This is a genomic window from Flavobacterium cellulosilyticum, from assembly GCF_004349355.1.
GTDB classification, from domain to species: Bacteria; Bacteroidota; Bacteroidia; order Flavobacteriales; family Flavobacteriaceae; genus Flavobacterium; species Flavobacterium cellulosilyticum.
The window spans coordinates 1-57,671 of the sequence record NZ_SMFK01000014.1 but is presented as its reverse complement, the minus strand read 5'-3'; the positions used below and the strand labels follow the sequence as shown (position 1 = coordinate 57,671).

Below are 57,671 nucleotides of genomic sequence, written 5' to 3'. Positions count from 1 at the left end.
CTTGATTGTAAATAAACCAAGCTGGTGATTGATAATAATGTTCGTCGACCATGGGCACACCCAGTTTTGAAGCGATATCCCAGCCTTCTTGGTAATCAGTTCCTTCGAAATTTGGACCGACAGTTCCTATAACTGTTATTTCAGGATGTTTTTCTTTCATCGCTTTGAAAATCATCGTGAAACGCTCTTCAAAAATATCGGTTATCAAATCTTCGTTTCCAATACCTACATATTTTAGGTTAAATGGTTTTGGATGTCCAGCTTCTGCTCGTTTTTTACCCCATTTTGTCGTTACAGCACCATTCGCATATTCGACCAAATCAAGTATGTCTTGTACATAGTTATCCATATCACACATCGGAATTCCACCTTGTTGTCCTGGACCACCTACTGAAGAATTCTGACAAGGAACTCCTGCTGCAATAACGGGCAGTGGTTCAGCACCCATATCCTCACTAAATTGAAAATATTCAAAATAGCCTAAACCAACGGTTTGATGATAGCCCCAAATATTGCGCATCGGAGTACGTGCTTCTAGTGGTCCAATGGTATTTTTCCAGTTATAAATATTCGCAATACCATCACCGTGAGCCACACAGCCACCAGGAAAACGCATGAATTTAGGTTGCAGGTCCGCAAGCGTTTGGGCTAAATCAGCACGCAATCCGTTTTTATGTTCTTTAAATGTTTTTTGAGGAAAAAGTGAAATCAAATCCAAATGAATTGTTGCTGTCGTTTGTGGGATAATTTCCAGATGAGCATCAACAACGGACTTTTTGGCAGTAATAACCGACTTGTAATTTCTCCAATTGGTAGTCATGTTTGGAGTGGTTGTTTCCCCATAGATTGTTCCATTCTTATCCACTAGCCGAACCAATAATTTGCCTGCTTTACCTTCTGGAATTCTAGCAAATAGGGAAAAATCGTACTTTTCACCAGCTTTCATTACAATGCCATCAAAACCTTCATTTACTAAAGCTGCTCCAACTTTGGCAATCGAAAGCTTTGCGTAATGAGGATTGTTTGGATGAATGGGAGCAATCGAATCAATGGTTAAAGTGGCATTTTCGCCCTTTAGAGTCCACGCTTTTGTGCTTGTCCAAGAAGCATCTCTACCTTTGGTATCACTTATTTTATATTCGAAATCACGGTTTTGAACGAGTTCAGCATACAAACCACCATCAGCAGCATAATTTAGATCTTCGAAAAAGATACCAACCAAAGTAGTGCTGATTTTTTTGCTTTTGCTCACATCTAAACTGAATTTTGCATTTACTGGTTTTAAGTTGGCAAAACGATCCTTTTCTGTTTCAGTAGTTTCGGACCATAATTGTTTTTTGTAGGTGGTTAATTGTTGTGTTTTAATCAAACCATCAATAACTTTCCAGCCTACTTTATTTATAGAACCTATTTGTGTTTTTCCATTAATGACAATGGTACTGCGCGTGTTTTTATATTCTGATAATGGAATATTTTTGGTTTCCGAATAACTTTTGAAATCTTTGGTTGTGGTGTAGCAAGCGATTGTTTCAGTTGAGTTTTTGCTTAACCATGATATAATGTATTCTTTTTTTTCTTTATTGAATGCTACTTTGGGAGACAGACAGTTTTTATTTGTCATTACAACAGGATAGGATTGGCGCCCCCAATAAATGAGGTCTTTGGAAGCTGCGTGAGCAAAAGTTCCATCAGTTTCATTTAGACTCCAAAGGCAATGCCATTGACCATCAGCACCAGGAAATAAAACAGGAGTAACCATTCTTTTTTCAGAACCCCATCTTCCGTAATCGGATTGTATATAGCTGAAATCTGGCCCAATAGGATGCCAATTGGTCTGATCGATACTCCACGCAAAATGAAGGCCATCAGAACTTTTTCCTGAGGTATATGAAAAAATAAAAGCGGAATCAGGGTGATTCCCGTAAGCGGTTATTGTGCAAAGACCACAAAGCATTACGCGAAGGAGTTGTTTTTTTAGTTTTTGAAAAAAGAATATTTCTCTCATTATTTATAATTTAACTGGCTTAATTCCTTTATGGGTTGGGATTGTTGGTTTGATACTTCCATCCGTATTAAATTCCATTTTATCGATACATACTTCTCTATTGTAACCTGCAGATTCTCCCATAGTATTTCCTTTAGGATAATTAAAACGGTGGTACACAATATACCATTCGTCCTTACCGGGAACTTGAATTACCGAATTATGTCCTGTCCCTAGTATTCCCGCCTCTTTATCTTTTGCAATTACAAGATTCTTTTCTGGAATTTCTATAGGTCCCAAAGGAGAATTAGAAAATCCATAACGGACTTTGTAATTTTCACTTCTTGTATCGTCTTCTGACCATAAGAAATAGTAGGTTCCATTTCTATAAAAAACAGTAACCCCTTCACGGAATGACTTATCTGGAGTCATGATTTTGATAGTTTCTTCTTTGATAGAAATCATATCATCATTGAGTTCAGCACAAGCCAAATACGAATTCCCCCAATACAAATAATTTTTTCCTGTTTGAGGATCAGTGAAGACATCGGGGTCGATTTCTTGTCCTCCTTTGGCTCCGGCAGGTCGTTTATCGATTAATGCTTTTCCAGAATCCACAAAAGGACCTGTTGGATTATCGGATACAGCTACACCAATTTTCTGTGCCGCACAGAAATAGTAGTAATATTTATAGCTGTTGCCTATTTTCTTTTCTGTAATGCAAGGTGCCCAAGCATTTCTATTGGCCCAACTCACATCTTTATTAAGGTCTAAAATAACACCTTCATCCTTCCAGCATACTAAATCTGAAGATGAAAATGCTTTGAAGTAAGTACCAGACCAACCGTCAAATCCGTCACTAGTAGGATAGATGTAGAATTTTTTCGTTTTTTCTGAATACATAATATCAGGATCTGCATATAGACCCCCTAAAATAGCATTGTGATTTTCGGCAGCATAAACTGTCCAAGTTTGTGAAGTTTGGCCTTTGATTGAAATAGTATATTGTACCGGTCCTGAACTAAAGTTTTGTGGAGTATTGGGTTGAACCTGAATACCTGGATAAGTAATAAACGATGGATTGAAAGCTTTTAGATTTGTATTTGGCTTAACCGAGAAATAGACCGATTTATTTTCTACGTCAATTTTAGTATTTATTTTTTTGATTTCTTTGGCATTGGCCGATCGAATTATATCTTCTGAATTACCCCATTTGATTTCTAATCTAGCGGCTTCTTCAGCTGTGATTGGCAAAACAGTTCCGTGTCTAGGATGAAAATTCATCGTTACTTCTTGGTCAATTATCGTGAAATGTTCCAAATCTTTTGTTTTGGTAAACTGATATTTCCCTTTCATATATACATCATACATTAGGATATACTCATCAGTGTTGTTGAGTTTAAAAACACTTGCTCCTTCAACAGCTTCTTTGGTTTGTTGCACATAAGTGTCACTCAAAACATAGCCTTCCGTAAGTTTATCTGAAGTGGCAATCTTGATTCCAGCTCCTTGTCCTTCTGTTTTAAAAAACAAATGGTATTCGCCGTCTTTAAAAATGATATCCCCATCAATACAAGCTCCGTTAGTAGGACTGAAAAATAATTGTTTTGGTGCAGATTCTAAATCAGTGAAAGTTGCATTGGCGTATGCATAATAAATAATATCTGGATTTTTTCCGTTTTGCATGGACCAATAAATCATGTATTTTTTAGCTTTTGCATCATAGATCGTTTGAGGTGCCCAAACGCGAAGTAAATCTTCGTTACCAGGAAATTTTTTTTGAATGTTAACGATACTCGAAGTCCAATTAACCAAGTCTTTCGATTTTAATAAGACCATCGCTCTATTAGAGTCCCAACCTTTGGCCGAAACCATATCGGTTACCACCATGTAAAAAGTTTTTCCATCTGCTCCACGAAGGATATGTGGATCTCTCACCCCTCCTGTTTCACTTATTTTTTCGGAGCTGATGACTGCGTTATTGTCATTCAATGCTCTAAAATTATAACCGTCATTACTGATGGCAAAACGAATTTGTTCTTCTTCTTTTTTATTACCTGTAAAATAGGTAAACAAATAAGCACTAGTATTATTATTAGAAACCTTGATTTCAGGTGGAGTCGCTTTCTTTTTTGGAAACTGTTGAGCCGAAATTGGACTAAGCGTATTTAGAGCCATGAATAAACCCAGCCATTTATAATTGTTTGTTTTGATCATCGGTATTTTGGAATATAACTTATGTTTCTTTAGCGACTATTTATTTAGAAATTTTAACGATTTTATACAAGCCTGCACCATGCTTGTTAATTTCAGGTGCAAACTCGCCAGAAAAAGTACCAACAAGTTTACCAGACCATAAATCAGTTACTGAATATTTACCTTTAAGTCCCATTTCCTTCAAATTGATTGCAATTTTCATGCTTGCTGGTGGAGGTGTTTCCGAAGGGTTTTTTGTAAATACAGAAAATTTAACGGTAGCTCCCGTATTTTGAGAAACGCAAGCGTTATCTAACCCTACAAGAGATTTAAATCGGGTGTAACCCTCAGGAATATCAAATTCGATAATGGAATTAGAATGGGTACCAATACCATCTTCATACTTTACTTTATTTACAATAAGTGCATTACCTGAGATACTTTGATTAACTCTTGGATGTTCCCATCCTGAGGTTGCTTTTATCCATTTTAAACTAGTAAGTTTCATAGACTCTTTTCCATTGTATAATGTTGGCTCAATCCAGTCCGCATGATCCCAGTCGGTTTTGTCACCACCATCATTAACCACTAAATATAGTTTTTTAGCACCTGAAATATCAAGGTCAACTGCAGTACTTTGGTTGGGTGTTGCTTTTGTAATCAACCCACTATTCCACGCTGCTTTATCTTCGTTAATCATTTTTTGGTCAGCAGTATTGAAAACTGCCAAGTATTTAGCTCCAGTTCCCGGTTCATCTGCAATCCAAGCCGCTTTGTCTGCATCAGTAAAAAGGGGTTTGTTATTAGTGCTTTCATTCAACACTTTTAGCACATTTTTATTAGTCAATAAAGAGAGTGTAAAAGGATCATTATCCGGAAGATTTCCACCAAACATTAATGGAGATTTAAAAATAGTCCATAAGGTCATTAAGGTATATTGTTCGTCTTTGGTAAAAGCAGTCATTCTTGGGTTTCCTCTTTCCGCACGTATACCAATATGACCCATTGGCAACATATCCCCATCAGGATAAGCACCATAGGCACGCCATTTATTCCAACGTTCAAACACATCAAAATGTTCTTTTAATTGTCCCCAACTATCCCAAAAATCTCCCACAGTACGCCACATATTGGCACTTTTTTGAACATGATCCGCATGTGCAATAGGGGTTTCTCCTGGAGAGGTACTCAATACAATTTTACGACCGGTACGATCGATAGCTTTGCGAATCATATTGATTTCTTCTTCAAAATAAATTGGTGAAGAAAGGTCGTCTATTTTTACAAAATCAAGTCCCCATGATGCATACAATTCAAAAAGGGAATTATAATATTCCTGAGCTCCTGGCTTACTTGGAACTACCGTGTACATATCATGCAACCAAAGACATTGGTCTTTTTCAGAATAAATATCTCTTGCCGTTAGATTAGTGCCTTTTATAGGCAAGTTTTGTTTTACGGCGATTACAGGAATTCCTCTCATGATGTGAATCCCGAATTTCAATCCTTTTTTATGAATATAATCAGCTAAAGGTTTAAAACCTTTTCCACCTTCTGCAGAAGGGAAACGATTTATGGCGGGCATAAACCTGCCGTATTGATCCAATACATAATCAGGATTTTCTTCATTATATCCATGTGCTTTATCGTTTCCAACATACCATCTGATATCCACTACAATATAATCCCAACCATAAGGTTTTAAATATTTCGACATATAGTCCGCATTGGATTTTACTTCAGCTTCGGTTACAGTTGGACCATAACAATCCCAACTGTTCCAACCCATAGGTGGTGTTGCGGCCCAATCATGAAAGTCTTTTTTTGTTTGTGCAGTTGTAGTGTTAACGGATAGCAAAAATAGTAATACTGAGATTGCAATTTTGTTAAATTTGGATTGGATCATTTAACTTTATTTTGAAAATGTTATTTAATTAAAGGTATAATTTTTGTTTATAAGTGTATTATATACATTTGTAAATATAATTAAAAAACACATATAAACAAATCAACTTGATAAAAAAAAGGGAAGTAAATTATGAGGAGTGTAATTTTATTTTGAAATTTGTGTTTAATTTATTTAAATAAAAACTAAGAATAGTTGGGTTTAAATAAAATTAAATATAAAAATATACAGGACTATGGATTAAAAGACCTGATTTAACTGTTTTTATTTTTTTTTTTAGGATGAGACATACATAAAAACCCCGCGAAAAGACTCCACAGGGTTAATTTAACTTTATTTTTTTTTTAATATAATTTAAACATTATGGGTGTTTAATTATTATACCCTTGATTTTGCTCTAAAACCGCATCCTTATTAAGATTTATTTCACTTTGAGGAATTGGTAAAAGTGTATGAAAACTTTGTAAACCATTTGTGGTTTCAATAGCACCTCCAGCAAGAGGAGCAGTTCCTGTTAAGTTAGTTGCTCTTTGAACCAATGTTCCTGTTCTTACTAGTGTCATTCTTCTGTTTTCCTCTCCAATTAATTCTCTTGCTCTTTCATCTAAAATAAAATTTAAAGTGATATCACTAGAACTTACATTGGTTGCATTTGCTCTATTACGTAATACATTAATATCAGCAGCAGCACCTAATAAATTCGTTTGTTTAAATCTTGCTTCAGCCCTTAGTAGATATGTTTCTCCCAATCGCATAATGATAAAATCTTTTCTCATACCATATCCAAAAATATCTCTACTATCTAATTGTCCCCATTTTAAAGTATAAGGAGCATATTTATAAATTGTATCACTAGCAAATATTTTTAATTGACTGTTATCCGCCAATTTAAAAGTGGCATCCTGTCCATAAGGAATGGGTTTTCCATATACAGTGCTGTATTTCGCATCAGTGTTATTAAAATAATGTTTGCGGTGAATATTAAATTTAGAATTACGCATATCATTACCTTTATAAAGATCATAAAGAACCCAATTGTTTAGTCTAATTCTTCCAATTCCTCTTCCTCCTATTGTATCAGCAACTGTCATGCCAGGGAGGTCATAATATGCTCCTACCCAAACTCTACGTTGTTGAGGGTTTCCTGTGCTCCCTCCTGGAACGTCAGTCGGATTTTCTTGTTCTAAAACCCAAATAACTTCTTTGTTACCTTGGCTTCTTCTCTGGTTACCCAGTATAAACATGTCGGAAAAAGCGTCTCCTGACTTATTTGCTCTTACTCCAAATCTACTCGTTACAAGTCTGAAATCTTCACTTTTAATAATAGCATCGCATTGATCTTCGGCTAAATCGGGTTTATTTAATCTTAAATATACCTCTGCCAAAAGCTGGTTTGCAACTGCCTTATGAATTCTCCCTTTATGGACCAATGAATTTATATTGGGTAATTTACTAATTGCAAATAGTAAATCTTGTTCAATAACAGTATTGACATCAACTAAAGTAGCTCTCACAAAATCAGTTTTAGCATCAGAAATTGGATCAGTTATTAATGGCACTCCTCCATAAAGTGTGGCTAACATATTATAAGAATAGGCTCTAAAAAAACGAGCTTCTCCATTAAAAGCATCTAGCTCTTCTTGAGTCATACCAACAGTATTTCCGCTTTCTGATGACTTTATGATTATGTTAGCATTGTTAATAAGTTTATAGAGGCTAGTCCAAACCTTGCTAGCTGCAGCATCTGTAGGTGTAAGTTGGGAATAGTCAAAATAAGGACGAGCCATTCCATTTGATCTTCCTGAAGGAGCCCAAACTTCATCAGTACCTAATACCCACATACCTAGAAAGGTTTGATCTCCATCAGTAGTGTACATAGTACTAAAAGTATTGTGAAGGCCTATTGCTGCAGCCTCAAAACCTAATTTGTCATTCAATGATTGTGGTGCAAATGCATCTAATACCTTTTCATCTAAAAAGGAATCACTACATGATGTAGTTAACAGGATCATGCTAACCATACTAATTAAAAATTTTATATATTTCTTCATTTTGATTCTTAGTTTAATTAATAATATTAAAGAGTTATATTAACCCCAAATGAAAAAGATCGCACAACAGGATAATTGTTTGTCCAATCTCCAGCTCCTCTTGATGAATATTCCATTTCTGGGTCCCAACCATACCATTTTGTAAAAGTGTATAAGTTTCTAACTGAAGTATATACTGTTACACCGTCAAGATGCTTGCCTAATATTTCTTTTGGGAATTGATAACTAAATCTCACATCTTTAATTCTAACATAGCTATAGTCTTCCCAGAAATTATAACCTTTATAATTTTTATAAGCGGAAAGCGATGGCCAGTAATTATCTTTGTTTTCAGCAGTCCAATACTTGAAATCTTCCGGTAAATTTCTTCTGCCAGCTTCATCAGCATAAGTTAAATCTCTATTACTTCTTAGGCCTCCTTGGGAGGTTTCAATAAATAGACTAAAATTGAAATTTTTATAACGAAATGTATTTATCATACCTCCAGTCCATTTTGGGTCTCTTTGTCCTAGTATCACTTTATCGTTTGAATCAATTTTCCCATCATTATTTTGGTCTTTGAATTTAATATCCCCAGGTTTAGCGACAGGGTCTTGTAAAGCAATTTGAGCTTCTTCTCCTACTTGCCAGATTCCTGCTTTTTCATAATCATAAGCTACTCTCAATGGTTTACCGATAAACCAATTGTTACCTAAATCGTCTTTACCATCCCCATACAAGTCTGTCAACTCATTTTTATATTTAGAGAAATTAAAGTCAGTTTTCCATGAAAAATCTTCATTACGAATGTTTACCGTATTTAAAGTAATTTCAAGCCCTTTGTTTTCCATTTTCCCTAAATTAGCCCAAACATTGCTATATCCGGTTACATTAGGAATACTTCTTCTAAGTAAAATATCATTTGTTTTAGATTTATATACTTCAATAGAACCTCCAATTCTATTCTCTAATAATGAAAAATCTAAACCAATATTACTTGATATAGTAGTTTCCCAATTAAGATTTGCATTACCTAAATTATTATATAAAATACCTGTAAAAGCCACACCATCAAAAGGTTCTTGTACAGTACTGGCTGTAGTTGCTGTTTGATTTACTCCAATAGCCTGATTTCCTGTTTTTCCATGTGATAGTCTAAGCTTTAAATTATTTACAAGATTTACATCTTTTAAAAAAGCCTCGTTTTTAATATTCCAACCAAGAGCTAGAGAAGGAAATATTCCATATTTATTAGTATTAACTCCAAACGCAGAATATCCATCCCTTCTGGCTGTAACAGTAAATAAATAACGACTATCATAGGAGTAATTCATTCTTCCCATCTGAGAAAGTAAAGAATACCCATTTGCATTTGAAAAATTTGATTTTGTTGTTCCTGCACTTAAATTATTATAGGATAATCCATCATTTATAAATCCTACAGCACGACTTTCGGATCTATAATAGTCTACTTTTTGAGCACTGTACAATCCTGTTAAATCTATATGATGTTTGTTAAAGTCTTTATTATAAGTTAAAATATTTTCGACAACCCAATTGGAGGTTTCAGCATTTGAAACAACTGCTGTACCACTATTATCATTAGCTGCTCTACCTGCATAACTAGCAAAACGATCTAGATTATAGGTATAAGCACCATTAAGTCTATAGGTTAATCCTTCTAATAGTTTTACCTCTGCATAAGCAGAACCTGATAGATTTTTACCTCTGTTCAAGCGATCAGTAACAAGTCCTAGAAGGGGGTTGGCAAATAATAATTCTGGAGCCATTGGGTAGATTAAATAACTTCCGTTTGTGTTTTTAGGCACTGAATAAGGACTCATAGCGGTAGCATATAAAAAATTTGCTCTTCCTCCATCATAATTGTTTTCAGTAAAAAATGCTGAAGTTCCTACTTTCAAATAATCAGTTATTTGGGAATCAATATTAACTCTAAAATTAGTTTTTTGAAATTGATAACCTTTTACAACACCTTCTTGTTTCAATTTTGATCCAGAAATAAAATATTGAAATTTGTCTGTACCACTAGAAATACTTAAGTTGTGTTCCTGAATTTGACCAGATTGAGTTGCTGCTTCTAGCCAATCAGTTGTGATACCAGCATTGTAATTGTCAACTTCTGCTGCATTTGGTAATACTGCTGTTTGTGGGAGACCATTTGCAGTTAAAAAATCCGCATATTTTTTAACATAAGCGATTGGTCCCATTGGTTTTAACGGATTAGAAATTTCTTCAGTACCTATATATCCACTATACTTAATAATTGGTTTTCCATTAGCAGCACTACCTCTTTTACTTGTAATCAAAATAACGCCATTACTACCTCTAGTTCCATAGATTGCAACAGCTGAAGCATCTTTAAGAACTTCTATTGATTTAATATCATTTGGATTGATGTCATTTGTAGTACCAAAAAAAGGAATTCCATCTAAGACAATCAAAGGGCTTGTACTCGCATTTATGGAATTAACTCCTCTAACTTGAATTGACGCTGAACTTCCTGGAACTGATGAACCCTGAGCTATTTTTAATCCCGCAGTTGTACCTTGTATCGCATGTAAAAGATTTGTAACAGGTAAGTTTTCTAAACGTTCTTTAGGGACAGAAGCAACAGATCCTGTAATATCGGAACGTTTTTGAGTACCATAACCAACTACAACTACCTCATCCAGTTTAGAGACATCTTCTTTCAAGGATATATTAATCGTTTTTTGACCTGAAACAAGAATCTCTTTGGAGGTGTATCCAATATAGGAGATTACTAGAATATCAGTTTCTGAAGCAATAATCATATAATTACCATCTAAATCTGTTGTTGCACTTTTGGTAGTGTTTTTAACAAGTATGGTGGCGCCTGGTAGAGACATTCCTTGTTCGTCGGTAATTTTACCTTTAATAGTTATGTCTGTATTGTTTTCTTCTAAATGTATTTTCTGTGTTTGATCTACGTTAGGACCTTCATTTAGAGTGTTTTCTCTTTGTAATACAATTCGATTGCTTATTTCGATATAGTTAATATTAAGCGGTGTTAATATTTTAGCAAGCAAATTCGATAGCGATTCATCGGTCGCAATTACACTTACCTTTTGTGACAATTGAGTCATTCTCGAATTATATGAAAATTTAACATTTACCTTATCTTCTATTTTAGACAAGGCACTACTTAAATTCATGTCAGAAATTGCAATAGTGATTTTTGTGTCTAATTTTCCTTGTCCGGCTATATTATTTGCCAAGGCAAAACTAGAAAACACATAAGCCAAGACAAATTGAAATAATGTTATCTTCATAATTCGAATAAGTAATCGTTGTTTAACAACAGGTTTTTTCATAATTTTGGTTTGATTTAATTAATACTGGTTAGTTGGTGTTTTTTGAATCTTGCAAATTACTTTTTACAGAGAGTAAATTTGATTTATTCAAGCGTCGAAATGTTACAGCATTTCGGCGCTTTTTTTTGTGTTTTTTTTTCACATAAGCAATTTTAGTTTAGTTACATCCGTTTGATAAAATTATAATTTGGTTTCCGTTCATTATATAATTTGAATTATTTCCAAGAGATTTACAAATAATTTTTAACTTTTCAGGCAGTGGCTGATCAATAAGTGATGTGGTAAGATGACAATCTTTCAGTTTCTCTCGTGGATAATCAATTTCTACGAGATAAGCCTGCTCAATAGTTTTGAATATCTGGTCAACAGGAACATCTGTGAATTCAAAATTTATTTTTTCGATAGTACTGCATAAGGTTTTTGCTAAAGCTCTATCTTGAGTAATATCTGTGATTTTATTAAACGTAAAATTTTTGCGTTCAAAACGTAATGCTTGATTTGGAAGTAATGACACTTCTTTTTCGTTAGCCGTTTTAATTTTTTGATTTGAATTCACTTTTACATTACCAGTAAGAACTAACACCTCTATATCGGGTTCATTTGCATATGCTTTTATTCTAAAACTGGTTCCTACAACTTTAGTAACAATTTCATTGGCATAAACATAAAATGGTCTTTTGGCGTTTTTACTTATTTCAAAAAATCCTTCACCAGACAAATATACTTTTCGTTCGTTTTTCGCAAAAACCTTAGGATAACTTAACTTACTGTTGGGATTCAATAAAACAGAGCTTCCGTCTGACAAGGTTGTTATTTGTGGTTTAGAAGTATTATTAATTTGTTCAACAAGCTCATTTTCTTTTATAAGATCATGGTAGTTAATAATTCCGCTTTCTGAAATAAAATAATTATTATAGACCCAAGTAAATGAAAGACCAAAAAGAAAAACAGCTGCAATACTCCTATACCAAGTGTTTTTCCAAATTTTTACCAATTTTACATTCTTATTTTGGGCTTTTTCTTTTTCTTCAATTTTTATCCAAGTAGATTCCAGAGCTGACTTTATTTCTTCTGTAGATAAGTTGTTTTCAGGTATTTTCATAGCCAGAAGAAACAATCGAGCTTCTTCGACTACTTTAGCCATTTTTGAATTTCCTAAAGTCCAGTCTTCCCAGTCTTGTTGATCCACTTTTGACCTTACCCATAATTGAAATGATGGGTCAGCTAAAAAATCTTCTATTTCTGTATATTGATTGCGATTTTCCATAAAAAAAGGTTTACTCTATTATAGAGGACAATTTTTTTATTACATACTCACTAAACTAGATATTTTTTTACATTACTAAAAAAAAATTAGTGAATATTTGAAGATAATAGCAAAATAAGCAAATATTCATGCTTCCATTCTTTACGAAGTTTCACTAAAGCACGATGTAATATGTTGTTTGCTGATTGGTAATTAACCTGAAAATTATCTGCAATTTGTTCGACAGTTAAACCCTGATAGTACCGTAGATAAAGCGCCTCTTTTTGCCTAGGAGGTAATTCATTTAATAAGGCATTTATGCGAACTACTTTTGAAGTCGTTTCCTCATCTGTAATTAGATGATATTCTATGGAAAAATCAAACAAAAAATTAATTGAATCGATAGAAGTAGTTTGACGAAAAATATGATCGCGTTCCTGTAGTCGAGAAATACGCTTACGAACAGATGATAAAAGATAGGCCTTTACTACAACAGATTCATCTAAATTCTGTCGATACACCCAAATGTCTGTAAAAACATCTTGTATACAATCTTGAACTTTTTCAGGAAAAGAAGAAATCGAATTTCCATAATGTACCAAATGATTATAATACTTTTCAAAAAGTTTTGAAAATGCCCTTTCATCTCCCATTTTAAGATACTTCCAAAGGATGGAATCATCAGTCAAATCGCAAGATATGGTAAGGTTTTTCAAAATTTATAGGGTTAGCTGTTAAAAAATGGTTGCCAAAAACTCAAGTGTTTAATTGTAAAAAAGAATTAACGGTACTTTTGCGCAATTTACAAGTGTGCGTTTTACATTTGTAAATGTACTTAAAAACAATATACAGAAACAAGTTTATTTAATATAAAAGGCAATTTAAAAAAATTAATACCATAAAATAATTTTAACATACATGTTGTTTATTTTATTAAAAAATAAAATACAATTCGACTATATAAATCTAGAGCAAACATAAAAACAGACAATTATAAAAATATTTTTTTTAAATATTACTAAAAATAAGCAATCATAAAAATAGAGTTTGTATAGACATATGAACAAGGTTAATCCTGAACTATTAGATAAATTTTGTGAAATTTTACCTAAAAAGTGATAATTCATAAAAACACACTAAATTATTATTTATAAACACTTTATCTACTTAAATTAGTAGATTTCTAAAGATCTTTTATTCTTAATAAAAACTCCTTAAAATTAACAATTTTACAAACCAACAGCCGTACTAAAAAAAATCAAAGTGAATTCCGGATAATTAAAGAACACTTATTTTCTATTTGTTTTTTCTTACCATTTAAAATCATTTCTGCCATAATTTTTCCCATAGCTTTAAAATCAGTAGAGATAGTTGTAATCCCATTTTCTACTACTTTTTTTAATGGAGTTTCATTATAAGAAATAACACCTAAATCTTTGCCCAGTTTCAAATTTTGTAGTTTTGCTCTTTCAATAACACTTACTAAATCTCTATCATTTGGTATAATGTAGACATCGCCAATTTTAATTTCTCTATTAGTAAATTCAGTAATTATTTCATTTTCGAATGCAAAATCATTGCAAAATTTCTCAAAACCTTCTTTCATACCAAGTGGTTCTCGATATCCAGGAAATATTAAAATCATTTTTTTATAGTTTAATAATTTATGTTTCCCTTTCAATAAAGCGTCGTTAATGTCGTTCTTGTGATTTTGATATACTGCAGGATAAAGTTTTAGATCTGAATTTGTTTGATCTAAAATATAAACTTCATTAGCTGGTAGAGATTTTATATACAAATCAGCCCCTTGTAAATTAGTAGGCATTATTACATATTTGGTATAGTCTCCATTATTATCATTTATTAGTTTTTGAAAAACTTGCAGGTTAAAATGATGAAAGAAAATATCCACCTGAACATTTTTACCTATATTTTCTAAAAAGGAATTATAAAGATCTTCTTTAAAAATATTCAGCTCTTCAAAAAGCAAAAAAATACGTTGTTTTATCTTTATTTCCGTACTTTTTACATAATATCCTTTGCCTGGAATGGCATAAATTACACCTCTTTTTTTTAAGTCTTCATAGGCTTGCAGAACTGTATCTCGCGACAAAGAGAATTCTGCACAAACTTTATTTATAGAAGGAAGTCTCCCTCCTTTTACTAATTTTTCTTCATCAATTGCTTTTTCGATTGAAGAAATAATCTGTTTGTATTTTGGTATACCAAAATTGTTTTTTATAGAAATTAATTTCATATTCTTGAAATTTTTTTTGCAATATACAATAAAAACTAGTAGGTACTGGTGTGTATTTATCAAAAATACTTTAGCTTTAAAATACCATTATTGATTACAAATCATGATTAAAAAAATGTATTATAATTTAAAACATTGTTGTCCGGTAAAATCTTTTTACAATAGATAAACGGAATAGGTACAGTCCCCACGGGACGTTAGGATTAGATTGACTTGATTTATTTCTACCAATATTTTGCTCCTAACGGAGCTTATCTCGTAGGGGTTAAATATTGGTAGTAAAATAGTTGTAATAGGTGATTTGTACCTTAGGGACTGTACTTTTATAAAGAATTAATTTTATCGAACAGTAATAATACCGAAATTTTCCTTGAAACTAATTGTTAACTACTAAAGGCTCAACATTTGCCGTATGCGGAATCGAAATATTTTCCCAATTGGTACTATTTTTATCTTCCTTTGTAAATTGCCAATCAGATCCAAAATTAACTTTTATTCTGGTTTGTGCATTTATAGTACCAATAGAAAAAGTAATATTTTATTAGATAAAAGTTTCATAAATAATTTAAATTAATTTTTAAAAGCATCTAAGGCCAAAGAAGGTTTTCCGTCAGATTGCCATGCATTCAGTTGGTATCTACTCCAACTTTTCTCGCCTTCAGGCTCCCAATAAATCACACCTAAACCTTTGTTATTGGGCACATTTTTCACAGCTGCAATTACTGCAACTAGCATGTCGTATGTATTTTGAACTAAGGTATAATCGCCTCCAACTTCCACAACCATTACTTCTTTACCATATCTCGAAGCCATATCTTTAAGGTTGTTTTCTAAATCAATAATTGTGCTTGTGTAATCGCTTTTTATCCAAAAAGGATAATACGAAAGCCCGATAACATCATATTTTACATTATTTGCTTTAGCAATATCAAAAAACCATCTGAACTTGGCACTATTATTTCCCTCATCAACATGCACGATTACTTTTATTGATGCATTAATTGCTTTTGTAGCTTCATATCCTTTATTAAGTAACTGTGCTAATTGACTCCAATTTGACGTACTCCCTTCTGGCCACAACATCCCTCCAGGAATTTCATTGCCTACTTGTACCCATTCCGGTGTTACTCCAGCTGATTTTAGTGCTAACAAAACATCATAAGTATGATCATAAACATCTTTTAACAGCTCTTCAAAAGAATGATTTTCCCAAGCTGCTGGTTTTTTTTGTTTACCAGGATCAGCCCAAGAATCACTATAATGAAAATCAATCATGATGCGCATTCCCATTTTCTGAGCTCTCAAAGCCATAGTCACCGTTTCTGCTTTACTGCAATGTCCACTAATTTTATCGTCATTTGGATTCACCCAAACACGAAGTCGTATGGTATTGATTCCTCTGTCTTTTAGCAATTGCAAACAATCTTTTTGCGAACCATCCTGATCAAAAAATGTGTATCCTGTAGCCTCCATTTGGGGCAACCATCCAACATCAGCTCCCTTTGAAAAAACAAAAGGTTTTGAAGCCGTTTTATGATTTTGAGCAATACTAGCACACGAAAAAACAAATAGTCCTATAGATACTATAAGAGCTAATTGTATTTGAACAGATCTTTTTTTCATCACTTATTTTTTTATTTTTTACTAAATTTCAACTGCTGCGTTTTACCACCTGAATTAACAGATAGTATATACATCCCTGAACTTAAATTAGAAACATCAATAGCGCTCTTGTCGGTTGCATCCGTATCAGAATAAACCGTTTTACCTAAAATGTTTGTGATTTTTACTGATTGTATTGCTGTCTCACTAGTGTTTTTAAAATTTAAAATATCCGTTACAGGATTTGGATACATTAGTAATTCGTTTTCAAAATTGTTATCGTCAATACCTAATGATCCTGATGCCGCAATGGTCAATTTAGAAGACAAACTAGACCCCAATTTACCACCCCAATTTGCTGTCCAAAGTTCCACATATAGGTCATAATATTCTCCATTAGTTAAATTTGCGGTTGGAATAGTAGCTAAAGGTATACCAAGGGCGATTTGACTTGTAACATCTGTTCCAGTTGATGCCACTAAAAATTGATTTGCTGTACTCTCTGCTATGGTTTTTAACCAACCACCACTTGAATTTCTTTTAAACAATCCTACATAAAAATAATCGCTGGCATTGTTTGAAGTGTAAGTTAGATTAGCAACAACATTTTTACCCTGTTCAACTGGATTAGCGGCAAATCCGTTAATTTTCACCTGTTCATTAGCTACAATTACAGGAGGCCCTAAGGTATCACTAAAAGCATTTAGAGCTTCCGAAGGTTTTCCATTAGATTGCCAAGCACTCAACTGATACCCACTCCAGCTTTTTTCGCCTTCCGGCTCCCAATAATTCACGCCAATTCCTTTTCCGTTTGGCACATTTTTTACAGCTGCAATTACTGCAACTAGCATATCATAGGTGTTTTGAACTAAGGTATAATCGCCACCTACTTCTACAATCATTACTTCCTTTCCGTATCGAGAAGCCATATCGTTTAGATTGGTTTGCAAAGCTCCAATTGTCGCTGTGTAATCGCTATTTAACCAATACGGATAATACGAAAGTCCAATAACATCATATTTCACATTGTTTGTTGTCGCATTATCATAGAACTTTCTAGATCTTCCATTGTCATTTCCTTTGTCAATGTGAACGATTACTTTGATAGATGGATCAACAGCTTTTGTAGCATCATAGCCTTTGTTTAATAATTGTGCTAATTGTGACCAATTCGAAGTACTTCCTTCAGGGAATAACATTCCATTTGGGATTTCATTACCGATTTGCACCCATTCTGGTGTTACCCCAACATTTTTTAGTGCATTCAAAACATCAAAAGTATGATTGTAAACATCATTTAATAATCCTGCAAAAGTATGGCTTGCCCATGCAGCTGGCTTAGCTTGTTTTCCCGGATCAGCCCAAGAATCGCTGTAATGAAAATCAATCATGATACGCATTCCTAAATTTTTTGCCCTAACGGCCATTACAACTGTTTCTGCCGGACTGCAATGGCCACTGGCTCTGTCATTGGAAGGATTTACCCATACACGTAAACGAATGGTATTCAAACCCTTATCTTTGAGAAGTTGCAAACAATCCTTTTCAGAGCCGTCTAAATCATAAAACTTATATCCAGTAGCTTCCATTTGTGGCAACCAACTTACATCACCACCTTTTGAAAATAAAGGATTTTGGGCATTACTATAATAACAAGTCATTAACATCAATAAAGACATTAAAATTATTCGAAATTGTGCGTGTATTTTTTTCATTAAGACCTGTATAAAAGGTTTTGCATTTCTATTTAACACTATAAAGATTGAATCTCATAATTAGATCACTTTGTGTAATAAGTGTCATTTCATTTGTACGACACTATCTTGTTTATTTTTTGTAAAATTTTGACTATTGTATTCCATCCCCCGAATTTACAGATAATAGGTATATTCCTGAACTTAATTTAGAAATATCTATAACGTTATGGCTCAAATTATTAACTTCATAACAAACAGTTTTACCTAAAATGTTTGTGATTCTATAGGATATAAACAGTATAAATTAATTTAATGTAATTGTTCTATCGATTGCATTAATTGTCACAGTATCATTAATTGCCTTATGTACCAACGAATTTAAAATTGGCATCAGGACTTCCTTCATTTTCCAATTTTGAGTCGATTTTATATTCTGCATTCTTATCGTGTCCATCGCCAGAATACACTTCAGCATTTAAATAAAGTCTTGCCAAAAGCGACCAAAGTGCAGCTTGATCTGCACGACCGTATTCGTTGGATTTTGGAGCACTCATTGTTCCGTCAATAGCTTTCAATTCCGATTCGATATAACGAAATAAATCTACTTGTTTTATTTGTTTAGGTATTTCACCATTTGCCAATGTTTGATCCGTTGCACATGAGGGGCTGCAAAATATGTCTCTTAAAAAAATTTAATTCGATAAATCAGTTAAAACAAGAAATCAAATAGTATTATTTGTATTATAATAATGAAAGAATTAAATCAAATATAAACAAAATGAGCCCGGTACAATACCGAGCTCATTATTATCAAAATTAATTATCAATTTGTCTAACTTTTTGGGTCCAGACTATTACTACTGTTTAAAAATGCCAATTTTCTTTTAGAATAGTACTGAATCACTTTTCAGAACTATACATTGAAAAGTCATTCTCATTTCAATATTGATTCTATTAAATTTAATTCAGCAGTAGAAAATTCCAGATTTTGTAATGAATCGATATTATTATTTAACTGCTTCGTAGAACTGGCACCAATTAAAACAGAAGTAATTCTATTGTCTTTTAATACCCAAGCTAACGCCATTTGTGCTAAAGATTGGTTTCTTTCTAGGGCAATTTGGTTTAAAGCTTTAATTTTATGAATTCTTTCTTCTGAAACATCCTCTGATTTTAAAAAACTATTTGGCTTTGCAGCTCTAGAATCTTTAGGAATCCCTCGTAAGTATTTATCGGTCAAAAGTCCTTGAGCCAAAGGTGAAAAGGCAATGCAACCAATTTCTTTTTCTCCTAAAACGTCTAATAAACCTTCTTCGGGAGTACGCACAAACATTGAATATTTCACTTGATGAATCAAGCACGGAGTTCCTAATTGTTTTAGAATAGCAGCCGCTTCTTTTGTTTTTTCAGGATTATAATTGGAAATACCTGCATACAAAGCTTTTCCACTTCGAACTGCATAATCTAACGCCATCATGGTTTCTTCTAAAGGTGTTTCTGGATCAAAACGATGCGAATAGAAAATATCTACATAATCCAAATCCATACGTTTTAAACTTTGGTCTAAACTGGATAATAAATATTTTCGAGAACCCCAATCACCATAAGGACCTTCCCACATGGTATAACCCGCTTTGGTCGAAATCACTATTTCATCCCTTAAATTTCCTTGAAAATTATTTTTGAGTATTTTACCAAAATTTGTTTCAGCAGAACCAGGGACTGGTCCATAATTATTGGCTAAATCAAAATGAGTAATTCCTTTGTCAAAAGCCTCTTTAGCGATGCTTTGTGCATTTTCAAAATCATCAACCGAACCAAAATTATGCCATAATCCCAAAGATATTTGTGGCAATAATAGTCCGCTTTTTCCACATCTGTTGTATTTCATTTGTTTCTGTTTAATATTAAAATTAAATCACTTTAATTACTGTTTACTCCAATTACAAAGCTCTCCTATTTATAAAATAAGAGAGCTCTAGTTTTACTTTTTATAATCTTACCAGAACACAGAATATAATGCTACTAAGATGCCCACAATTATTAAACTACCAGCTAAAAATGCATTGTTCACTTTAAACATAGTAGAGTCTATTTCTAATCCTTTTGTTTTAAGACCACGTTTTTGATCATACAAACTGATGAAAATCATAATAATTACTGATGCAGCAAATACAAATCCCATACGGTCTAAGAATGGAATTTCGTATAAACTTATTCCATCTTCTTGCTCCACCAATGTTGAAAATCCTGTTCCGCTTAAAAACTCTAAATTCATAAATTGAGGTAAGAATTTTAAGATTACAGAAAACACAAACCCACCAATAGTAGCAAACATAGCTGCATTTGAGCTGGTTTTTTTCCAAAAGAATCCCATTATAAACATGGCAAAGATTCCTGGACTTACAAATCCGCTATATTCTTGAATAAAATCAAATCCCCCTTTTTTATCAATTCCTAAATGTGGTGCAATGAATACGGCGATGAGCATGGCAGCAACAACTGTTATTTTACCAACGGTAACCATTTTATTCTCACTTGCATTTACATCTATTTTTTTCTTGAAAATATCTAAGGTAAAAATAGTTGCAATACTATTTACTTTACCAGCTAATGAAGCCACAACTGCTGCAGTAAGAGCTGCAAAAGACAATCCTTTAAGACCAACCGGCAATAAATTTAATAATACAGGATAAGAACGGTCTGGGTTTATGATTCCGTCAGGTCCTAATAATTCTGTTTGCAAACCTCCTTTGGTATAAATCACATACGCTGCAATTCCAGGTAATACCACAATTACTGGCATTAATAATTTTAAGAAGGCAGCAAATAAAATACCGCTTCTAGCAGTTTTTAGGTCAGCACCCAAAGCACGTTGAGTAATATATTGGTTACAACCCCAGTAATTTAAATTTACAATCCACATCCCTCCAAATAAAACTGTAAGACCTGGTAAACTTGGGAAATTGGCATTATCCTTTTTTAAGATCATGTGAAAGTGATCTCCAGATTGATCGATCATATAATTAAACCCTTGGATCATACCGTGTTGACCGTTTAATTCGGCTACTTTATCTAAAGCTAAATAAGTAGTTACCAATCCACCGAAAATCAAGAAAACTACTTGAATAACATCGGTATAACCAATAACTTTCATTCCTCCTAATGCAATAATAATAGCAAAGAAAGCCAAACCATACATACATAAGTCTAAGTTAATACCTGAAATTCCGTTTACTGCCAAAGCTCCTAAATAAAGAATAGACGTTAGATTAACAACAATGTAAAGCAATAACCAAAACACTGCCATAATCATTGCTACGTCACCATTATATCGTTGACTTAAGAACTGAGGCATAGTAAAAATCTTATTTTTCAAGTAAACTGGAATAAAGAATACCGCAACAACAATAAGAGTGATGGCAGCCATCCATTCGTAAGTTGCAATTGCTAATCCCATTTTGAATCCATTTCCAGACATGGCAATAAATTGCTCAGATGAAATATTTGATGCAATTAAGGAGGTTCCAATTGCCCACCAAGTTAAAGAACCTTCTGCTAAAAAGTAATCGTGTGAAGCGGAGTGTGAAGCGGTTTGTTTTCTTTTATATATCCACAAGCCGTAGCCCGAGACGATACAAAAGTAAACCAGAAAGACTAAATAGTCGGTAAGCTGTAAGGTGTTCATAAATAATTGATTAGGTATTTGATAAAATTATAGTTTGTGATTTATTTAAATTTTAAAAGTTATTTAGACCTAACTTTTTGTTCCCATTTCCAAGCACTTTCAATAGATTCGTCTAATGAAGATTCTGTTTTCCAACCTAGTACATTATTCGCTTTGTCAGTGTTTGCATAAGCCTTGGTCACATCACCTTCTCTTTTAGCTACAATTTTGTATGGAAAAGGTTTTCCACTTACTTTTTCAAAACTTGAAATCACTTCTAAAACTGAACTACCAACTCCAGTACCTAGATTAAAAACTTCAACCTTATCGGTGTTTTTCTTTTCAATAAGGCGTTGTAAAGCCACAACATGCGCTTTAGCCAAATCAACCACGTGAATATAATCGCGAATACAAGTACCATCAGGAGTTGGGTAATCATTACCATACACCATCAATTCCTTACGCAATCCCATTCCAGTTTGTGTTATAAATGGAACTAAATTTTGAGGAACTCCTATTGGCAATTCACCAATTTCGCCAGAAGGATGAGCTCCAATTGGATTAAAATAACGCAATAAAATAGCATTAATATTACTCACTTTTGTTACATCTGTAATGATTTCTTCACCAATTTGTTTGGTGTTTCCATAAGGAGAAATCGCTGGTTTAATTGATGCGTTTTCGTCAATAGGCATAACATCAGCTTGACCGTAAACCGTACAAGAGGAACTGAATATAAAATGAGCTTCCGGTTTTTGTTGCAATTCTTGTAACAAGTACACTAAGGAAGCAATGTTGTTTTCATAATATAATAAAGGATTGGCAACACTTTCACCTACCGCTTTTGAGGCTGCAAAGTGAATGACACCACTCACATCTGTATGTTTTTTGAAAAAATCTTTTACAGCATGTTTTTCTCTTAAATCTAATTTTTCAAAGATGGGTTGTTTTCCGGTAATGGCAACAATTCCTTTCAAAACATCTTCAGACGAATTGGAAAGATTGTCAATTATCACTACTTCAAAACCTTTGTTTTGCAATTCGACTACTGTATGCGAACCAATAAATCCTAAACCTCCAGTTACTAATATTTTCATTTCTTATTTTGTTTTATAATGTACATCAGATAAATCTCTTAACATTTGAGCACTCTTCTCAGCTGTAATATCGCGTTGTGATTCTCCCATCATTTCGTAACCAACCATAAATTTTTTCACAGATGCAGAACGCAACAAGGGTGGATAAAAGTGCATGTGAAACAACCATTCTGGATGCGCTTGACCATCTGTTGGTGCTTGATGAATTCCAGAAGAATATGGAAAAGAAGTTTCGAAAAGATTGTCATATTTAGCCGTTAATTGTTTTAAAATCAAAGCATATTCAGCAACTTCTTCTGCGTTAAAATCAGCGATGTTAGTCACATGACGTTTGCAAACAATCATCGTCTCGAAAGGCCAAATCGCCCAAAAAGGGACCAAAGCAACAAAGTGATCATTCTCAATAATAATACGTTCTTTGGCTTCTAATTCTTTTTTTAAATAGTCCAAAAGCAAATTACTTCCGTTTTTGTCATAATAGGCTTTTAGACTATTATGTGTTTTTTCTATTTGAGTTGGTAATGAAGATTGCGCCCAAATTTGTCCGTGTGGATGTGGATTACTACAACCCATGACGCTTCCCTTATTCTCAAAAATTTGAACATAGTTAATGTAATCTACCTTGCCTAATTCTGTGTATTCTTTTTGCCAAGTACGAATAATATCTTCGATAGTTGCCAAATCCATTTCTGGTAAAGTGATGTTGTGTTTTGGAGAAAAGCAAACCACTCTAGAGATTCCTCTTTCTGGTTTTGCTTTAAAAAAAGTGGTTTCACTACTTTCTTCAAAATCAATTTCCTCTTGTTTTAATGCTGCAAAATCATTTTCAAAAACAAATGAACTCGTGTATTGTGGATTCACTTCCCCGTTAGCACGAACATTTCCAGGACATAAATAACATGTTGGATCGTATTCTGGTCTACTATCATCTGCAATGGTCTCTTTTTGACCTTGCCAAGGTCGCTTGGCTCTGTGTGGTGAAACTAAAACCCATTCGTTGATAAGTGGATTAAATCGTCTGTGCGGATCTTCGTATATATCAAATTTTTTCATTCTTTATTTAGTTTTTATATAATGATGTTCCGTTAGAAATTTTAACATCGTAAATTTTTAATTCTATTCCAAATTGGTCAGCATACAATTTAGTAAACTTCTCTTTGATAACATCTTCACTACCTTTTTTTACTAAAGTGATGGTGCAACCTCCAAAACCACCGCCCATTAATCGAGAACCTATTACATCTTCTTCGGCAATAGCCAAATCGACTAAATAATCTAATTCATCACAGCTAACTTCATAATCCTTCGATAATCCTTCGTGAGTTTCAAACATTAATTTCCCTAATGTTAGAATATCACCTTTGTCAAGCGCATCACAAGCTTGAATTACTCGTTTGATTTCTTTTACTGCATACAAACTTCTTCTATATACATTGTCCGTCATTTTAGATTTCAAGTTGGTTAAATGGCTCACATCACAATCTCTAAAGCTTTTAATTTCCGGATAATTTTCTTTGATAATAGCAAGTCCTTCGTTACATTCCTTACGACGGTTATTGTATTCTGAAGTAAATAAAGAATGTTTAACATTACTATCAAACAAAACTAATGAATAATCAACAAAATTAGCCTCGTGGTAAGTATATTCTAAAGTACGACAATCAATTTTTATCACTTTATTTTCCATTCCCATTACACTTGAAAACTGGTCCATTATACCACAATTAATACCTACCCAGTGTTCCGCACTCTGGCCCATTAAAGCGATGTCAATAGATTTTATTCCTAAATTAAACATTTCGTTTATTCCGAATAAAAACCCACATTCCAAGGCTGCCGAAGAAGACAAACCTGAACCAGAAGGTATATTACTACTAAAAGCACAATTAAATCCGCCGACTTCATGTCCATTTAATTTCAGTTGGTGCAATACTCCACGCAAATAATTAGTCCAAACAACTTCACTTAAATTGGCATCTTTTGTCACATCTATAGCTATGGATTCATTTAAATCAATCGCTTGGATGTTAGCCATATTCGTGTCATTTTTTTCGAATGTAAAACAAATTATTTTATCGATTGCAGCTGGCAATACATAACCATCATTGTAATCGATATGCTCACCAATGATGTTAATTCTTCCTGGTGAAAGTACTGTTTTAGATGGGCTGTTTCCAAATTTTTCTTCAAAAAAAGCAGTAGTTGTTTTTATTAATTTAGTATTCATAAAGTTATATTTTATTGTTTTTTTTTCTAATATTATTTGATATGCCTTAAACAAATTGAAATTTATAAATTGTTTTATGATAATATTGATCCCCTTTTTTTAATACAGCACTTGGAAAATGCAGGTGGTTTGGTGCATCTGGATAGTTTTGTGTTTCAAAACATCTCCCACGCAATGGATGGTAATCTACTTCTTCTTTTCCTTTTAAAATTCCAAAACAATTTCCGCCAACATAAATGTGTACTCCGTGTTGGTTCGTAATTACATCCATTTTCAAATTATTTTTCGAACTATACAAACTCGCAGCCACTAGATTATTATTTTCAATTACATATGTATTATCAATAGAAGTTGGGCATTTTTTGGGTGTATTAAAATCTAAATAGTAGTTTTTTGTATCGATGAAGGACCCAGTTGGAATACTATCTACATCCGTTTCAAGTAGTTTATCCGAGAAAACCGTTAATTCTTGATATTCTACCGAGCCTTGAAGTCCATCGAGATTAAAATAACTATGATACGTCAAGTTTATAATAGTGTCTTCGGTGGATTTAGCCCAATATTCAATAATCTATTCATTTTCTTCTGATAGTGTATAGCTCACTTTTACAACTAATTCTCCGGGGAAATTTTCTTCATTAGCAATACTACAATATCCCAAAACAACTGAAGGATTTATAGCTAATTTTTTTTGATAATCGTCCATTTCTTTTGACTAAAACCTTCTTTTCCCCCTGTAAAGAATTTTTATTATTGTTTTGGTACAATTGGTTTTGTTTGTCATTCAAAGTAAAAGCTCCTTTTCTTATTCGGCCTATATACCTCCCTACAATATCCCCAAAATAAGGAGCAGACGGCAAATAAAAAGATTTTTTGTTTGCTTCATCAGAATCAAAACCTAAAACTATATCTATTTTTTTTACCATTTTCACTGGGACTTTCAATGAAGTTAGACTTGCTCCATAATTTGTGACTTTTATTTCAAATCCATTTTCATTCGTTAATACCGTGCTATCCAATTCCATATTAATTTTAGGTAAAATGCAAATTATTGACATTAAAAAGGAAACATAAAATTATGGATTCATTTTTTTAAGGTTTCTTTTTTGACATATATAAAAAACAAATGTAAAATAAAAAACAACATAACCATACTAGTACCTACTAGTTTATAATAATTTTAAACATTGTTGTCCGATTAAATCTTTTCTCAATAGATAAAACAGAATAGGTACAGTCCCTACGGGACATTAGGAGTGGATTTACTTGATTTATTTCTACCAATATTTTGCTCCTAACGTAGCATACCTCGTAGAGGTTAAATATTGGTAGTGAGAAAGTTGTAATATGTGATTTGTCCCGTAGGGACTGTACTTTTATAAAGAATTAATTTTATTGGACAATAATGAATTTAAAAAAATTATAAGCTTAATCAAAAAATAGAAACCACTTTTTCTTATCTAAAGTAAAAAACAGCAAACTACTTGACGTACTTTTATGTGGTTTTTACTATTACAAATAAGTAGAAAAAAAAAGAATACCTCATACTACTTTTTAAGAAACGAAATGAGTGTCTTACTAATAACTTACTTTCAAAATTACATCCACTAAAAAACTGCTTTTTTTTGACATTTAAACAATTAAAACAGCAATTTTACTACTAAAAACAAGCGAAATATCAGCAATGATAAAATAACTTTCTATGTTAAAAATAGCGAAGTAATTTTTAAAACGACGATAAAAACCTATAACAAAATACCTTATAAGCTCCAAAACGAATTAACGAGTAGTGACTTGTTTTGCAAAATACAATTCTGAAATAGAAACTTATAGAACCTTTACTATTTTGATCCATTAATCACTTAACTTATTCAAATATTATTTAATAAATAACGCTAAAAAAATCTATAAATCTTTTACTTTTAATATCTTAGCCTTGAAAACATTACGCCTTAATTATGCTGAAACTACCAGAATGTCAACTTATTTTGAATAAACTTAGAAATGAATTGTCGGCAAAGCTGTTTTATCACTCCATTTATCACACTCTTGATGTATACCATAGTGCTGAAAGTATCGCGATTGAAGAAGGAGTTTCTGATTCAGATATGAAACTGCTTCTTGTTGGTGCCATTTATCATGATGCTGGATACCTTAAACAAAATAATAATCATGAAGAAATATCCTGTATTATAGCTAGAGAATATTTACCTCTTTATCATTATTCAAAAAAAGACATCGATATTATTTGTGGAATTATAATGGCTACAAAAATACCGCAAACTCCAAAAACCCATTTGGAAGAGATTATTTCCGATGCCGATTTGAATTATTTAGGTCGTACTGATTTTTTTGAAATCGGTGAGTACCTTTATAATGAAATGCTTGCATTTGGCTATATAAACAATAGGGATGAGTGGAATAAAATCCAATTGAACTTTATGTTACAGCATCATTATTTTACAGCTACAGCTATTAAAAAGAATCAATCATTAAAAGAAAAGAATTTAAAAGAAGTCCAATTACGAATTAAATGACATCAAGGATGGGAACAACTACTTTGAAAAATATAATTGATGCTATTAGTACTATTGCCGGCATATTGTTTTGTGGTTTTGCTCTGAAAGGTTTTTTAGTTCCCAATCAGTTTTTTGATGGAGGAGTTACTGGAATCTCATTGTTACTCCATGAATTATACCATTGGAATATTGGATATGTTATTGTAATTGTCAATATTCCTTTTATTATAATGGGAGCATTTCAGGTAAATAAAACGTTTGCTATACGAACTTTTTTAGCCGTAATAGGTTTGGCGCTTTGCCTTCATTTTATCCCATATCCACAAATTACCTCAGATAAATTATTGGTTTCCATTTTTGGTGGTGTATTTATGGGATTGGGCGTGGGTCTGGCCATACGAGGCGGTTGTGCGCTTGATGGAATTGAAGTTTTGGCATTGTATACTGGAAAACGCATCAGTTTTACAATTAGTGAAATTATATTGGGAATCAACATAATCATCTTTTTAATAGCAGCTATTAAATTAGGACTTCCAGTTGCTTTATATTCCATTTTGACTTATTACACCGCTTCGCGGACGATAAATTTTGTAATTGAAGGTATCGAAGAATATACGGGAGTCACTATTATTTCAGGTCAAAGTGAGAAAATAAAAGAACAACTAGTAATGAGTTTAGGGCGTGGAATTACTGTATACAAAGGAGAGAGAGGCTTTATGAAAGAAAATTTTGAAATGAGTCATCCTGTAGACATTGTATTTACCGTTGTTACCCGTATGGAATTACGTCGCCTTAAAAACTTGGTCGAAGTTATTGATCCGAAAGCATTTATTTTTACCAGTTTAATTAAAGAAGCCGCTGGAGGAATACTAAAACGTAGAGCCAGACATTAATACATTTAACTATTCGATAACTTCATAAGTAATTACAGGTTTAGCTTTATTTTTCAAGGTAAATTCACCATTGAGTTGCATTAATTAATTGAATCTAGTTTTTCATTAGCATCACTATTTCTATATTGATAAGAATAATAGAAAAATAATAGCTATCGGCAATATGTAAAAATCAAAAACTAGATCTTGTATTTTTATCCTTAGAACATGCAATAGTCACAATAACCCATAAAAAAAACCAAAACAGTAAGGTTTCGGATTATTGGAATTAATCCATATCTTATAAATGTACTTTTTGAAGGTTGTTAACAGATTCTAAATTTATTGCACTGATTTTTTTGAAGTGTTAAAAATTATTCAACTTTCTAGGACCTTTTGAACTTCCACGTTACTAGGAAATTCTCTTTTTAGGGATTTGACATCAATAACCAAGTTACTCAAAGTATTGTGTTATGATTTTCGCACGTTCTTTATCACATATTTAGAAGTTTTCTAAAATAAAAAAAAGTTTATTGAAATTCATTTCAATAAACTTTTGGAAAAACCCTATTGTATACTAATTTGCAACTTTTTGACCAACTTCTTTGATCACATTACTTACTAAATTTCAAATGCTCAATACATTGATTTTACTGGTGTTTTACTTACTTCGTAAGTTTTAAAAATTTTATCATTTGATAAATAAAATAAGATAATTCAGATTTAATCTAAGATAAAAACTTAAGGTTAATTTACTAAATCTACATTATTTACAATTACAGTATTATCTTTTTTCAAATTTTTTGATTTTTTAATTTTATCATTCAATTTCAAAATGCGTTCCAATTGTTTTCGTTGGACCATATACCTCATATAATATTTATACAATTCTTTGCCAACGAAAAAAGTAGCGACGGAAACTCCTGTGAGTAATCCAACTAAATAGTAAGTAATGTTCATAATTTCTATTTTTTAAGTTTAAAAAGCGTTTTCATCCCCTTTCAAGGTAACAATAACTGTTAAAAAGCAAATTTTAATATCTTTAATTAAGCTCCAATGTTGTACATAATCTATATCTGTACGAACACGTCTCTTCATATCCTTTACTGTTTTAGTTTCTCCTCTAAGACCAGAAACCTGAGCTAGTCCTGTAATACCTGGTTTAACAAAATGACGAACCATAAAATCATTTATATGATCATTGTAGTCGGAAGTATGCTTGATCATATGTGGGCGTGGTCCAACAACACTCATGCTTCCTGATAAAACATTAAAAAATTGTGGCATTTCATCTAAACTCGTACGACGGATGAATTTACCTATTGGAGTGGTTCGAGCATCTTCTTTTTTAGCTTGTTGACTTTCATCACCAGAATTTATATACATGCTACGAAATTTATAACACCAAAAGGGTTCATTTTTTTTACCAGTTCGTAATTGCTTGAACAAAACGGGTCCCTTACTTTGTTTTTTAATAATAAAAGCTAAAATAGGATATAACCATGACATGATAAACACTATGATAAAAACACTAAATAAAATATCAAAAATCCTTTTAGCTAAGCGATTATAGGCATTTTGCAATGGCTCATTACGGGGCTTTATGACATGAAAATTATTAAAATTACTTGTACTAAAATGATTTTTTGATATCGTCGATAAATCAGGTACAAATTTTAATCGCATACAATGCTTATCCCCTAGCTCAAAATAGTAATTTAAATCAGAAATGAAATCTGGTTTTGCCACAATATACATTTCATTTATATTTTCTTCAGAAGCTTCATGGATTGCAGTTGTAAGCGCTGTACTAAATTCATCTTTTGTATTGTAATTAATATCTGAATCCTCATTGAGAATACCCATAAAATGAATAAAAAAAGAATTAGATTCTAATTGTGAAGCCAATTCAATACTCGTTTTATTAAATCCCCAGATTGCAATTGTATACCGTTTATCAATCCAACCTTTAATTTTTACAATTACTAAGGTAAACATTATTCTAGATATCATAAAATAAGACAGCAAAAAACTCAATTGAAATAAATTTGCTTTACTAAAGAAGGAGTATAAAGGATTATCCGGAAAAATAAAAACATAACTATACCATAGTACTCTTTGTGTTAAAAAAGCACGCCAACTATTCCGATAAAAATCATCTAAACTAAAGAGAACATCTATTCTATACAATCTAAAATACGAAACTGAAAATAACCAGCTCAATATCGTAATAGGAATCAATTTATTAAATAACAATGCGTCCCAACTAATCCCTTCTGGATTGGTAAACTTTAAAAAAATTAAAGTGCCTATAATCATTGCGGTCATATCTTCTATGACTGAACTAATCATAAATGAAAATTTATGTCTATTTCGCATTTCTTATTTTTTTAAAATAAATTAATACATTTATTAAATGGTACCCCAGGCCACCTACTATACTTCCTAGAATTCCAAAAAAAACATCCATCAAATCTGGATTTCTATTTTTAATTAAAAACTGTCCACCCTCTGCAATACAAACTATAGTTGCTGAAATAGCCAAGTTCCTCAGGTAAATTATAATTGTATTTTTTATACTTCTGTTTCTAGTGTTAAAATCCGAATATTCTTCTAATAAGAATCCAAATGCAACAAAAGGAATGGCAGTACGTAAATTGTAATAATAATTACTCCAGTTTAACAGCCATTTGGGTATATAAGATTCAGAACTTAAACTAGGGTCAGGCAACCAGGAATAATAAAAAACTGCTCCAACAACACAAAACAACAATATTTGGATCGTTTTCTTTATTACCATTTGAAGATTTATTTTTGAATTAAATAGTACAATTAACTCATTAGGTGTTATTAGTATTAATGAATAAACCTAATGAGCTTTTATTATCCAAGATTATAAAAGCATTTAACTAAATACTTTTTTATACCAAGGTTTCTTTAATTTACTATCTTGATATTGATATCCATAGCTATACCCATAATTATATCCATAAGTACTTCTAGTACTGACTTCATTAATAATAATACCAACATTTTTCAATTGCTCTTTTTTAATGAAATTATTTACTTGATTTAATGTACTCTTATCCGTAAAATTGTATTTCGTAACAAATACAGTCACATCAGCAAGTTGACTAAAATTGAATGTGTCCGACACCATTTGCACTGGAGCACTATCTAATATTATAAAATCATAAATACCTTTTGCTTCTTCAATTAATGTTTCAAAATTCGAATTTGTTAACAACTGAGTTGGATTAGGAGGAATTTCTCCTGCGAATAAGGTGTCCATATTTTCAGAAAAATTACTGTCTTTTATCAAGAATTTTTTCCAATCTTCACTTTTATTAGACAAGTAATTCGTGAGACCTAATACATCTTTATCTATATTAAAATATTCATGCAATTGAGGATTTCTTAGATCGACACCTATAAGCAATACTTTTTTATTAAGGTTACTAATTGTTATGGCGTTATGAAAGGCAGAAAAAGATTTTCCTTCTCCTTGAAAAGAGGAGGTAAAAAGGATTACATTACCTTTCTTTTCTTTTACTGTAGGTAGTAAATAAGATATATTAGAATATAAGGTTCTTGTTGCTTCTGCTATGATAGAACGAGAGTTCGCTGAATTATCTAATATTTCTTTTGTGTCAATTACAGGAATGGTTCCCAAAAAAGGGATATTCGGATATTTATTTTGAATGTCATCCTCATTATGTATTTTGGTATCCAACTGTAATTTAAGATACACAATTCCAAATGGAATAAGTAGACCGAACAAAAAAGCACCTAACATAAACGGTTTAGGCTGCGGAAATACGGGGGAGTAATTCGTTGCAGGTGAATTTAAAGTCGTTAAATTAGATTCTAAAATAGCTCCATTTAAAATAGCTTCTTCTCGTTTTTGTAACAATAGCACGTATGTTTCTTCCTTCATCCCTAATTTACTATTGATATTCCCTAAAATTCTATCTTTGGTAGGAATACTTTTAGCAGCAGAATTGGCGATACTTTGTTCTGATCTATTAACTTTATTGTTTTGTTTTAGTAGGCTTAAATACCCTTCTAAAGAATTCAATATAGCCTGCTTTTGTACTCGTAATTGTGAAACCAAACTGATGTAAGCAGGATTGTTTTTCTGAGCCCTTTGTAAGATTAATTCACTTTCCAAAAGTCTTGAATTATAATTCATAAGCATTTGATTAACTGAAGGGGATTCTAAATTGTAATCGGTACCCAAAGCTGATGTTATACTGGAGGATTTTATATCATTAATGGCATTATAAGTGAGCGCAATTTGTCTTTCATTGAGCATGGAACTCTCGTTTTTATCATACTTATCTTTCGTTTTATCAACAATATAACTGTCCATCACCAAGATGTCATTGTTTTTTAAAAAGTTTTCTTTGGCACTTTCAATAGAATCTTTTTCCTTAGAAAAACTCTTTATCCTTTGATTTAAATAGGCAACCGTATTTTTAAATGATTTTTGTTTATTGATTACAATATATTTATCAAACAAGCTGATAATCTCATTTAGTATTTGTCTGGAACGTATCGGACTAGTACCTTTATGAAACAATTCTAAAGTTCCTTTTGAATTTTCATCGGGTAAAACAACCAGAGATTCTTTCAAATTATTCAAAACAACAGCTGTAGGTTCAAGACGCACTACATATTCATTATCAAAATAAGCCGAAGAATCTTGCTTCGCTTTGCCAGATAATTGGATGCTAAAGGGTAAACCAGCAATCACTTGTTTTCCATCATAACCATTAGAATTAAAAGTCTGTTTGGTCGCTGGATCAACAATAATAAATCCTTGTTGATCTAATTTAATATCATACGCTATTTGTGGTAATGAATCATTAGAAACCGTAGGGTATAAAACAAAAGGAACTGCATTTAAATAACTATTTTGGATATTATATACCTTTTGAAAATAACTAATATTAAAATTCAAATTCTTTACTACTTTAAGCAAAAAATCATTGGATGTAATCAATCTAATTTCATCCTCTAAATTATCATCTTTACTTTTCTGATCGGAACTAATGGTAATTATTTGAGTTTTTTCTTCTTTCTTCTTATCCAGAAAAATGACAGCAGTAGTTTCATAGGTAGGGGAAACTGATTTTATGAATAAAAATGCAGCACCTAAGCTAATTATTAAACTAAGTAAAAACCAAGGCCAATATTGGAAATACTTGAAAAATTCTTTTTTGAAATCCATTTTTATCGAGTTCTAATTAAATAATAAAGTGTCAGTAGTGTAGCCAATACTCCAAGTGTTTGAATTGGATCTTTGAGTATACCTGTGTTTTTAACTTTTTGATTGTTTGGGGTTACCATGATAACATCATTTTGTCTGATGCGATAAGTGGGATTAGACATCCAATTGGCCGTGGTTAAGTCAACATGATAAACCAACCTTTTTCCGTCTTCCTCACGGATAAGTTTAACATCTGTTCTAACACCTTCATACGTAAGATCTCCTGCCTTGGCTAGCGCATCAATTAAGCTAATTGACTCTTCAGTAAAAGGGATTACTCCCGGAGTTTTAACCTCTCCTATTACAGTGAATTTATTGTTGATGACTCTTGCCTGTACTGTTGGATTTACCAGATAGCCTTCTTTTATTAAAATATTTTTAATTTTTTTCTCTACATCAGAAGGCGTTAATCCACCAATATTTACTTCATTTAAGACTGGCATCATTATATTTCCCTGAGGATTAACCAAATAACCTGATAATTTCATCATCTCAACGGAATTTTGAACACTTGACCCCGTATTGATATTAAATGGTGCTGCCACTATTGGATTGATATCACTTATATCTATTTTTAAGATGTCGTTGGGTTGTATTTTCGTCGTTGCATAGATGATAGTTGAATTAGAATATTCATCTAAATCTTGTAGGTACAAGATGTTTTTGTTGGATGTACATGACTGCAGAATCAATAAAAACAATAAAATTATCGGAAGTGTTATTTTATTCATGTAGATTGGGGTTTAAATTTATTTTTAAAATTTATTTTATATTTATGTTTTTGCTATTGAACTAAGTATTGCTTCAAAGCAATTGTTTTTTTTAGAAACACCACTCGCATTGCTGCCAAGCCATGGTATTTGTAAATTGTATAATCTTCAAATAAAACTTCGAAAGCTCTTTTTGCATTGGTACTCATTCCTCCCATTCTCATTTTAACGATATATTCATTAATATAACTCATTTTAATTTTATACTTATACAAATAACGTAATAAAAATTCTGTATCGGAAGCAATATTAAAATCTAGATTATAAAAACCATATTTATCCAGTATCGATTTCTTCACATATACAGTCGGATGCAAAGGCAGCCAACCTGATTTTAGTTTCTTTTGACTAAAATTACCTCCAATACGGTTCCGAATCAATCGCTCTTGATCATCGTTCGAAACATAAATCCCATCACCATAAATTCCTTCAATAGTGGAGTCTAAATTAAAACGAGCAACTATTTTACTTACCGCATTTTTATCATAAAATTCATCATCCGAATGCATCAAACCAACAACATCCCCTGTTGCTAATTTAAGGCCTTTATTAATAGCATCATACATCCCTTTATCTGATTCTGAAATATATTGGCTTAATTTATCTCGATACGATTCTATAATTTCTTTAGTTCCATCAGTAGAATTGCCATCAATTACTATGTATTCGATGTTCGAATATTTCTGATCCAAAACACTTTTCATGGCCTTTTCAATGGTTGCCTTTCGATTGTAACATACCGTTATAATAGTGATTCGCATAAAAATTTAGTTGTTAGGGTAAAGATGTTTTTCCTGTTTGAAGACAAAACTAAAATAAAGGAGTACTACTTAAAAATGTTTCCGATGAAGCACCTCAATACTCGTTAAAAAAAACAATACTACTATCTTGAGCCAATTGAGCGTAAAAGGAGGCCATTACTTTTAATAATTTAAAAATACATTAAAAATTAATCCGCTGGGTAAAATTCAAAATTTATATTATTAATAATTCTAACTAACGATTAAAAATTTATCTTTCTATTTTGCAAAAAAACAAAACTTTTATTGTTTTAACAATAACTGATCAAAATAACTGATTGTTGTAATCAAACCTTCTCTTAATTGTATTTTTGGCTCCCATCCTTCTAATTTTTCTTTAGCAAGAGAAATATCTGGTTGTCTTTGTTTGGGATCGTCTTGTGGCAGAGCCAAATGAATAATTTTGGATTTAGAACCCGTCAATTCAATAACAGCCTGCGCTAATTCGAGCATTGTAAACTCATTAGGATTCCCTAAATTTACGGGGCCTAAAAAACTTGCTTCAGAACCCATCATCCGAATCATTCCTTCAACTAAATCATCAACATATTGAAAAGAACGGGTTTGCAATCCATCTCCAAAAATGGTGATATCTTTTCCTTGCAAGGCCTGCACGATAAAATTAGAGACTACTCTCCCATCGACAGGATTCATATTGGGTCCATAAGTATTAAATATACGAATGATTTTTATGGCTACATTATTTTGATTGTGATAATCCATGAACAAAGTTTCTGCACAACGCTTCCCTTCATCATAGCAAGAACGGATTCCTATTGGGTTCACATGTCCCCAATAACTTTCCGGTTGAGGATGCACCAAAGGATCACCATATACTTCACTAGTACTGGCTTGCAATACCTTCGCTTTTACCCTTTTAGCCAAGCCTAAAACATTAATAGCACCTAAAACAGAGGTTTTAATTGTTTTAATCGGATTGTACTGATAATGCACTGGTGATGCAGGGCAAGCCAAGTTGTATATTTCATCCACCTCAGCATAATACGATTCTGTAATGTCATGGCGTACCATTTCAAAATAAGGATGATCTAATAATTCAACAATATTTTTTTTGGCTCCAGTAAAGTAATTGTCCAAGCAAATTACTTCGTTACCTTCATTTAATAATCGTTTGCATAAATGGGAACCTACAAATCCCGCTCCACCAGTTATTAATATTTTTTTCATATTGTTTTATTTGTTTTTTAATGATTCTATCTTTGTTTGTATTTGAAAAAAGTAATGTGATTTAAAACGCGCTAAATAAAAACCTTCTTTTCCGTCTAAAAAACCTAATTTAAAAAAATAAGCTCCTATAAAATAAACTAGGGGAAGTAAACCTGTAGTAAGGAAACCGTATTTTATTTTTTGATTTAAGGATAAGTGGCTATCCGAAGACTCTTTTAGCTGCAAATACCGTTGCGCTTCCCAAGTAGAATAGGCATTATGTTTAGCAATATAATGATCAAGATTTTTAAAATCTTTATGAATCACCTTGGCCTTTATCACACCAACCTTACCCTCAATAATAGGATGTTCGTGTACTTCCATATCGAGATGACTCCACAAATCTTCCTCTATTTTTTCATAAGCACCTTTAGATTTTTTGAAAAGTGCCGATTTCTTGAAACCATAGCCATAACGCAATTTTTTGCCCATAAAGTAATTTTGAAACTGTATGGTAAAGCCGTTATAATTCGCATCTTGTGTTTTAATAGCTATTTCGTTTACAAAATCCTCTGAAACAAACTCATCTGCATCTAAAAACAGTATCCACTCATGCAGCAGATTGGCATTTTGAAGTGTCCAATTGCGCTTTTTAGGAAATTTACCATTCCAATGAAACTGCAATACCTCAGCACCCATAGTAGTTGCTATATTCATCGTATTATCAGTACTTCCCGAATCAACAACAATGATTTGAGCAAAACGACTTAGTTTCTCCAAACAAGTAGGTAAATTCAGTTCTTCGTTTTTCACGGATACAATGACTGTAATTGGTATATTATTCAATAGTTCTAAATTTAATATGTATTGCTAAATCTTTTTTTAGATTATCATTTAAAGATTGAAACATTATTCTGAATATGTTTTTTATTAAACATAGAGCATAAAATAACACTTTTAGGAAAATCTAGATGCAATTTTAATAACTTTTCCTCAGCAGTCAATTTATAGTCCCCCCCATTAATCGGAGAAAAGAAAATATTTGAGGCTCCACCTCTATTTTTAACAAGATCATTATAGCCAGTAATACCAGGTGAATTATTATATTGTAAAATATCAAATTCATCTAAATATTCCCTGTGTATTTCATTTTCACTTTGCATAAATGCAATCCCAAAAGCTCTAATTTTACCAACTTTTTTAAGATTCATTCCTGTTTCCAAAAGCTCATCAATATTTAATATCTTTTCAAGAGGTTCATGAATAAAAAAATAGTCCAAATAATCAGTTTTTAAACTTTTTAATGACTCTTCCAAACTTAAAATCATCTCTTTAGGATTTAACTCAATACGGTTATGGAATGTATTAGAAATTATATTTTTTTTACTTACTTTTTCTTCATTTGCTTTAACTAAATATTTTTTCTTAATATCAATTACATTTCTTGCAATAGGCTTTAATGGTCTAAATAATTTAGCTTTGAAATTTGCTTTGATTCCAAATTTACTTGATATTACTATATTTTTTCTATTTGATATTAAAAGCTTACCTACAAAGTTTTCAGCTTCACCATAGCCGTATGATCGTGCCAGATCAAAATGATTAACCCCCATCTCCATGGCAAAATTGATAGCCTCTTTGGCTTTTTGGGCATCTACTGCACCCAATATTGGAGCGCAACCAAATCCAATTACAGATGATTCAATATCTTTATATAATTTTACTTTTTTCATTTTATGCTTATAAAATTGGCTAGGCGAATGGCTAAAACACCTAAAAAGAAGGTGGTGTTTGCTTGACTAGATGTTGGAAATACAGATCCACTACAAACAAACAAATTGGTGGTACCAAAAACCATTAGATTTTCATCTACAACCCCATTTGTTTTGTCCTTTGCAATCCTAGTAGTTCCAGATTGATGGAGGCCATCTTTTGACATTAACTTAATCTTTTCAAATAATTCCTCTTTAGGATACCAATATTCTAATTTACCGCAATTAATTTTTCTCAAATAGGTATCTAATTCATCATGCAATAGAATAACTGAATTAATATCACTGTCGTTTAGATTATAATCAATTATCAAATTATTCTGGTCATCTGATAATCTCATCGTGTTCTTGCTATCAGGTGTTTGTTCCGCATGAAAATGAAGTGCGTATTTATTCGTTTTATTATATAAAAATACGCCTGGCAATTTTCTTTTCAATAAATATCTTCTAACAAAAATATCAAATGTTGTAGTAATTGAAAAAGGAAAATCTTTCAAAATATTCCAAAGGTGTTTATCAATATCTTTGCGTTCCCCTTTTGTAATAGACTCAGCAATAGCAGGAGGAGCTAATTTAGACCCTAAAAAAGGGATTAACATAATTAGATACATTAAAGACATAGAGCCACTTTTATGATTAGGATCACTATACAATGGATTATCTAACCAAATTGCGGTATTTAACAGATTTTTTTGTTTTAGAAATGCTGAAGTAAACTGAAAGCGCCTTCTTAAATAAATACCTTCTTTATCTCTTAGAAAACCATATTCAGTTTTTTTAGGATCCCCACTAAAGATAACTGAAGCTATTTTACCACTTAGATGACATTGATAATATTTCCCTAAGGCATCAGGAACTTTATTTAATTTTTTAAAAACTGTTTTATTTTTTAATAACAATCTCGTAGTTTCCTGTGTACCACAAGCAATTACAAATTTTATGGAACTAATTGTTGATTGTTTTAAATCTCTATTTACAAGATGCACTTCATTAATTAAGCCATCATCTGTAGGCTCTGAAAAAGATACTGCTTGATATCCCTCTAAAATTGTAATATTCGATAAATCTTCTAAATCTTTACGGTATCTTTTCCCAAAACGTGTTGGCATACTCCAGCGTTCCAATTTAGTATCTGTTATATGGGCATTAACAAAATTTTCGGCTATTCTTTTATCTTTAAAATCTTTTGAATATTGCAAATCAAATAGAGGTTCTCCACATTCAAAATAGGTACTAGTAAGTGGAATATATTTTTGAGAATCCTTAAAAATTAGTTCATCCCAAGTACATCCATCTAATAAAATAGATCTTTCTTGAAAATCTACTGCATCATACATTACACATCGACCACCATAAGTTTGAGTAGAACCGCCTAGCCCTTTGTTAGTACACTCATATGGATCATGATGATTTATTTTATTTTTAATTATTATTGTATCATCCAATGTATTATGAACCTCTTTGGTATTACCATATTCGATTAAAACAACTTGTTTATCAGTATTAAGTTTTGCGTATTCAATAGCAGTAATAATACCTGCTGGTCCACCTCCAATAACACATAAGTCATAAATACTATTTACCATTATGCTATTTTTTTTCTTTCTTTAATAATTTTAGAAGGATTTCCACTATATATGGTCCACTCTTCTAAATCTTTAGTTGCAATTGAACCAGCCCCTAGAACACTTCCTTCTCCACAAGTTACTCCTGCTAGAATAATAGCTTTAGCACATATCCATGAATACCGTTTAACTATTATTTTTTTTGATATATAGTCATAATCAATTGAATCATAATTATGAGTAGCTCCACATAAATAAGAATCTTGAGATAAGATTGAATGATCTCCTAAAAAAACACCTCCTGGATTATATATCTCAACTCCTGGACCAATGGTTACCACATCCTCTGTTTCTAATAACCAAGGTGCCCATATTTTTATATTCGGATAAATATAATTTTTATTTCCTATTTTCGCACCAAAAAGCCTTAAAATAGTTGTTCTCCAACTATGAAAAATTATTGGACTGTAACGGCACAAAATTAACCATACCAACTGCCAGATTGCCCTTTTAATTTTGTTTTTAATTCCAAAAACAGGCCTCTGGTAAGCATCTGAATTACTTATATTATGTTGTAGCATTTACTTTTATATTAAATTTTGATACAATTCATTTAAATTTTTAGCTACTATTTTGATGTCATATTTATCTTTTATCAAACGACGTCCATTATCTCCCATAGTTTTTATTTGATCATCTGTTGAATCAATAATTTCCTCTAATTTTAGTTTTAAATTCAATACCGATAAATCAATCCACCAGCCACAATTGTATGTCTCTAAATCCTGCCAAGGCGTTCCTTTCGTAGTGATTACTGGAATACCTACTACTAGTGCCTCAGCTACTACAATACCAAAATTTTCACTATAAGTTGGTAGAACCATTACATCAGCAGAACGCAAAAAATCCCATTTGGCTTCACCATATTGGGCTCCTACAAAACTAACATTTTTTATATCTTGAGCGCTTTCAATTAATTTTAATATATAATTTTCATCCCCATTACCTGCAATTTCGAGTGTCCAATCTTTGGTATCAGTATTTCCCCAAGCTTCAAGAAGTAGCTCAATACCTTTTTTTGGATGAATACGTGATAAAAATATCATTTTTTTACTTCCAAATCTCTCTTTCTTCTTTTTAATTTCACTCAGATCAATTCCATTTGGTATAATAGTGATAGCATTCGTATATCCTAAGTTTCTAATGCTATTTTTTTCCATCTGTGCAGTAGCATGCAAATGTTGAGCATTACAAATAGCCTTGTTTTGGTATATAAAAAGGCCTATTTTTTTTTTCCAAGGATTTTGAGCCAAAATCCAGGTCTCAAGCATCCCATGGGGAGACAATACTACTTTAACACCTAAATCTTGTGCTATTTTTTGAAATCCCCAGTTTTCTGGACTCCAAATACCATTTATATGAACAATATCTGGAGATTCTGCTTTTAAAAAAACTCGAAACTCATTTAAAAGACTAAACCAACGCAAAACTTTAGTATCAAAAAATTGAATCCTAACTCCATCAATTGTAATAGGAGAATCTGATAGGCCTGTAGCTACAATTAATTCTATGCTTGATTTCAAAGCATTACCTAATAAACGTATGTATTCCGTTGTTCCACCTCCAGTTTTGTCAATACTCCCTATAAAATGAATTACTTTCATTTGTTTTGTATAATTTGTTGATACACCATCTCTATAGAATTGATAAAACCTTGGGATGAGAATTCTTTTGAACGTAATATCGATTTTTGTATTGCCTCATCATGTAGAATTGGGTTAAGTTGCATTACCTTATCTAATTCCTGAGCTGCAGTTTTTTTCCATTGCACCATCTCTTCTAAATTGAATGTTTTTTTTGGAATATAAAACCCAGCATCTCCAGCTACTTCCCGCATCGGATCTTCATTTGTTGTAATTACCAAGCTTCCCGAAGCCATAGCCTCTATTATTGGCCAACCAAAACCTTCATATAGAGATGGAAAAACCATAACAGAAGCCCCTTGGTAAAACTGTTGCAATTGCAAATCATCAATATTAGTTATAAAATAGATCGATTTTGATGCGATAGATTTTTCTTTAAATACAATCATTTCTTCAGTTGGCAATTCTCCAACTAAAATCAAAGGAACATTGACTTCAAAATCTTTGGTCCATTGGTCGTAAATTTCAAGAACTCCTAATTTATTTTTATAAAAAGCATTACCTCCAACATGCAAAATATAACCCTTAGATAAATCGATACTATATCTATTAGATAGTTTTTCTCTTAATTTGAATTTATTTGTTACTGGCTCAATTTTTTGATTCAAACCATTATAAACCACCTGAGATATTTTTGGTGCTTTGGTTAACAATAAATGCAAATCAGATTGCGTTTTTTTTGATATACAGATAAAATTGTCTGCTTTTCGATATCCCCAACGAATGAATTTTTGATAATACTTTCCTGTTAATCCAGTCTTATTTTCAGGCAATAAACCAAATGCTGATTGTTGTGCCAAAAAATCATGGCAATGCACTACGTGCTTTCTTTTATTTACTAAAGGTATCCAAGGTCCTAAAGCATTATCAGCAAAAACAAACAAAGTATCTTTGCTACAATTGAACAATCTATATTGTACTAGTATCGGAAAAACAACATATTGATCCAGATAGCCCAACCACTTTTCTAGAATTGGTTTATTAAATGCTAGTTTAAAAAACAAAGCAGTTGGACTCCAAACTATCACCTCATGTCCCTTTTGTTGCATCCCTTCCTTAACCATTTTGGCAAAACGAGGCATACTTTGATGGTCTAAAAAAGAAGGATGTGTAAAAAGTACTATTTGCATTTATTCTGTTTTAAATGTGCTATTTATACTTGCTTCTAACAAACCTGTAGCAATCACCGCACAGCCTAAGATACTGGGTTGCGCCCATTGTCCTTGTGTAATCAAAAATAAAGCCGTACCACAAAAGGTTAAAGGCAACAATTTGTATGGATTGGGTAATCGTATCGATTTAAAAAACAAGGCTATTGCTAAAAATAATCGTACTGCGATAAGACCACCTCCCAAAATAAGCCCTTGTTCACCTCCCAAACGGCCTAATTCCCCTTCAGATATTAAAAATTTTGTTTTTCCTGTTAACATTTGTGCGCCTGCATTTGTACCCATCCCTAAATTACCTTTAAATAAAGACTCATTCATAAGATTAACTATTGGTTCCGTAAATCCTTCTAGAGTTCTCAAAAAAATTGATCCCCCTTTCTGACTACCAGCTGTATCAACACGATTCATAAAAACCTCAGTACCCAGACTAAAAATTGCAGTCGTTTTTTGTAAAACAGTAAATAAACTAAAAATAATTATAACAGTAAAAAATACCTTTATAATTGATTTAAAACTGGTGGATGAACCCATAAATGTAAATAGTCCTACTAATAAAACACCCAAAACGGCTGTTCTACTCACGGTAAGTGGCAGAGCAATTAGCAATGCAATGGTACTAGCAATAAGCAATAATTTTGAACAAGAATCTTTAGACAACCAAAAATAAAATACAAATACTGAAGCCAAAATGTAAAATGCAGATAATCCTGTTATAAAAGAATAGGTACCTGAAGGACGAAAATACCCCATAGCACCATCAAAACCTGCACTTCCTTCTCCTCCTAAACCAATATTAATATAAGCAGATTGCGGGCTTGTGAATTGAAAATAAATTATAATTGTCATCAAAATAGTGATCCACAGCATCACACGTCCCATAATGAGTACATCTTCTTTTGTAAAAACAGCTCCGATAATAAAAATCATAGGAAAATGAAACAACATAATTCGTGCCCCATATAGCCCAACAAATAGATTTTCATGTCCAAAAGTAAGAGTTATGGCTAAGCCTAATAGGGTAAATATTAAACTTAGAACTACATAAGGATTCATAAATTTAACATTTAAATATAATGCTCTTAGAACTATATATATAGCAATAGGATCACGCACTACTAATAAGGGAGTAGCCAAACTAGGTAAAATCCATTTACGCAAAGCCCCTTCAAAAATCCATAACAAAAAATACAACCAAACGGCTATTTTTATAGAATTATAATTTGGAATTACTTTTTGTTCTGTAATTGTATGCATTTATCCGTTTGTTTAGCAAATATTTATGGAAGAGAGTGCATCAGCCATTTCTTGACCATAAACGGACCAAGGTCTAGATTTCGCTTTATTTTGAGCAGCTAATCCCAATTGTTCCAATATTTCTGGGTTATCAAAAATTTTATGGAAAACTTCTTTTATTGCGCTGGATGAGCCCGCTGGAACAATCCATCCATCCACTTCATCTTGAATTAAATCGGGTCCTGCGGTTCGATCTGTTGTAATGACTGGTACTCCTTGTGACATGGCCTCTGTAATAACCAAACCAAAACCTTCAAAAAGCGAAGGAAAAACAAATACATCATTTTCACGCATGCAAGTCAAAACTTCATCATGAGACAAAGAAGGAATCCATTTGTGCTGCTCTAAAGCATTATTCAATGCCTTGCAATTGGAAACTGCTTTATGCCCAACTATAGTCAACTCTACCGTGTCTTCTAATCCATACACGGCTTCAAATAAATAGGAAAGCCCTTTTCTCTGCGATAGACCACCGATGAATAAAACTTTAAGTTTTCGATTACTAAGTGATGAGTATTCTTTTTTTTGATTTACTTGTGGAAAACCATAAGGAATGACCTTTATTTCTGGTAAAATACCGGAATAGTCTTCTAATGTCTTTTTGGTAAAACTACTGGCTACAAAAATAACATCCGCTAAGGCTAACTCCTGGTCTTTTTTATCCAATTTGGCTTGAGAATCATTAAAGCCAGTAAGTGTACTGGACCAATCAGGATTAATCTCAAATTCCTTTTGCATTAACAAACGAGCACTTTTCCAATAGCCAATTGGCAAATCATAAATACAATTTATTCCTAAATGTTTTGCTTTTGTAAAAGTAGCTAATGCCCCATCTTCATAGGCATAAACTCCTGCTATTCCTTCCTTTTTTGCTTTATTTAAATTATTAGCAACCCATTGATCGTGCATTTTATACACCCGATCAACACAAAAAAAACCTTTTTCATGTGTTAGTAAAAATACTACATTAAATTTTAAAGCTAACACGCGTCCAAATTCAAAAAAAGATTTTGAAACTGTAAAGGTTTGCCATGATTGATCTAGTCTTCTTCGTTTTAAATCTTTTAATCTACCGTTATCTCCTAATTTAAATAAAAATTGACCAGGAAAAACAGCAATACAAGTATATAATTTATATAAAAGTTCATGTTTATATAAACCATTGATTAATGCCTTAGCATTGGCATTTAAAGTAGGGTGCGAAAACAATATCATTTTAACCATGCGTTATTTGTAGCTAGAAATTCACAAGGATTATAATTCAATATATCACTTCTCTTTTTTGTTATTTCTTTAGCAGGATTGCCAATGACAATGGCATAATCATTTACATTTTTACTTACTACGGCACCTGCTCCCACAACTGCTCCTTTACCAATAGTTACTCCAGGTAATATAATGGCATTAGTTGCGATCCAGGCAAAATCACCAATAAAAATGGGCGCTTTTTTATGACGCCATAATGGATCCAAAACATCATGAGAAGCACTCAAAATAACTACTCCATCATTTATACATACATAGCTACCAATGGTCACTTTGTCATGTAAGGCAATTTCAGCCCTGCCTATAGTACTAAAATCCCCAACTGATAGATTATTTTTTCTACCATTAATAATAGCTATTCCAATCTCAGCTGTTTCAGCTATAATAGCACCATCATTAATTAGTTTTTTTCTTCTTTTATTATATTTAATCAATTCAAAAAAAGTCAACAGTCGCTTAGCCCAACATTTAAAAAATGATTTACTAAACCACTTAAATTTAGTTCTGTTATTCCACAAATATTGAAGAGAAGCCATATTAAATACCTTATTTCAAAACGTTTAAAAAATTATTTGCTACGAATTCTAAATTATTATTATTTGAAATTATAAATTTTCTATTCAAAAAATCTTGTATTGAATCTAAATTTTCATAATTAATTAAATTTAAAAATGGTTCTTGATAATAACCCTTAACTTTCCAATTTCTTGCAACACTCAAAACTGGTATTTGGTGATTAAACATAGCAGCCACACTCCCACTTTTTTGACATAAAATGTAGGGTGTTGTTGAAATACCATATTGGCAACTGGTCAATAAAATACTTATTTCTTCATCACTAACAAATCCCGTAATTTCAAAATTAATGTTATTGGCTAGCAATACTTGTTTCCACTCTTCAATAGCAATACCACAATTACCTATAAAAACAAATTTTAATGCCTTTTTTTCATTCGACAACAATAAAACTTGTTTCAATTCATGAATAAATTTTTCTATAGGTGCTCCATAATGAATACTTCCAAAAAAGCAAAATTTCAATTCCTTTACATCGGTAGAAATTTTTACAGAATCATTATTTTTAATAATATTACTTAATAATGGTAGTAGTTGCGCATCATATCCTAGTTTTGCTATTTTAGATTGATATAAATCTGTTTGGGTATTTATTATAATTTTATCGTTTCCTTTTAAAATTTTTATAATCAAGCCTTTTTGTAATAAACCAATACATTTGCTTTTAAATGTAGCATTCAAATTCATTCCAATCCACAATTCATGAAACATAATATGCCATTGATGATTGCCCTTTAATTTCATTAAGAAAGAAGGTATCCAAAAAGGCAATCCTCTTGGGTTAAAACTATAAGGAACAAATTGCAATGAAATCCAATCGGGTTGAATTTTATTCAAGGTTTCTTGTGCCCAAACACTTCGCTGATTATTTGAGGTTGAATTAGAAATACGATGTGCTATAACTTCATTTCCATCTACTTCTTGTTTTTCAATAGAAAAAGTAGTAGAATGCTTATCACACAAGCTTAATATTTGAACTTGGTGACCATTTTTTATTAGCTCTCCACACAAACGTCGAGTATAATCGCCTACACCATCATGTCCTGGTTGTAATGAGCCACAAAGGAAGAGGATTTTCATAGCTGTTTTTAATTTTCTTTAGTTTTAATACTACAATATCAAAATATTTATTTCTCCATCAACATACTAATCTTGCTAAAAAAACCAACTGGAGATAAATATTCTTCCCATATCTTACGTAATTGTACTTGTCTTTTTTTAAATTCATCATTTGACAAATTATTGTGATATTCTTTTACGATTTCACCAATCCTATAAATATCTTTTTCCTCTACCCACACACATAGATTTTTCCAATCAATACTATCCTCAAAAGGCAAAATACAATCGGTATTTACAAATATGGGGATTCGTCCACAACACAGCGTTTCGTAAAATCGTATAGAATTGTTCCCGATCCCACGAACACAAAGAGTATAATCGTTATCAAGAATGTTATTAATATAATTTAGTCGATAGGTATTCTTATCTACTTTGTGCTCCCCTGTATTCAAACCTGAAGGACCAAAACCAAAATTTCCTTTTATGATAAAATTTGTTTTTATACCTTTTGCTCGATTCAATTCAATAATCACTCTTGCACGATAGGAATGTGAAGACAAATTAGGAATATACTTCATCAAGCCAAAATAATTTACCCAAAGTTTAGCCAATCCAATCAACTTAGCTTTTCCAAATGATAAATTTAAAGGAGGTGCAAATCCGCAAAAACCGATTTGGGGAATAACAGATTTATCTCTAATTTCCAACTCTCCTTCTTTATATCTTTCTATAAAGTCCTCAAATAGATGAGGGAAGGACAACAAACCATCTGCATTTTTCGACTTATAGGCAGCTCCAGAAAAAATAACAGCATTTTTTATTTTTATAGACACATTGCCAACATCATGACCTGAAAAAACAACGATTTTTTTTCCATGTTTAATACACTTCTCTATAAATAACACCAGTTCTTTAGGTGTTTCAGTTGAAGGGTAGCTAAATGGCATATAAATGGGTATAACAACAAAATCAGCTTCTTCAATTCCCGTTATTACTATGTTATCTTTAGCATATTCACAATAAGAATCAAACCTCCCCTTTATAACCTCATTATCATCTCCTCTATTAGAGGTATTATGTTCAGATGTGTAAAAGGGAAATAGCATATCAACCCCTTTGCCGTATTCTAATAAAGCAAAATCTGTGTGTATTTTCATCTCTTAACCATTTATTACATTCGTTACCAAAATTAAACTTATTATATTTATGAATTAAATAACATTAATATTTACAAAGCAAATAACTTATAACATAAATCATCAAACAACCTATGGATAAAATCACTAAAATCTTCTTTACTACGCAGAATTGTGTAGCAATTGAAAATAATTATCATATAATTATTGCGCCAAAAAAATTACACTTTATAAAACCTTCCAATTAACTTACAAATTTTAATAGCTATTTTTTTCTTACTTATTTCGTTTTTAGAATGTGCTAAAATGGGATAGCTAGTGTTTTTCCAGTATGCGAGATCTACTATTCTCGGTGTTCTTCCATTAAAAGCTCTTAGAAATTGATTTGTCTTCCAAGGTTTGGGACTTCCCAGAGCATGAAACATCGTTGCATCACCCAAGACAAACCCCATCCCATCTTTGCCCATATAACTTATAGTGCCATCATAAGATTCAATGGTAGCATTAAGGGCATCTTGATCTGGTTTATCAAAAATCTGAAATCCTTCTAATTTCAATACGGTAGAATTATGAGTTTGATTTAAAAAAATGGAATTTTCTAAACCTCCAATTGCGGGTCCCATAACCTCTTGAAATTGAATCCATAAATTCAAAAAAGAAATGTTCTTTTTAAGAAGTCCGACAAAACCCGCATTTACATAAATTTGATTTTTAAATTCTAAATCAATATTGTGTTTTTTATAATAATTTCTCCAACCTTCCCTGCGAGGGTGAAATTCCTGTAATGGAGAATTAACATCTTCACAAAGAGCTATCCCACAGTTTACCCATTGTTCAAAACAAGACCAGGAATCATTTACAACAATATCAGGGTCAAAATAAAAGAGTGCTTCTTCATATTTTGCTGGGCCTTCCCATAATTCCAACATAAAATCGGGTTTGTAATTTGCCATATTATAATTGGTGACTATTGGTAAAAAAAGAAGTTGTATTCCTTCAACTGGAGTTAAAGTAATCGCATCTTTCCATTTACCAATTGTTTCTCTTTTTCCGTTCATAACCCAATTAGGCAAAGCACCACGGTAACCAACATATATATTACCACGAAATCCTTTTTTATATAATGAGTTAGAAAGAGCTGCTACACCATAGTGATAGTGTCCTTCAAAAACAGTACAAATTGCTGAATTCATTTATTGTTGTTTTTTATATAATTGATTAAATTTCCTTCTAATACGCTTGAATTGATATTTTATGTATGTAATGTAAAATAGATCTGAACTATGAATTTTATATAAACTCATCATCTTTTTTTTATTATTTTGATAAGAAAACATCAAATCATCAATGGACTCATTCCCTATATAGCCTCTACCCGAATAATGCAAATGACTAATTGGCACATTTAAAGATGGAGATATAGATTCTTGATTGTATCTTTTTTTGTCCTCATCTGACAATTTTGAATTCCAATTATTATAGGAAGATGTATTTTGTATATATCCTCCTTGTATGGCATGAATCAAATCCAAACTATTTTTATAATCTCCGGACCAAGAACTCAACCAATTGAATGGTGGTTTACAAAGGTTAAGAATCTTCCAATCCCCAAGTAATGAAGCTATATGTAATAAAGATTGATCATGTTTCCTTGGTATTTCTGGATATTGCTTAAACCATTCTACTGCTGCATTCATATCGGCTATCATCTTAGATTTTTTGTTTACAAGTATATGTCCTGCTGTAATCGCAGAATTTAAACTATCCTTCCCAAAAATTTCTTGAACTTTTATTGGTTCTATATAATTATATATTCCAATAGTGGTATATTCTGTATCTGCATGTACCAAGTCATACCCCTCTGCAAAATCAAACAAACGTTCCCAATTCATCAAAGCAACAATATCGTTATCCGCATAAATAAATTCATCCCAATCGGAATACCAAGATAAAAAACGGTATAAAAATCCCATTGGACAATCCGTTAATACATTGCGTAAATTGAGTATAAAAGCTTTTGCTTCCTCTGAAAAGTCATCAACAGTTAAAAATTCTACTTCGTCAAGGATATTTTTTGAGTTTACTGGCTCTCCTCCAAAATGAATCAATCGAATAGGTAACGTGCAACCACTTTTTCGAATGGAGTAAATTAAATTTTCACAATACCATTGACTATTCAAGTTCGCCACTAAAACAATGCCTTTTTTCATTTTTATTCTTTTATAAACCTAAATGCCATTTGTAATTATTTTGCCACATTTTATGTCGAACTGGCCCTGTATAATGACGTACAGCCATCTGTTTTGGTTTAAATAAATAGGAGAAATCAAATTGATCTCCTATATCTAAAATGAAGGTTTTAGGAGTTAATGGCATGAATGAATTATCCTTTAATATAATCTGGAAAATAGTTTGATCGCTAAAATACTCATACTCAAAATTCATAGTTTTAAAAAAATCCAACCCATTTTTCAAAACCTCAAATTCTTTAGTTAACATCATCAAACCAGCGTTAACCTGATAAAATTGCTCAGAGTGAATTTCTTTATACTTACTATCCAAACACCCCCAAACTGGATCAGGCATAAACCAACCATCTGGTTTTGGATTTTCTGTTAAAATGAGATTAAATAAACTAGCTTTATCATAAAACAGAATATCGGAGTCAATGAATAAAGTTGGAACTTCAATTTTATGATGTAAATAATAAAATAATCGTCTTCCTAAAGCAAACTTTTTACCATAATCCAAAATATAGGTATGATAGGGTTTAATTTCATCCTTACACAAATGTTCAATAGATGATAATTCCGCAAAATTCATACTTTTAAAAACAACAAAATTAAAATTACTTTCAACAAGATCAATCTGCTTTTGAGTATGCGACCCATCAGAATAAATAGTCCATTTTATAGGAATCCCTACATAACGAACATAAGATAATAGAGACAAAAGTTGTTCAGGATAATCATTACAAGAGGAAAAACTAGCCACTTCCATAGCAATGACTTTATTCTGATTGACTTCTGCTAATAAATGAGCCAAATTTGAATCAACCTCCTTTAAAAATTTTGCCTTATTGGAATTACCAATTGCCGTGCTTATTTTTTTGGTTAGACCTCCTTGACCAGCTAACTTTTTCATGCTTTCGAAATTTTATTAGAAATCCTTTTTAATTTAAATTCTTTAACTCTAGTTTCAATATAATTAACAAGCGGTTTCCAAAATATTTTTTTAAACCATACATCAAAAATATAATTAATTGGAATACATATTAAAATAACTAATAATACAAAAAGGTAGGACTCTCGTATACCTAAATGATATAAAAAAATATATAGTGGTATGTGAACTAAATACATTGGGTAAGAAATAGTTCCTAAAAAATTTAAAAAAGTTAAATACCTTTTTGATAAATTTAATTTAGTATATAAAATAATAAAAATCAATATAACAGAAAAAAAGAACCAAACATAAGAGTATTTTTCGAATACCGTGCCATTTAAAAAATTATAATAAATACCGTATGTTCCTAATAAAATAAAAGGTATTATACTCCAACTTTTTTTTCTAACAGTTATTATAAACCCTAAAATAAATGGCCAAGCATACATCAAATGTTGGAAGCCAAATAATGATATAGAAGGTAAATACGAATGTCCAATATAAAAAAACAATGATATGATTACTATTAAATAAAGAAAACGCGTCCGAAGTATAAAAAATATTGGTAACATCATATATAAAAAAACTTCTACACTTAGTGACCAAACAGGGGAATTATACATAATATTTAGCGCAACTACACCTTGCAATAATAAAAAATTTGCTATACTAGTAGCGTTTCCAGCCGCAACAAAAACCATACTATTATTTACATGATACGGTGATCCCACGTAAAATTGTAGTATAACAGTACCTAATATGGCCATAAAATACAGGGGATAAATTCGTAAAAAACGACGCTTAAAAAAGCCGTTTTTATTTTCAGAATAAGAATATCCAACAGAAATACCGGAAACCATTAGAAAAACCATTACTGCCGTTTTTCCTCCAAAATCTTTTAGGTAATTAAATATACTGCCTTCACTGGTAAAATCACTTAAATGCCCAATAGAAATCATAACAACTAAAGCCAATAAAAAACGAGTTATAGCAAGAAGAGCCCAAGTCGAATCGGTAAAGCTTGGTTTTGAGTAAAATATTTTATTCATGTTTCTCGATTATTAAAGGAATGATAAAGTCTTAAAAGCAATGAAGTAACATACATTCTTAATACTCTTCTTTGTTTTAAGTGCTTTCAAACTATACTGACCAGCAATCTTAATATCAATATGCCTTATAAGTCTAGCATAAGACAAATAAGCATCAGCCAATTGATCAATTCTTATTTTTAATGGAATGGCTTCCCAGTCAAAATGTTTTTCATATACATATATGGACCCTAATGCCATTTTAGATGCATTATTAGAAGCAGCTATTGCATTAGAATGCTTTCTATATAAAGCGGTATTTTGCTTTGAAAATTTAAATTTAGTTCCCATTTTTGCTAATCTGAATAATAAATCTTTATCTTCTGCATGGTGAAGGTTTGGAACCATACCACCAATCCTATTCCAAGATTTTTTGTTTAACAAAACAGTACATGGATTAATTCCTATTTGATGAGTAAACAAAGAAATATTAAAATTATTTAGCATTCCATCTGTAATTACTTGTTCGAATATAATATTTTTAACATCATCTAAAAACACGAGACATCCAGCATAAACTAAGTTTAAATCTGAATCTTTTGCTACCTCATTTATTAAAGTTTCAAGATGATTCGGCAACCAAACATCATCACTATCGAGTAAAGCCAACCAAGAACCAGATGCATTAGCCACAGCTACATTACGTGTTTCACTTACACCTAAGTTAGTTTGATTTATAATCAATTTTACATAATTAGAAACATTGCCCGAAAATTCATTTACTATATCGATGGTATTATCGGTGGAACAATCATTTACCAAAACAATTTCCCAGTTAGTATAGGTTTGTTGTTTAACTGACTCTAATGTTTCTAATATAAAATCGGAAGCATTGTAAGCTGGAATTATGATACTTATTAGTGGAGTAATCATTGCTTATCTACAAATTAATTTATAAAAACTAAAACTATAATTCACCATTAAAGAAATACATTGGTATAAAATACTATAATACAAAATTCCGTGAAGTGTTGATAAATCCCAAATAAAAAAAGCTGCAGTTACAGTAGCTAAATTCATTGTCATTACTAGTATTGGATTTAAAAAATGACCTCTACTACCTATCAAATTTCCTGTCAAAGAAGAAATTAGACCAATGCAATTAGCCAATATGATTAAAAAAAGCTCTGAAGTTAATCCACTATATGAAGCGCCTAAAATCCATAACATTTGTGCAGGAAATAGCAAAACAATCAACATGACAAAACCTGAAAATAAAAAAAGTATCAATTGAAAAATAAAAAAAGCTTTTAGTATTTTCGATTTATGATCCCCCAATCTAGAAAATCGAGGTATAAAAAGTGTTGCTAATACACTAGTAAAAAGCCCTATAAGTATAGAAAACCGACCTAAAGCTCCAATACTAGCTAACTCATTGGTATTTCCAAAAACCGATAATATCCAAATAACAATTTGTCCTGAAAAAGCAAAGAAAATAATATTGGGCAAAATACGAGTAACAATTCTCAAAATTTCTTTTCTTATTATTGGATCTGGCTTTTGGTTGCTATCGACAAACTTCTCATTAATTTTTTTTAATTTTAAATTACCATATATTCTGGGGAGTCCTGATGCTAAAAGTATGACATAGGTCCAAGGAAAAATAAATATAGTCAACAGGGTTAACATTAATCTTCCAAATCCAACTGTTAATTGGTTTTTTTGTAAACTTGCAATATCTTGATGTAATTTTGGTGTTATTTCTAATAAGGAATCCGATAAATCAGCATAAAAAGCTGGAATTAAAGATAATAATATTAATAAAGCTGTTAACCAACTAGCTTTATTGAGAACTAATAAATAGATAATAATTGGTGCTGCAAACAGTAATGTAATAACCGCAAATTTTCGTCTTAAGTCCAAACCTGTTGCTAAAATGGAACCCAATTTTTTAGGGTCTTGCCATACTTTACCACTCAATGCCATAACTCCATTAGAAATTCCTCCATCAGTCAAAACAACCAAAGTGCCTAACATAGTATTCGCTAGTGTGTAAAAAGCATATTCTTGAATAGGTAGTAATCTTACTATCAAAATTCCTGAAATAAATCCAATTCCTTTTAGTAAAATCTCGGTACTACCAACAATTGAAATTAACTTTAGAATGTTTACGCTTTTATCGTAATGCCTGTGTTGTTTTAATTTATCTAAACTCTTGCTCATTCTTTACTATTGGTTTATATCAATATCAATAAAACAACTTATTGCTTATTTTGCTTTTGAAATGCATTATTTTATCCTTTTCCAATCCCCTTAACCTGAAAACCAATTGTTGTCAATTTATCTGCATCTAAAATATTACGACCGTCAAATACAAAAGCAGGTTTGTACATGTTTTGGTAGATAGATTTCCAATCGTATGTTTTGAATTCATCCCACTCGGTCAATACAGCAACTGCATGCGCTTGATCTAAAGCCTCCATTGGTGTTTTGTATACAAATAGTTGTTTTAGTTTTGCGGTTATTTTGTGTTCAGTTAGTCCGTTTAATTCCCATAAATAGCTCATGTCGGCTTTTATTTTTGCCTCAGAAACTTTAGGATCATATACATGTATTTGAGCACCATCTTCTATAAGGTGATCGGCCACATAAATGGCTGCAGACTCCCGTGTGTCATTGGTATCTTTTTTGAAAGCCCAACCCAAAAAGGTGATTTTTTTATCGCTAACGGTATTAAATAGTGAACTGATTATTTTTTTTGCAAAACGGTATTTTTGATAATCGTTCAAAATAATGACTTGCTCCCAATAATTGGCTACTTCAGGTAAATTGAAAAAACGACACAGATACACCAAATTCAAAATATCTTTTTGAAAACAAGAACCTCCAAATCCTACTGAAGCTTTTAGAAACTTTGGACCAATTCGACTATCAGTTCCAATTGCGTTGGCCACTTCATCAACATTTGCTTCAGTCGCTTCGCACAATGCAGATAAAGCATTTATTGAGGAGATCCGTTGCGCTAAGAAAGCATTCGCCGTTAATTTAGACAATTCGGAAGACCAAACATTGGTGGTTAAAATTTGTTTTGGTGTCAACCAATGGGCATACACATCAACCAAGGCTTGGATTGCAACTTTTCCTTTTGGAGTTTGTTTCCCTCCTATCAACACCCTATCTGCATTGAATAAATCTTCGATAGCGGTGCCTTCGGCCAAAAATTCAGGATTGGATAAGACCTCAAAATGCACCCCATTTCCAGTACTGTCCAGTATCGTTTGTAAGGTTTCGGCAGTACGAACGGGTAATGTCGATTTTTCAACAATAATTTTATCGTTTTTAGCTATTCGGGCTATTTGTCTGGCACACAATTCCACAAATTTAAGATCAGCAGCCATACCCTTTCCTTCACCATAGGTTTTAGTAGGTGTATTAACTGCAATAAAAATCATATCTGCTGCATCAATTGCTGCATCCACATCGGTAGAGAAAAAAAGATTGCGACCTCTTGCTTCGCCAACTACTTCTGCTAATCTGGGTTCGTAAACTGGCAAATTATCTAAATTATCATCATTCCAAGCTGCAATACGTGCCTCATTTAAATCGACAACGGTGACTTTAATTTCAGGACATTTTAAAGCGATTACCGACATGGTTGGTCCACCTACATAACCGGCACCCAAACAACAAATATTTTTTATTTTCATTATGACTTTTTTTTATTAATATAATTATAATTTGTTTTGACCGCTACTCGAAATAATTCAAGTTGGCGTATCCGCCTTCCTATAATAATTGATTATTTATTTAAGTGGTTAATTGCTTAACTGGTTAATTGGTTAACTGTTTTAAGTGGTTAACTGGTTAATTGTTTAATTGCTTAATTATTTCAACTGTTTAACTGGTTAATTGGTTAATTGGTTAACTAAATTAAACATTCAAATTTATGACTAACCGCTTAACCCCTTTCCTCTAACCAATTAACCTATTCAATAGCCGATTAACCCGATTTTTTAAACATCAGAATTATTTCCATATTTCTAAACTAATGTTTTTGAATTATTGTTGTCCTAAATTGTATAGTTAAACCTTATCTGCTACCTAAAAGCTGTTGTGTGCAATTATCAAGCCGTCAGTTCAATTTTTTTGTAGTAAAAAGCATAAAAAAAATCAATTAAGAACCGAATTTAATAAAATTATCTTATTCTCAATACGCGTCATTTCAAATATATAACTTATCGATAAATTTTGTTCCTTACTGATAGTTATAGGGACACGCTACTCAAAAACTATTGACTTAATTACATTAAAAAGTATGCCCTGGAGATTAACTTGAATTATTAGATGTTTTTTTGAAAAATATAAAGTTTTATTTCTGCATGCAATCAATTCAATAGCCTAAGTATCAACGTTAAAATAAAATATTGAATGGTTTTATTTGATAATTGAATAAGGGTTCCCCTTGAATAGTTACATAATAACTATCCCTAAATATAATATTTGCAAAAAAAAAATAATTATTTTCTTTATCATTATAAATTGAAATGTAGATAAACATGAATTCAAATCAATACTATAATGCTGCAAATATATATAATAATGCCAAAATTAAGGCAATACCAAAGTTGAAAAATTATTTTTTAGTTGTTAAATGTCCTCAATCAGGAAATATAACCATTAAAACTGCAGGCGAAAAGACTAATATGAAATTAAATTTACATCCTATACGATTAGTGAAAAATTTAATTGGTATGTTTCCTTTAAAACTTTTAAATTATTAGTAGTTCTACTGCTAACAAAAACCTTTTGACTACTTTTTTTATAATAAAAAAAACTAATTAATTGTTAAGCAGTTCAAATAAATCACTAAAAAAATTGATTATTGTAAAATAGACTTAATTACACTCTTTCGGTGCAATTATTAAAAATATAAAAAATAACCCGTTGGCTGTAATTAGTTTTTGATGATAATTTTTCGTCAGTTCGAGGTGTAATTTTTTTTCAAAAAAAAGCAATATAAAATGACGTTATCTTTGTGTATAATCTGAATTAGAATTAGGCAGTGTAGCAGTAAATCAATTAGTGTTAATTACCTGAGTTCGAGTTTTGTTTCAAAATATTATATTAAGCAATATTGGTGAGTTCTATTCTAATGAATTTCCCCCATGGTAGTAATATCTTTTCACTTAGTATATTTTGAGCCTATTTCTATTTCATTAATTCATTGAGCGATGAGTAGTTTAGAAAAAATTATTAAAAATTGTGCTGGCATCG

The 57,671-nt window shown here is 31.8% G+C and carries 48 protein-coding genes (1 of these 48 running past the window's edge); 4 read left to right on the top strand and 44 right to left on the bottom strand.

What is annotated here, in order from left to right; translation table 11 throughout:
• From E0F76_RS15850 to E0F76_RS15795, 12 genes are all read right to left on the bottom strand, one after another.
• Positions 1 to 2,005, bottom strand: the 5' portion of a protein-coding gene (locus E0F76_RS15850) for an alpha-L-arabinofuranosidase C-terminal domain-containing protein (RefSeq protein WP_246022086.1). The gene continues 611 nt to the left of window position 1, outside the view; only the first 2,005 of its 2,616 coding nucleotides appear in the window; its start codon is at positions 2,003 to 2,005; its stop codon lies beyond the left edge, outside the window.
• A 3-nt stretch (positions 2,006 to 2,008) separates the two neighbouring features.
• Positions 2,009 to 4,201, bottom strand: a complete 2,193-nt coding sequence (locus E0F76_RS15845; protein WP_246022085.1) for a family 43 glycosylhydrolase — start codon at positions 4,199 to 4,201, stop codon at positions 2,009 to 2,011.
• Between the two features lie 40 nt (positions 4,202 to 4,241).
• Positions 4,242 to 6,086 (bottom strand): NPCBM/NEW2 domain-containing protein, encoded by a 1,845-nt coding sequence (locus E0F76_RS15840; RefSeq protein WP_132008341.1) that lies wholly within the window; start codon positions 6,084 to 6,086, stop codon positions 4,242 to 4,244.
• A 371-nt stretch (positions 6,087 to 6,457) separates the two neighbouring features.
• Positions 6,458 to 8,137, bottom strand: coding sequence for a RagB/SusD family nutrient uptake outer membrane protein (locus E0F76_RS15835; protein WP_132008338.1), 1,680 nt, complete (start codon positions 8,135 to 8,137; stop codon positions 6,458 to 6,460).
• A gap of 26 nt (positions 8,138 to 8,163) precedes the next feature.
• A complete protein-coding gene (locus E0F76_RS15830; RefSeq protein WP_246022084.1) occupies positions 8,164 to 11,469 on the bottom strand; it encodes a SusC/RagA family TonB-linked outer membrane protein in 3,306 nt (1,101 codons plus the stop codon).
• A gap of 157 nt (positions 11,470 to 11,626) precedes the next feature.
• A complete protein-coding gene (locus tag E0F76_RS15825; RefSeq protein WP_132008335.1) occupies positions 11,627 to 12,736 on the bottom strand; it encodes a FecR family protein in 1,110 nt (369 codons plus the stop codon).
• Between the two features lie 86 nt (positions 12,737 to 12,822).
• Positions 12,823 to 13,431 (bottom strand): RNA polymerase sigma factor, encoded by a 609-nt coding sequence (locus E0F76_RS15820; RefSeq protein WP_246022083.1) that lies wholly within the window; start codon positions 13,429 to 13,431, stop codon positions 12,823 to 12,825.
• A gap of 542 nt (positions 13,432 to 13,973) precedes the next feature.
• Positions 13,974 to 14,972 carry a GntR family transcriptional regulator gene (locus E0F76_RS15815; protein WP_132008332.1) on the bottom strand — a complete coding sequence of 333 codons (999 nt, stop codon included), beginning with the start codon at positions 14,970 to 14,972 and terminating at the stop codon, positions 13,974 to 13,976.
• 570 nt (positions 14,973 to 15,542) lie between these two features.
• Positions 15,543 to 16,595 carry a glycoside hydrolase family 53 protein gene (locus tag E0F76_RS15810; protein ID WP_132008330.1) on the bottom strand — a complete coding sequence of 351 codons (1,053 nt, stop codon included), beginning with the start codon at positions 16,593 to 16,595 and terminating at the stop codon, positions 15,543 to 15,545.
• Positions 16,596 to 16,606: 11 nt separating this feature from the next.
• Positions 16,607 to 18,289 (bottom strand): glycosyl hydrolase 53 family protein, encoded by a 1,683-nt coding sequence (locus tag E0F76_RS15805; protein WP_132008327.1) that lies wholly within the window; start codon positions 18,287 to 18,289, stop codon positions 16,607 to 16,609.
• 133 nt (positions 18,290 to 18,422) lie between these two features.
• Entirely contained in the window at positions 18,423 to 18,551 is a 129-nt protein-coding gene (locus tag E0F76_RS20060) for a T9SS type A sorting domain-containing protein (protein WP_407920994.1), read from the bottom strand.
• 82 nt (positions 18,552 to 18,633) lie between these two features.
• On the bottom strand, positions 18,634 to 18,912 hold the full coding sequence (locus E0F76_RS15795; RefSeq protein WP_132008324.1) for a RagB/SusD family nutrient uptake outer membrane protein: 279 nt from the start codon (positions 18,910 to 18,912) through the stop codon (positions 18,634 to 18,636).
• A gap of 95 nt (positions 18,913 to 19,007) precedes the next feature.
• Between E0F76_RS15795 and E0F76_RS20055 the strand changes: the two genes are divergently transcribed.
• Positions 19,008 to 19,091, top strand: a complete 84-nt coding sequence (locus tag E0F76_RS20055) for an IS3 family transposase (RefSeq protein ID WP_132008442.1) — start codon at positions 19,008 to 19,010, stop codon at positions 19,089 to 19,091.
• A gap of 114 nt (positions 19,092 to 19,205) precedes the next feature.
• Here E0F76_RS20055 and E0F76_RS15785 read toward each other — a convergent pair whose 3' ends face one another.
• The 7 genes from E0F76_RS15785 to E0F76_RS19765 form a co-directional block, all read right to left on the bottom strand.
• Positions 19,206 to 20,162: an aldo/keto reductase gene (locus E0F76_RS15785; RefSeq protein ID WP_132008321.1), complete on the bottom strand. Its 957-nt coding sequence runs from the start codon at positions 20,160 to 20,162 to the stop codon at positions 19,206 to 19,208.
• 108 nt (positions 20,163 to 20,270) lie between these two features.
• A complete protein-coding gene (locus E0F76_RS15780; protein ID WP_132008318.1) occupies positions 20,271 to 21,959 on the bottom strand; it encodes a sodium:solute symporter family transporter in 1,689 nt (562 codons plus the stop codon).
• Positions 21,960 to 22,018: 59 nt separating this feature from the next.
• A complete protein-coding gene (gene galE / locus E0F76_RS15775) occupies positions 22,019 to 23,035 on the bottom strand; it encodes a UDP-glucose 4-epimerase GalE (RefSeq protein WP_132008315.1) in 1,017 nt (338 codons plus the stop codon).
• Between the two features lie 3 nt (positions 23,036 to 23,038).
• Positions 23,039 to 24,088 carry a UDP-glucose--hexose-1-phosphate uridylyltransferase gene (locus E0F76_RS15770; protein WP_132008312.1) on the bottom strand — a complete coding sequence of 350 codons (1,050 nt, stop codon included), beginning with the start codon at positions 24,086 to 24,088 and terminating at the stop codon, positions 23,039 to 23,041.
• A gap of 7 nt (positions 24,089 to 24,095) precedes the next feature.
• Complete coding sequence (galK, locus tag E0F76_RS15765; protein WP_132008309.1) at positions 24,096 to 25,262, bottom strand: galactokinase; 1,167 nt, start codon at positions 25,260 to 25,262, stop codon at positions 24,096 to 24,098.
• 46 nt (positions 25,263 to 25,308) lie between these two features.
• Positions 25,309 to 25,788, bottom strand: a complete 480-nt coding sequence (locus E0F76_RS19770) for an aldose epimerase family protein (protein WP_246022082.1) — start codon at positions 25,786 to 25,788, stop codon at positions 25,309 to 25,311.
• 121 nt (positions 25,789 to 25,909) lie between these two features.
• A complete protein-coding gene (locus tag E0F76_RS19765; protein ID WP_246022081.1) occupies positions 25,910 to 26,287 on the bottom strand; it encodes an aldose epimerase family protein in 378 nt (125 codons plus the stop codon).
• Between the two features lie 963 nt (positions 26,288 to 27,250).
• On the opposite strand from E0F76_RS19765, the gene E0F76_RS15755 reads away from it, so the two are divergent.
• Together E0F76_RS15755 and E0F76_RS15750 are read left to right on the top strand one after the other, a co-directional pair.
• Positions 27,251 to 27,799, top strand: coding sequence for an HD domain-containing protein (locus tag E0F76_RS15755; protein WP_165932725.1), 549 nt, complete (start codon positions 27,251 to 27,253; stop codon positions 27,797 to 27,799).
• Positions 27,796 to 28,674: a YitT family protein gene (locus E0F76_RS15750; protein WP_246022080.1), complete on the top strand. Its 879-nt coding sequence runs from the start codon at positions 27,796 to 27,798 to the stop codon at positions 28,672 to 28,674. The genes E0F76_RS15755 and E0F76_RS15750 overlap by 4 nt, the downstream gene beginning before the upstream one ends.
• A gap of 726 nt (positions 28,675 to 29,400) precedes the next feature.
• On the opposite strand, the gene E0F76_RS15745 is transcribed toward E0F76_RS15750, so the two are convergent.
• The 25 genes from E0F76_RS15745 to E0F76_RS15625 all read right to left on the bottom strand — a co-directional run bounded on the left by E0F76_RS15745 (position 29,401) and on the right by E0F76_RS15625 (position 56,104).
• Entirely contained in the window at positions 29,401 to 29,613 is a 213-nt protein-coding gene (locus tag E0F76_RS15745; protein WP_132008303.1) for a hypothetical protein, read from the bottom strand.
• An 18-nt stretch (positions 29,614 to 29,631) separates the two neighbouring features.
• The gene (locus E0F76_RS15740; RefSeq protein ID WP_165932724.1) at positions 29,632 to 31,005 is read right to left on the bottom strand and encodes an exopolysaccharide biosynthesis polyprenyl glycosylphosphotransferase; all 1,374 of its coding nucleotides are present in this window, start codon (positions 31,003 to 31,005) and stop codon (positions 29,632 to 29,634) included.
• Positions 31,006 to 31,021: 16 nt separating this feature from the next.
• A complete protein-coding gene (locus E0F76_RS15735; protein ID WP_132008297.1) occupies positions 31,022 to 31,453 on the bottom strand; it encodes a hypothetical protein in 432 nt (143 codons plus the stop codon).
• Between the two features lie 105 nt (positions 31,454 to 31,558).
• Complete coding sequence (locus E0F76_RS15730) at positions 31,559 to 33,886, bottom strand: polysaccharide biosynthesis tyrosine autokinase (protein ID WP_132008294.1); 2,328 nt, start codon at positions 33,884 to 33,886, stop codon at positions 31,559 to 31,561.
• A gap of 2 nt (positions 33,887 to 33,888) precedes the next feature.
• On the bottom strand, positions 33,889 to 34,656 hold the full coding sequence (locus tag E0F76_RS15725) for a polysaccharide biosynthesis/export family protein (protein ID WP_132008291.1): 768 nt from the start codon (positions 34,654 to 34,656) through the stop codon (positions 33,889 to 33,891).
• A 53-nt stretch (positions 34,657 to 34,709) separates the two neighbouring features.
• On the bottom strand, positions 34,710 to 35,456 hold the full coding sequence (locus tag E0F76_RS15720) for a glycosyltransferase family 2 protein (protein WP_132008288.1): 747 nt from the start codon (positions 35,454 to 35,456) through the stop codon (positions 34,710 to 34,712).
• A 282-nt stretch (positions 35,457 to 35,738) separates the two neighbouring features.
• Positions 35,739 to 36,683, bottom strand: a complete 945-nt coding sequence (locus tag E0F76_RS15715; protein ID WP_132008285.1) for a UDP-glucuronic acid decarboxylase family protein — start codon at positions 36,681 to 36,683, stop codon at positions 35,739 to 35,741.
• Positions 36,684 to 36,689: 6 nt separating this feature from the next.
• The gene (locus tag E0F76_RS15710) at positions 36,690 to 37,508 is read right to left on the bottom strand and encodes a glycosyltransferase family 2 protein (RefSeq protein WP_165932723.1); all 819 of its coding nucleotides are present in this window, start codon (positions 37,506 to 37,508) and stop codon (positions 36,690 to 36,692) included.
• A gap of 44 nt (positions 37,509 to 37,552) precedes the next feature.
• Positions 37,553 to 38,395 carry an aldo/keto reductase gene (locus E0F76_RS15705; RefSeq protein WP_132008279.1) on the bottom strand — a complete coding sequence of 281 codons (843 nt, stop codon included), beginning with the start codon at positions 38,393 to 38,395 and terminating at the stop codon, positions 37,553 to 37,555.
• A complete protein-coding gene (locus E0F76_RS15700) occupies positions 38,392 to 40,020 on the bottom strand; it encodes a GMC family oxidoreductase (protein ID WP_132008276.1) in 1,629 nt (542 codons plus the stop codon). The genes E0F76_RS15705 and E0F76_RS15700 overlap by 4 nt, the downstream gene beginning before the upstream one ends.
• On the bottom strand, positions 40,020 to 40,580 hold the full coding sequence (locus E0F76_RS15695) for an LbetaH domain-containing protein (protein ID WP_132008273.1): 561 nt from the start codon (positions 40,578 to 40,580) through the stop codon (positions 40,020 to 40,022). The genes E0F76_RS15700 and E0F76_RS15695 overlap by 1 nt, the downstream gene beginning before the upstream one ends.
• A gap of 6 nt (positions 40,581 to 40,586) precedes the next feature.
• Positions 40,587 to 41,663, bottom strand: coding sequence for a glycosyltransferase (locus tag E0F76_RS15690; protein WP_132008270.1), 1,077 nt, complete (start codon positions 41,661 to 41,663; stop codon positions 40,587 to 40,589).
• Positions 41,660 to 42,832 carry a glycosyltransferase gene (locus tag E0F76_RS15685; protein WP_132008267.1) on the bottom strand — a complete coding sequence of 391 codons (1,173 nt, stop codon included), beginning with the start codon at positions 42,830 to 42,832 and terminating at the stop codon, positions 41,660 to 41,662. The genes E0F76_RS15690 and E0F76_RS15685 overlap by 4 nt, the downstream gene beginning before the upstream one ends.
• Positions 42,833 to 44,125, bottom strand: a complete 1,293-nt coding sequence (locus E0F76_RS15680; protein WP_132008264.1) for a hypothetical protein — start codon at positions 44,123 to 44,125, stop codon at positions 42,833 to 42,835.
• 12 nt (positions 44,126 to 44,137) lie between these two features.
• Entirely contained in the window at positions 44,138 to 45,388 is a 1,251-nt protein-coding gene (locus tag E0F76_RS15675) for a glycosyltransferase family 4 protein (protein WP_220398936.1), read from the bottom strand.
• Positions 45,376 to 45,864 (bottom strand): acyltransferase, encoded by a 489-nt coding sequence (locus tag E0F76_RS19920; protein ID WP_281275292.1) that lies wholly within the window; start codon positions 45,862 to 45,864, stop codon positions 45,376 to 45,378. Before E0F76_RS19920 ends, E0F76_RS15675 begins: the two co-directional genes overlap by 13 nt.
• A gap of 112 nt (positions 45,865 to 45,976) precedes the next feature.
• Positions 45,977 to 47,086: a glycosyltransferase family protein gene (locus E0F76_RS15665; RefSeq protein ID WP_132008258.1), complete on the bottom strand. Its 1,110-nt coding sequence runs from the start codon at positions 47,084 to 47,086 to the stop codon at positions 45,977 to 45,979.
• 47 nt (positions 47,087 to 47,133) lie between these two features.
• Positions 47,134 to 48,225: an exostosin domain-containing protein gene (locus tag E0F76_RS15660; protein ID WP_132008255.1), complete on the bottom strand. Its 1,092-nt coding sequence runs from the start codon at positions 48,223 to 48,225 to the stop codon at positions 47,134 to 47,136.
• Between the two features lie 200 nt (positions 48,226 to 48,425).
• The gene (locus E0F76_RS15655) at positions 48,426 to 49,397 is read right to left on the bottom strand and encodes a hypothetical protein (protein ID WP_132008252.1); all 972 of its coding nucleotides are present in this window, start codon (positions 49,395 to 49,397) and stop codon (positions 48,426 to 48,428) included.
• Positions 49,398 to 50,414: an alpha-mannosyltransferase gene (locus tag E0F76_RS15650; protein WP_132008249.1), complete on the bottom strand. Its 1,017-nt coding sequence runs from the start codon at positions 50,412 to 50,414 to the stop codon at positions 49,398 to 49,400.
• A gap of 10 nt (positions 50,415 to 50,424) precedes the next feature.
• On the bottom strand, positions 50,425 to 51,348 hold the full coding sequence (locus E0F76_RS15645) for a hypothetical protein (RefSeq protein WP_132008246.1): 924 nt from the start codon (positions 51,346 to 51,348) through the stop codon (positions 50,425 to 50,427).
• Positions 51,345 to 52,418, bottom strand: a complete 1,074-nt coding sequence (locus E0F76_RS15640; RefSeq protein WP_132008243.1) for an acyltransferase family protein — start codon at positions 52,416 to 52,418, stop codon at positions 51,345 to 51,347. Before E0F76_RS15640 ends, E0F76_RS15645 begins: the two co-directional genes overlap by 4 nt.
• A 12-nt stretch (positions 52,419 to 52,430) precedes the next feature.
• Positions 52,431 to 53,330 carry a glycosyltransferase family 2 protein gene (locus E0F76_RS15635; protein WP_132008240.1) on the bottom strand — a complete coding sequence of 300 codons (900 nt, stop codon included), beginning with the start codon at positions 53,328 to 53,330 and terminating at the stop codon, positions 52,431 to 52,433.
• A gap of 3 nt (positions 53,331 to 53,333) precedes the next feature.
• Positions 53,334 to 54,620 carry a lipopolysaccharide biosynthesis protein gene (locus E0F76_RS15630; protein ID WP_132008237.1) on the bottom strand — a complete coding sequence of 429 codons (1,287 nt, stop codon included), beginning with the start codon at positions 54,618 to 54,620 and terminating at the stop codon, positions 53,334 to 53,336.
• A gap of 71 nt (positions 54,621 to 54,691) precedes the next feature.
• Positions 54,692 to 56,104 (bottom strand): nucleotide sugar dehydrogenase, encoded by a 1,413-nt coding sequence (locus tag E0F76_RS15625; RefSeq protein WP_132008234.1) that lies wholly within the window; start codon positions 56,102 to 56,104, stop codon positions 54,692 to 54,694.
• An 849-nt stretch (positions 56,105 to 56,953) separates the two neighbouring features.
• Between E0F76_RS15625 and E0F76_RS19380 the strand changes: the two genes are divergently transcribed.
• A complete protein-coding gene (locus E0F76_RS19380) occupies positions 56,954 to 57,178 on the top strand; it encodes a hypothetical protein (RefSeq protein WP_165932722.1) in 225 nt (74 codons plus the stop codon).
• Positions 57,179 to 57,671: the final 493 nt, after the last annotated feature.

Excerpts from the sequence above, each read along its gene's own strand:
- E0F76_RS15690 (WP_132008270.1), bottom strand. The coding sequence starts at position 41,663 with ATGAAAGTAATTCATTTTATAGGGAGTATTGACAAAACTGGAGGTGGA.
- E0F76_RS15835 (WP_132008338.1), bottom strand. The coding sequence starts at position 8,137 with ATGAAGAAATATATAAAATTTTTAATTAGTATGGTTAGCATGATCCTG.
- E0F76_RS15660 (WP_132008255.1), bottom strand. The coding sequence starts at position 48,225 with ATGAAAATACACACAGATTTTGCTTTATTAGAATACGGCAAAGGGGTT.
- E0F76_RS15815 (WP_132008332.1), bottom strand. The coding sequence starts at position 14,972 with ATGAAATTAATTTCTATAAAAAACAATTTTGGTATACCAAAATACAAA.
- E0F76_RS15840 (WP_132008341.1), bottom strand. The coding sequence starts at position 6,086 with ATGATCCAATCCAAATTTAACAAAATTGCAATCTCAGTATTACTATTT.
- E0F76_RS15845 (WP_246022085.1), bottom strand. The coding sequence starts at position 4,201 with ATGATCAAAACAAACAATTATAAATGGCTGGGTTTATTCATGGCTCTA.
- E0F76_RS15745 (WP_132008303.1), bottom strand. The coding sequence starts at position 29,613 with ATGAACATTACTTACTATTTAGTTGGATTACTCACAGGAGTTTCCGTC.
- E0F76_RS15635 (WP_132008240.1), bottom strand. The coding sequence starts at position 53,330 with ATGATTACTCCACTAATAAGTATCATAATTCCAGCTTACAATGCTTCC.
- E0F76_RS15680 (WP_132008264.1), bottom strand. The coding sequence starts at position 44,125 with ATGCATACAATTACAGAACAAAAAGTAATTCCAAATTATAATTCTATA.
- E0F76_RS15640 (WP_132008243.1), bottom strand. The coding sequence starts at position 52,418 with ATGAATAAAATATTTTACTCAAAACCAAGCTTTACCGATTCGACTTGG.
- E0F76_RS15695 (WP_132008273.1), bottom strand. The coding sequence starts at position 40,580 with ATGCTACAACATAATATAAGTAATTCAGATGCTTACCAGAGGCCTGTT.
- E0F76_RS15625 (WP_132008234.1), bottom strand. The coding sequence starts at position 56,104 with ATGAAAATAAAAAATATTTGTTGTTTGGGTGCCGGTTATGTAGGTGGA.
- E0F76_RS15685 (WP_132008267.1), bottom strand. The coding sequence starts at position 42,832 with ATGCAAATAGTACTTTTTACACATCCTTCTTTTTTAGACCATCAAAGT.
- E0F76_RS15825 (WP_132008335.1), bottom strand. The coding sequence starts at position 12,736 with ATGGAAAATCGCAATCAATATACAGAAATAGAAGATTTTTTAGCTGAC.
- E0F76_RS15650 (WP_132008249.1), bottom strand. The coding sequence starts at position 50,414 with ATGAAAAAAGGCATTGTTTTAGTGGCGAACTTGAATAGTCAATGGTAT.
- E0F76_RS15665 (WP_132008258.1), bottom strand. The coding sequence starts at position 47,086 with ATGAAAATCCTCTTCCTTTGTGGCTCATTACAACCAGGACATGATGGT.
- galE (WP_132008315.1), bottom strand. The coding sequence starts at position 23,035 with ATGAAAATATTAGTAACTGGAGGTTTAGGATTTATTGGTTCGCATACA.
- E0F76_RS15735 (WP_132008297.1), bottom strand. The coding sequence starts at position 31,453 with ATGGTAATAAAGAAAACGATCCAAATATTGTTGTTTTGTGTTGTTGGA.
- E0F76_RS15645 (WP_132008246.1), bottom strand. The coding sequence starts at position 51,348 with ATGAAAAAGTTAGCTGGTCAAGGAGGTCTAACCAAAAAAATAAGCACG.
- E0F76_RS15810 (WP_132008330.1), bottom strand. The coding sequence starts at position 16,595 with ATGAAAAAAAGATCTGTTCAAATACAATTAGCTCTTATAGTATCTATA.
- E0F76_RS19765 (WP_246022081.1), bottom strand. The coding sequence starts at position 26,287 with ATGGAATTGGATAGCACGGTATTAACGAATGAAAATGGATTTGAAATA.
- E0F76_RS19380 (WP_165932722.1), top strand. The coding sequence starts at position 56,954 with ATGAATTCAAATCAATACTATAATGCTGCAAATATATATAATAATGCC.
- E0F76_RS15700 (WP_132008276.1), bottom strand. The coding sequence starts at position 40,020 with ATGGTAAATAGTATTTATGACTTATGTGTTATTGGAGGTGGACCAGCA.
- E0F76_RS15785 (WP_132008321.1), bottom strand. The coding sequence starts at position 20,162 with ATGAAATACAACAGATGTGGAAAAAGCGGACTATTATTGCCACAAATA.
- E0F76_RS15725 (WP_132008291.1), bottom strand. The coding sequence starts at position 34,656 with ATGAATAAAATAACACTTCCGATAATTTTATTGTTTTTATTGATTCTG.
- E0F76_RS15675 (WP_220398936.1), bottom strand. The coding sequence starts at position 45,388 with ATGGTTAAAATGATATTGTTTTCGCACCCTACTTTAAATGCCAATGCT.
- E0F76_RS15740 (WP_165932724.1), bottom strand. The coding sequence starts at position 31,005 with ATGATTAGTTCAGTCATAGAAGATATGACCGCAATGATTATAGGCACT.
- E0F76_RS15770 (WP_132008312.1), bottom strand. The coding sequence starts at position 24,088 with ATGAAAAAATTTGATATATACGAAGATCCGCACAGACGATTTAATCCA.
- E0F76_RS15830 (WP_246022084.1), bottom strand. The coding sequence starts at position 11,469 with ATGAAAAAACCTGTTGTTAAACAACGATTACTTATTCGAATTATGAAG.
- E0F76_RS15750 (WP_246022080.1), top strand. The coding sequence starts at position 27,796 with ATGACATCAAGGATGGGAACAACTACTTTGAAAAATATAATTGATGCT.
- E0F76_RS15805 (WP_132008327.1), bottom strand. The coding sequence starts at position 18,289 with ATGAAAAAAATACACGCACAATTTCGAATAATTTTAATGTCTTTATTG.
- E0F76_RS15705 (WP_132008279.1), bottom strand. The coding sequence starts at position 38,395 with ATGAAAAAAGTAAAATTATATAAAGATATTGAATCATCTGTAATTGGA.
- E0F76_RS15630 (WP_132008237.1), bottom strand. The coding sequence starts at position 54,620 with ATGAGCAAGAGTTTAGATAAATTAAAACAACACAGGCATTACGATAAA.
- E0F76_RS15655 (WP_132008252.1), bottom strand. The coding sequence starts at position 49,397 with ATGAATTCAGCAATTTGTACTGTTTTTGAAGGACACTATCACTATGGT.
- galK (WP_132008309.1), bottom strand. The coding sequence starts at position 25,262 with ATGAATACTAAATTAATAAAAACAACTACTGCTTTTTTTGAAGAAAAA.
- E0F76_RS15715 (WP_132008285.1), bottom strand. The coding sequence starts at position 36,683 with ATGAAAAAAATATTAATAACTGGTGGAGCGGGATTTGTAGGTTCCCAT.
- E0F76_RS15730 (WP_132008294.1), bottom strand. The coding sequence starts at position 33,886 with ATGGATTTCAAAAAAGAATTTTTCAAGTATTTCCAATATTGGCCTTGG.
- E0F76_RS15780 (WP_132008318.1), bottom strand. The coding sequence starts at position 21,959 with ATGAACACCTTACAGCTTACCGACTATTTAGTCTTTCTGGTTTACTTT.
- E0F76_RS15720 (WP_132008288.1), bottom strand. The coding sequence starts at position 35,456 with ATGCGAATCACTATTATAACGGTATGTTACAATCGAAAGGCAACCATT.